This window comes from Rhodococcus sp. FG69, assembly GCF_057808915.1.
Genome location: NZ_JBMDIX010000031.1, coordinates 1 through 57,671 on the forward strand (window position 1 = coordinate 1; position 57,671 = coordinate 57,671).

The window sequence follows — 57,671 nt, forward strand, 5'->3', positions numbered from 1 at the left end:
ATGTGCCGGATCTGTTGCCGTTGCCGATCGATCGACCACGCCCGAGCCAACAATCTCTGCGCGGAGCGTCGGTGAAGTTCGAACTCTCGTCCGCCAGTCACGCTGCACTGGTGGATATTTCCCGTCGAGCGCACACGACCATGTTCATGACCGTTCACACTCTCTGGTCGATGCTTCTCGCACGTCTGAGTGGCACCGAGGACATCGTGATCGGGACCCCGATCGCAGGCCGCGGCGAAGCCGGACTGGACAACCTCGTCGGCATGTTCGTAGGCACCCTGGTCCTGCGCACACAGGTGTCCCCGCACGCCAAGTTCACCGAACTGCTCGCCGCGACACGCGCCGCAGATCTGGCCGCATTCGACAACACCGACATCCCCTTCGAGCGGCTCGTCGACACCCTCGCCCCGACACGCTCCACCGATCACTCACCCCTGTTCCAGGTACTCCTCGAATTCCAGAACAACGAAACAGCACACCTCGAACTACCGAACCTTCTCGTCGAAGGGCTCGAATTCGATGCAGGTGTAGCAAAATTCGACCTACAGCTGACCGTGTCGGAAAAGTACGAGGACGGCGTCGCTGCCGGTATGACGATGGCACTGACATACGCGAAGGATTTGTTCGACGAGCCGACGGTCGTCGAGTTCGCAGACCGATTCGTAACGCTCGTCGACGGCGTCACCGCAGCTCCCGACACCATCGTCGGCGACATCGACATCGTCTCCGCAACCGAGACGATTGCTATCGGGACCGAATGGAACCATGCGGGTGCAGTTCCGACCGCGGACACGCTGACCACACGATTCGCGGCGGCAGCTGCTCGATTCCCCGAGTCCACCGCAGTGGTGTTCGGCGAGCAGCGATACACCTACACCGAACTCGACCAACGCTCGAACGCACTTGCACGGCATCTCGTCTCGGTCGGTGTACGTCCTGAAAGCCTGGTCGCGGTCGCAATGCCGCGCAACGCCGAATTGATCGTGGTTCTGCTCGCAGTCCTCAAAGCGGGCGGCGGATACCTTCCGGTCGACGTCACCTACCCGGCAGACCGTCTTGCCTTCATGCTCGAGGACGCTCGCCCGGTGTGCGTCGTGTCGACCGTCGATGACATCGGTTCAGTCCCCGCCGAGGGATTGAACCGGGTTCTCGTCGACGACGCCGAGACTGCTGAGCTTCTCGATTCACTGTCTTCGGTGGCTCTGACGCCGGCAGACCGGAACGGTGAGGCGACAGCGGAATCCATCGCCTACGTCATCTACACCTCGGGCAGCACCGGCCGGCCGAAGGGCGTGCAGGTCGATCACGCAACGGTCGCGACCCTGTTCGAAAACACGCAGTCCAAGTTCGGTTTCGACGAGACGGACGTATGGACGATGTTCCACTCGTACGCCTTCGACTTCTCGGTGTGGGAACTGTGGGGACCGCTGCTGTACGGCGGCACGCTGGTCGTCGTCGACTACTACACGGCGCGGTCACCAGAGTTGTTCCGCGAGTTGCTCATCGCCGAACAGGTCACCGTGCTCAACCAAACACCGACGGCGTTCTACCAATTAGCCGAAGCGGACAGAGCAGCGGCCGCTCAGTCCGATCGACTTGCGTTGCGGTACGTCGTGTTCGGAGGCGAGGCACTCGATCTCGGTCAGCTGGGACGCTGGTATGCGCGCCATCCGGAAGATTCGCCGACGTTGGTCAACATGTACGGCATCACCGAGACCACAGTGCACGTGAGCCATCTGCCGCTCACCGAGCAATTCGCAGCCTCTGCATCGGCAAGCGTTATCGGGCAGGCGATTCCGGGTCTCACGGTGTCCGTTCGCGACAACCGTCTACGCCTGGTTCCCCCCGGAGTCGTCGGCGAGATGTACGTGGCCGGTGGCCAACTGTCTCGTGGTTATCTCGGCCGCACGGCATTGACGTCGACGCGGTTCGTGGCCGATCCCGACACCTCGTCCGGAGCGCGGATGTACCGCACCGGTGACACGGCTCGGTGGAACCGCAACGGCCAGCTCGAGTATCTCGGTCGTAGTGACATGCAGGTGCAGCTGCACGGGTTCCGCATCGAACTGGGCGAGATCGAATCGGCGCTGCTCGGCTCCGACGGCGTCGCACAGTCCGTTGTGGTGGTCCGCGACGACGGCACCGGTGATCGTCTTGTCGGTTACGTGGTCCCCGAAGCAGGTCGCACTCTCGACACGACGACGATTCTCGACGACATAGCCACGACGTTGACGGCATACATGGTGCCGGCTGCTCTCGTCGTACTTGCCGAGCTGCCACTGACTGCGAACGGCAAACTCGACAGGAAGTCGCTCCCGGCGCCGGACTTCTCGTCTCGTGTGACCCAGAGCCGCGCCCCGGCGTCCGAGGTCGAGCAGAGCCTGGCAGCACTGTTCGCGGAAGTCCTCGGTATCGATACCGTCGGCGTCGACGATTCCTTCTTCGCGCTCGGCGGGGACAGCATCATGTCCATCCAGCTGGTGTCGCGTGCAAAGGCTGCCGGTCTCGTCATCGCGCCCCGCGACGTGTTCGAACGCAAGACCGTCGCCGGGCTGGCCGAGGTTGTCGCTCTGGCCGAGGACACCCCGATCGTCGTTCTCGAGGAGTTCGAAGGACGCGGCGTCGGCCCTTTACCTCTGACACCGATCGTGCACTGGATGTTGGAACGAAGCTCCGAGTTCGGGCGCTACACCCAGACGGCGCTGCTGCAGCTTCCGTCGGGCATCGAACGGCCGGTGATCGAGCGCACGGTGCAGGCAATCCTCGATGCCCACGACATGCTCAGGGCACAGCTCTACCTCACCGACGACGGTGCCTGGATCGAGACGGTCGCTCCCGTCGGCTCCGTCAGCGCGTCGTCGGTGTTGCATCGTGTCGACGTGAAGGCCGTTGCGGGAGAAGAGTTCTCGCAACTCGCGGCAGCTGAACTCGACGCGGCAGCGGATCGGCTGGATCCGGCCGTCGGACGGATGATCCAGATGGTGTGGTTCGAGGGGCCGTCCGGTGCCGGACGATTGCTGATCGTCGCCCACCATCTGGTCATCGACGGTGTGTCCTGGCGAATTCTGGTACCGGATCTCGCTTCGGCATGGTCGCAGATCGTCGCAGGCCAGGACCCGATCCTCGCCGAGACCGGAACCTCCATGCGGCGCTGGGCAAACGGTCTCGTGGAGGTCGCCCAGGCTCGAACCGACGAAATGGCGCTGTGGACCGGAATTCTGTCCGGCGAGGACCCCGTCATCGGCTCACGTCCGCTCGATCCGACTGTCGACGTCGACGCGACGGTCCAGCGCATCCGGACTTCACTGCCGACGGCCGTCACCGAGCGGCTCCTCACGACGGTCCCGGAGAAATTCCATGGCAGCGTGAACGACGGTCTTCTGGCAGGCCTGGCTATCGCACTCATCGCGTGGCGACGCGAGCGCGGAACCGCTGTCGGTGACGCACTCGTCAGCCTCGAGGGCCACGGCCGTGAGGACGGAGTCGTTCCAGGCGCCGATCTCGGACGAACGATCGGCTGGTTCACGACGATCTTCCCGGTCAGGCTCGGTCTCGCTGCCGTCGACATCGACGATGCGTTGGCAGGCGGGATTGCTGCGGGCGAAGCGATCAAGGCCGTCAAGGAACAGCTGCTGACGATCCCCGACCATGGGATCGGCTTCGGCATGGCGCGATACCTGACGGACGAGGGGCGCGAGATTCTGGCGCAGTTCGCGAAGCCTCAAGTCAGCTTCAACTATCTCGGACGGTTCGCGACGGCATCCTCCGGGGGCATGGAGGACGTCGGCTGGATTCCGGTGTCCGACAACACACTCGGCGACGCTCAGAACCCGAACATGCCGGTTCCGGCGTTGCTCGACATCAACGCGGTCACGAACACCACGGAGGCCGGACCCGTCCTCGACGCCACATTCGCATTCCCGTCCGGTGTCCTGTCGACACCGGACGTAGATCGCCTGATCGAACTCTGGATCCAGGCTCTGACCGCCCTGACGACGCACGCCGACGCATCGGATGCGGGCGGATACACACCCTCCGATCTGGACCTCGTCGACCTCGATCAGTCGACCATCGCGCAGCTCGAGAATCAGTTCCCCGGCCTCGACGACGTCTGGTCGATGTCACCGCTGCAGTCAGGACTGCTGTTCCACGCACGTCTGGCCGGCGAAGTCGAGGACGAACTCGATCTCGGTGTCGACGCGTACATGGTTCAACTCGGACTCGAACTTCGTGGAGTCGTGGATGCGCAGCGGATGAAAGCTGCAGCCCAGGCATTACTGGACCGACACGCGAATCTGCGCACAGCGTTCGTGCACAACGCGAACGGCGAGTCCGTGCAGGTCGTACAGGCAGGTATCGACGTGCCGTGGTCACACCTCGACCTACGAGGTTCCGATGATCCCGAGGCCGCTCTCGAAGCGGTCCTCCGCGAGGACCGAGCAACTCGTTTTGCGCTGGATCGTGCCCCGCTGCTTCGGTTCACCCTGATCACCAAGGCCGAGGGGGAGTGGCGCCTGCTGCTCACCAACCATCACATCCTGCTCGACGGATGGTCCACGCCGTTGTTGATCAAGGAACTGCTGACGCTGTACGCGACGGCAGGCGACGCCTCGATATTGCCTCGCGTTCCCGCATACCGTGACTACCTGAGTTGGATGCGTCGGCGTGATGTCGCCGCATCACAAGCGGCGTGGACCAGGGCCCTGTCGGGCGAGCTCGAGCCGACACTGCTCGCCGACGCAGATCGTGGCCGCGAACTGTCGAGCACCTCGGTCGAGACGACGCACTCGCTGTCGCGGGAGGCAACCGCGTCGCTTCGCGACCTGGCTGCGCACCGCGGTGCCACCCTCAACACCGTTGTCCAGAGTGCCTGGGGCGTTGTGCTGGCCACGCTGACAGGTCGAGACGACGTCGTGTTCGGTGCGACCGTCTCCGGCCGTCCGCCGGAGATCCCCGGCATCGAGTCGATGATCGGACTGTTCATCAACACCCTCCCGGTGCGGATCTCGGTCGACCCCTCGGAGTCGCTAGGCGATTTCGTGGACCGCGTTCAAGGGGAACAAGCGTCACTGCTCGATCACCACTATCTCGGCCTCACCGACATCCAGCGGGCTGCAGGCAACGGCGTGTCCTTCGACACACTGACCGTGTTCGAGTCGTACCCAGTCGACCGCGCAGGACTGTCGGAAGACACCGACATCGCCGGACTTCGTGTAGCCGACGTCGTCGGAGCCGATGCTGCGCACTACCCGTTGACGTTGGTCGCGTCGGTGGACGACCGTCTCCATCTCAAGGCAAAATACCTCCCGGATCTGTTCTCCGACAGCGACGTCGAGCGCATCATCGCGCGCGTCGTTCGAGTCCTCGACGCGATCGTCGCAGACGACCGGACGACGCTGGCCCGAGTCGGACTACTGAGCGATCTCGAACACTCAGCGCTCGCGCCGGTGCATGGTGCGGCAGGCGGTTCCACCGTGCTGCTTCCGCACATATTCGAAAACGCGGCAGCACTCTCGTCCGAACGCACCGCACTTCGCTTCGGCGACGTTTCGGTGACCTACGACGAGCTCGATCGAGCGTCGAACCGTCTCGCCAGGCTGCTGCTGGCCCGAGGTGTGTACGCCGAATCGTTCGTCGCTCTCGGGCTTTCTCGGTCCATCGAATCCGTGGTGTCCGTGTGGGCCGTCGCCAAGACCGGGGCCGCATTCGTCCCGGTCGATCCGAACTACCCGCGTGATCGCATCGAGCACATGCTGACGGATTCGGGCGCAGCGTTCGGGATCACCGTGCGCAGTCACGCTGCGGATCTCCCGGATTCCCTCGCCGAGGGTAGGTCGTGGATCGTTCTCGACGATGCACTCCTCGTCGAGGAACTCGGCACGTTCTCTCCCTTGTCGATCGAGGAACACGAACGGGTGTCGGGCATCGGCGTCGACAGCACTGCGTACGCGATCTACACGTCCGGATCCACCGGTCTGCCCAAGGGCGTCGTGGTCACGCACAGTGGTCTGGAGAACTTCGCGAACGAGCAGGCCGAGCGCTACAGCATCACGCCCGAGTCGCGGACGTTGCACGTGTCGTCGCCGAGCTTCGACGCGTCCGTACTCGAGTATCTGCTCGCATTCGGGCGCGGCGCGACCATGGTGATCGTTCCGCCGACCGTCTACGGTGGAGAAGAGTTGCACGACATCCTCTCTCGTGAGCACGTGACGCACGCGTTCATCACTCCGTCCGCGTTGGCTTCGGTAGACCCAGCAGGTCTGGATACCTTCCGACACGTCGTCGTCGGAGGCGAGGCAGTACCAGCTGAGCTCGTGTCGCGGTGGGCTCCCGGACGTCGCCTCTACAACGGCTACGGTCCGACCGAGGCGACCATCATGTCGAACATCAGTGATCCGTTGGACGCGGCTGGTGCGCTCACCATCGGTGGACCCATCAGGGCTGTACACGAAGTCGTTCTCGACGGCCGTCTCCAACCGGTTCCGGTCGGTGTCAAGGGCGAGTTGTATCTCGCCGGAGCAGGACTCGCTCGCGGCTACCACGATCGGCCTGGCCTCACCGCCGAGCGTTTCGTGGCCAACCCCTTCGGTGCGCCAGGCGAGCGCATGTACCGCACCGGTGACGTCGTGCGGTGGACGCCGGAGTTCACCGTCGAGTACGTCGGACGAAGCGACTTCCAGGTCAAGGTCCGTGGATTCCGCATCGAACTCGGCGAGATCGACGCTGTACTCGCAACGCATCCGAGCGTCGACTTCGTCGCGACGATCGGGACCGAATCCCCCTCCGGGGCAACGATTCTCGTCGCATACGTTCGAGCGACGACCGGTGCGACGGTCGATCACACGGAACTCACCGCGCATGCGTCGGCGAGCCTGCCCGGCCACATGGTGCCCTCGGCCATCGTCCAACTCGACGAGATTCCGTTGACTCCCGTCGGCAAGCTCGATCGCCGGGCGTTGCCGGCTCCGGAATTCGCTGTCGGCGCAGGTGACTACCTCGCTCCGCGGACTGCGACGGAGGTCGCCGTTGCCGAGGTCTTCACCGACATCCTCGGGACCGAGCCGATCGGGGCTTTCGACAACTTCTTCGATCGCGGGGGAGATTCACTGTCGGCGACGAGAGTGATCGCCCGGGTCAACTCGGCACTCGGCACTCGCCTCGGTGTGCGGGCGATCTTCGAGTCCCCGACGGTGGCGGGTTTGGCCGCACTGGCTGGTGAGTCCGCAGGAAGCGACAGTCGACCCGTTCTACGTGCCGTCGAGCGTCCTGCCAGCATCCCGTTGTCACTCGCGCAGCAGCGAATGTGGTTCATCAATCGATTCGATCCGGCCTCGCCTGCGTACAACGTGCCGCTCGTGGTGAAGCTGACGGGTGCTCTCGACGAATCTGCCCTCCGTAGTGCAGTGGCGGACGTGCTCGAACGCCACGAGTCTCTGCGCACGACGTTCCCCTCGCGGGGAGACGCTCCCGAGCAGCACATTCATGTCGCAGCCGACGTGCTGCCCGCCGTCGAGGTCTCCTCGGTCGGTCAGAGCGAACTACGGGAGAAGATCGGCCACTTCGCTGGGCTCGGCTTCGATGTCACGTCGGAGATTCCGATTCGTCTCGCGCTGTACCGCGTCGAGGACGGCGAGCACCCCGCACACATCACAGCGATGACCCACGTACTTGCTGTCGTCGTTCACCACATCGCGGCGGACGGTGCTTCGATGGCACCGCTGGCACGCGACGTGATGGTGGCCTACTCGGCGCGAACTTCGGAGACCGCCCCCGCCTGGGCGTCGCTCACGGTGCAGTACGCGGACTACACGCTGTGGCAGCGCGAATTGCTCGGCGCCGAGGACGACGCGAGCAGCGTGGCGAACCGCCAATTGAGCTTCTGGCGGGAGACCCTCCGCGGTATACCCGACCTTCTGCCGTTGCCGACGGATCGCCAACGGCCCACCACCCAGGACTTCCGTGGTGGGCGGGTGAAGTTCGACATCGACGCCGATCTGCACCGCCGTCTCTCGGTGTTCTCACGTGACCGCAACGCCACGATGTTCATGGTTGTACACGGCGCATTCGCCGCGACATTGTCGCGGTTGAGTGGCATCGACGACATTGCCATCACCACGCCGGTCGCTGGTCGTGGTGATGCCGCACTGGACGATCTGGTGGGAATGTTCGTGAACACACTCGTTCTGCGGACTGTGGTCGACGGCAGCGAATCGTTCGATTCGTTGCTCGCTCGCGTGGTCGACTCGGATCTGGAAGCGTTCGGGCACACGGAGATTCCGTTCGAACGGATCGTCGAGGTCCTCAACCCGGCGCGTTCGACGTCGTATGCGCCGTTGTCTCAGGTCGCATTGTCCTTCCAGAACAACACGAAGGCCCAGCTCGAACTGCCCGGACTGACAGTCGAAGGATTCGACTTCGATGTACCGGTCGCGAAGCAGGACCTGCAGCTTCTGCTGTCGGAGACCTTCGACGGCAGTGGCGAGCCAGCGGGTATCGAGGGCGCATTCGACTATGCGAGCGCGCTGTTCGATCCCGCGACAGTGCAGTCGTTCGCGGACCGCTTCGTGCGGATCCTCGATTCGGTCACTCGGGATCCGGCATCACCCGTCGGCGACGTCGACATTCTCGGGTCGACCGAACGTCCGATGTTCGCACCGGCTCGCGGTGAAGCAGGTGGCGAGCCCAGGACGTGGCCGCAGATCCTGGCCGAAGCTGCTGCCGCGAATCCCGACGGCATCGCCGTCGAATACGGTGACGTCGGACTGACCTATCGCGATCTCGACGAGTGGTCGACGCGGATCGCGCGGATGCTCATCGACTTCGGTGTCGGACCCGAGACCTTCGTCGCTTTGGCGTTGCCACGGTCGATCGAGTCGATCCTCTCGATCTGGTCCGTCGCGAAGTCCGGAGCGGCGTTCCTGCCCGTGGATCCGAACTATCCTTCGGATCGCATTGCACACATGCTCGATGATTCGCAGGCCCCGATAGGTCTGACCGTCCGAGCGCATCGAGAGTCGCTCCCGGATACGATCACGTGGCTCGTGGTCGACGACGAGGAATTCGCTTCGGACGTCATGCGGTACCCGACGCATCCGGTGACCGACGCCGATCGTACGGCGGCGCTGCATCTGGACAACCCGGCGTACTTGATCTACACCTCGGGCTCGACCGGTCGCCCGAAAGGCGTTGCGGTTCGGCACCGCGGACTCTCCAACCTGGAGGATGAAGTCACCCTCCGTTTTCATCCGACACGTTCGTCCCGCATTTCGCACCTCGCGTCGCCCAGCTTCGATGCCTCCGTCTACGAATTGACCATGGCATTCGGTGTCGGCGCCACCATCGTCATCGTTCCGCCCGGCATCTTCGGCGGCGACGACTTGGCAGATCTGCTCGAACGCACCCACGTCACGCATGCGTTCCTGACGCCGGCCGCCCTCGCGTCGATCGAACACTCGCGCCTCGCGGACGTGGGTGTGCTCGCCGTGGGTGGTGAGGCGTGCACACCGGAACTGGTGTCACGGTGGGCTCCGGGCCGAATGATGTTCAATGGCTACGGTCCGACGGAGACCACGATCCAGGCAAGCGTCGGAGGCCCACTACGGCCGGGAAAGATCATCGACGTCGGCAGTCCGGCACTGGGATTCCGATTCCTGGTCATGGACGCTCGACTTCGCCCGCTGCCGGTCGGCGTGCCGGGCGAGTTGTACATCGCCGGACCTGGTACCGCGCGCGGCTACCTGGATCGCTTCGGTCTGACCGCCGAACGCTTCGTCGCCGATCCGTACGGCGAACCTGGTGAGCGGATGTACCGGACAGGCGATGTGGTGCGGTGGACTGTCGATCACACGATCGAGTTCGTCGGACGCAGCGATTTCCAGGTGAAGGTGCGTGGGTTCAGGATCGAGCTGGGGGAGATCGACTCGGTACTCACCGATCATCCGGCGTTGAACTTCGCCGCCACAGTCGGTCACACCGCGCCGTCCGGGGACACAGTGCTCGTGTCGTATGTTCGCGTAGCCGACGATCGGCACGCCGAGGTAGCCGAATTGATCGAGCACGTTGCGGCAGTTCTGCCGCGACACATGGTCCCGACTGCGATAGTCGTACTCGACGAGATTCCGCTGACCCCGGTCGGCAAGCTCGATCGTCGCGCGCTCCCGGTGCCCGAGTTGACCTCCAGCTCGATGCCGTATCGGGCCGCGTCCACTGCGACGGAACATTCTGTCGTGGGCGTCTTCGCCGATGTACTCGGCGTCGAGCGGGTCGGCGTCGACGACAACTTCTTCGACCTCGGCGGTACATCTCTCGTGGCCACACGTGTCGTGCCGGCGCTCGAGGCGGCGACGGGTGTTCGAGTGCCGTTGCAGTCGCTGTTCCTCGATCCGACGGCGGCCGGGCTCGCAGCTCGGATCGACGGACGTGACGCCGATACGTCCACCGGACTCGACAGTGCCTTCGGAGTAGTCATTCCGCTGCGTGCGCAGGGGACGGGTACCCCGTTGTTCTGCATACACCCGGGTATCGGTCTGTCCTGGGGTTACTCGGGCATCGTTCGTTATCTTTCCGAGGACCGACCCGTCTACGGCATTCAATTGCCGAGCATCGCGGAGGGTGGAACCTTCGACTCCATCCAGACTTTGGCGCAGCGCTACGCGACAGAGATCCGTAGGGTTGTGCCGGAGGGCCCGTACAACGTGCTCGGTTGGTCGCTCGGCGGTGCGATTGCCCACGCGGTCGCAGTCGAACTCCGTCGGACAGACCAGGTCGTGGAGTCGCTGACGATCCTGGACAGCTACGTGCAAGATTCCGGTGACTCACCTCAGGGACGACTCAGTGTCGAGGAACTACTCGCCGGTCTCGGTCTCGACCTCGCCGGAGCCCAATCGGAATCTCCGTTGACGTACGAGGGCGCAGTTGCATTGCTGAACGAATCGTTCGGGCAGGAGACTGGTTTGACGCCCGCGCACCTCGAACGTATCAATGATGGTTTCGCCAATTCGACCACGATCATGGCGGAGTTCGTTCCCGACGTTTTCGACGGCGATGTTCTGTTCTTCGAAGCCGCGCATGGGGCGGGCGACGGAATTCGACGCGATCCGGCGCAGTGGCGTGCATTCGTGACCGGAGAAATGTTCATCAGTTCTATCGAGTGCGCGCACAATCAAATGATCGAACCGGACGTGCTGAAGCAAATCGGAACAGCCTTGGAGAATTACCTCGCGAATTGATCGGCTTTACACACTCGAGACGGTGGTCAAGGAATACCATTGGCTTCGGAATGTAATAGCTCGTCCGACGACGGTCTGGGGATGCTTGTGAAAAAAATGAAGTCTGTGGCTGCAGCGGCAGTAACGCTGTTAGCGGCCACTTCTGTGACGGTTGCATTGGGTGGGGGAACAGCGAACGCAGATCCCACGGAGTCCATCGGTTACGAAACCTCGGTCACCCCGGAGGGTGCTGTCAGCACTGTCCTCGACGCGGGGGCGTTCCGCATCGAGAGCGGGGCCGACTCGGTCGATATCGTGGGCAATTCCGGAACTGTTCTGGCGAGTGTGCCGTTGACGTACTCGGTGAACGGCTCACAGTATTCGATCGCCCCTGCGCTGGTGGGGGATCGGCAGCTGTTGCTGACTCCGCAGCCTGCATCGTTGGTCAGCGAGGTCGCCGGCCCGGTCACCAAACAGGCAGCGTTCGACAACATGATCAACCAGATCGTCATCGGTTACACCAACGGCGGCGCCGTCGGAACTGCGATCGGGGCAGGGCTCGGCTTCGCAATCGGCTGCGTATCGATTTTCCCGAACTTCATCGCGGGCTGCATCATCGGTACGGCGATAGGCGTCGTGGCAGGCACCATCATCGGTACGGTCAATGCCAATCCGAATGTCCAACCGGCGGTGTTCGAGTACTTCACGACACCCTGACGACCGGAACAGAAAGCCGGAGGGACCTGCTACTTGTCCTTCCGGCTTTCTTTCTGCGCGGAGCCGGTCAGCGCTCGCCGCATCGACACTGCTTTCACCATCGTCTCCTGAAACTCTTCTTCCGGGTCCGATAGCGCAACGATCGCGCCACCCACACCGAAGGTCACCTCGTGCTCGGTGGACACTATCGTCCGTATCACGATGGAGAAGTCCGCGGTTCCGGTCAGCGAGAAGTAGCCGATAGCACCCGAATACACGCCGCGCGGCCCGTCTTCGAGCTTGTCGATGATGGCCATCGTCCTGATTTTCGGGGCACCCGTCATCGATCCTCCGGGGAATGCCGCACCGATGCAATCCACCGCCGAGGCGTCGTCGCGCAGTCGGCCGCGCACGGTCGAGACAAGCTGGTGCACCGGCGCATACGTCTCGACGTCGAACAGCTTCGGTACGTGCACCGAACCCGGTACACACACCCGCGCCAGATCGTTGCGCACCAAGTCCACGATCATCAGATTTTCGGCTTTGTCCTTCTCGTTGCCGAGAAGGTCCGCCCGCAGCAGGGAATCCTGTTCCGGTGTGCTGCCCCGGGGGCGCGTGCCCTTGATGGGCTTGGACTCCACCACTCGGTCTGCGTCGATCCGAAGAAACCGCTCGGGAGACGCGCTGGAGATCGACAGGTCCGAGAATCCGAGGAATGCGCTGTAGGGCGTCGGATTGATCTCGCGGAGATAGGAATACGTATCGAGTGCGTCGATCGGGCCGGGAAACGAGGCAACATTGGTCAGACACACCTCGTACGTCTCACCGGACCTGATTTCGGCAAGGCATTGCTCGATGAGCCCGAGGTACTTCTCACGATCGTGCCGAAGTTGCAGGTCCTGTTCGAACTCCGGTGCGAACAGCGGACTTTCCTGGGGCTGAGAACTATGGGCGCCCTCCCGAAGCGAGGTGAGCGCATCAACTACACCCTCGAACCAGGTTGCCGTTGCAGGATCGCCGTGCTCCTCCACCAGGGCCATCGCGTAACAGCAACCCGACTCGTGGTCGAAGACCAGTGCGCGATCGGCGAATACCATGGAGGCGTCGGGAGTCGGCGCGGTGTGAACGAGTTGGCCACCGACATCTGCTTTGAGCTCGTACCCCAGATACCCGACGTACCCCAGAGCGAACGCGAACGGCAGATCGTGGCGAGCGTGAACCGCCCGAGCCTTCAACTGCCTATCGAGGTAGTCGAAGAATGTCGAATCGACCGACTCGGTCGTTCCGTCGGCGCGACTCACCTCGACGCGTCTCTCGGCCACTCGATAGGTGATGTATTCCGCAAGGGGGCCGGAACAGTCACCCATGATCGTGAAGCGAGAGTCAGGCTCCACAGCGGAACTTCCGTCGAGCCAGAAGGTGTTCGGGCCGGTCGCGAACAGCTCACCGAATACTTGCTCGGTGTCGAAGTCGCCCTCGATGCACTGGCTTTCGAGGAAGTAAGGCGTTCGGGTGGGTGCAGCGAACGGGTGCAGTATCGATCGAGTGAGATCGCGGAAGTTCGACAACAACTCCCTCCCGTACTCAGTGCTGACGGACTCTGGATGGAACTGCACACCCCACATGGGCCGACTGCGATGGCGTACGGCCATGACGATGCCATCGGCGGTCCACGCGCAGGCTTCGAGCTCGTCGGGTAGATCCAATGCCGTCAACGAGTGGTAGCGAACCACGGAGTAGGGGGAGGGGATCCCGTCGAACAGCCCGACACCGTCGTGAACTATCTCGGAAATTCGTCCGTGCATCGGCTCCGGAGCCAGGTCGACCTCGCCCCCGAGCAGATGACAGATGGCTTGGTGTCCGAGACAGACCCCGAGAATCGGGAGGTCCGAATCGACGATTGCGCGCGCACTGATTCCAAGATCGTGCGAGGTACTCGGTCGCCCGGGACCCGGTGAGACAACGATGTTGTCGAATTTCGCGAGGTCGAGTGAATCCCAGTCGACGTCGTTCCGAACCACAACGGGCTCCACGCCATTCACTTCGCACAGCATGCTGTAGAGGTTGTACGTGAAGGAGTCGTAGTTGTCGATCAGTAGCGTGCGGACAGTCATCGAAGATCTCACCTACCGCGTTCGCCGACGGTGGAGTCCGCGTCGATGATCAGGTCCTCGACACGGCATGCTTCACCGATCAGAAGGTCGTACACCGACGCCAGAAAGTCTTCGGACATACCGTGTTCGCGTGCGAATTCGCGTGCCCGGTCCTGAACGACTCCTACGCGATCGGGCTGCATCATCGGAATGTCGAACTCGCGTTTGACGAGAGCAACTCGTGAACAGATCTCGATTCGATCGCGGATAGCCACGAGCAGACCAGCGTCGATGGAATCCAGTTCGGCTCGAAGCGACGCGAGTTGGGTACAGGGCTCTTCGGTCACGTGGTTGCCCCCTCGTTATGCAGACGAATACAGCGTCGTGCCTTTACACGCTCGACATTTCATCGTGCGTTCACTCTCGACTGTTACCCCTCGATGGTCGTTCGAGCCCGGTCCACAATAATCCCACTGCACACCGCAATCGTCATCCTGATCGGTGCAAAATCCATCGTATTGTTTCGGGATTGCTGCACAGCCCGGAAGGAAACAAACCGAAGAATATGAAATGAGACAAAAAACTGCGCCGAACGAATGTTTTGCAATTCGTTCGGCGCAGCAGGAAAGCTATTTCAGTTCTCAGGCTCCGCGACGTTTGACCTTGAGTAGGTCCATCCGCTCCTTGAGCAACTCTTCGAGTTCTTCGACCGACCGGCGCTCGAGGAGCATGTCCCAGTGCGTGCGCGGCGGCTTGACCTTCTTGGCCTCCGGAGCAGTTCCCTCGAGCAGAGAACCCTCCAGGCCGTTGCGGCACTGCCACGTCCCGGGGATCTCGGCATCGTCTGCGAACGGCACGTCGAACTCTTCACCGTTGTCGCATCGGTAGCGAGCGACTCGACGCGGCGCGAGGTCGTGGTCGCGGTCTGTCTCGTAACTTACGGCGCCGAGGCGGCTACCTCGTAGAACGCGATCTGCCATTGTGAAGTCCTCTCCCTCTGTGGTACATGTTCCTCAACGCTCCACCGGTGCGAATCGTTCCCGACCCGAATCGACGACACGGATGGATCCGCGCATACGCCGACGTCATTCTACCGTCATCCACCCGTAGGCTCGAGACCATGTCAGTGATGTCACGTCGGGTACACGCATGTGCATGGTGCGGACGCGAGGTCGCCGACTCCGGGATGGGTCGGCGCCGGCGTTATTGCAGACAATCCTGCAGGCAGCGGGCCTACGAACACCGGAGCGCGGTCAAGGGCACCTCGATCCCCGAGGATGCCGTCGTCCTGTCGTCCGAGGAGGCGTCAGCACTCATCGATCGAACCTTCGAAGTCAGGTGCGCGGCCGAGGATGTCGCTACGGCCGTGACGGAAGGAGCAGGAGTCGACGAGCTCACGCGCCTCTGCGAGGAGTTGATCATTCGAGCCAAGGACGCGGAGCGCCTGCGCTGACCATCGCTCAGTCCGAGATCTGCCAGGGGTCGCCCGGGTCGAGGAGGGTGGCCGGCATGTTGAGTGAGGCTGCCTCGACGACGAAGTCCGCACCTGGTTCGTGGAACAGATGCGGACGGAACCGATCGAGCCCCACCGGCCAGAGGGTCCCGTGGTGAATGGGGATCGACATACGCGCGTGCATCGCCGACGCTGCACGCGCGGCAGCTCGAGCGTCCATGTGTCCGGCGCCGAGCGTCGGGCCCCATCCTCCGACCGGGAGCAACGCAAGGTCGCACCGCGGCACCCACTCGGCCATGGCGTCGAACATCGCTGTGTCGCCCGCGAAGTAGATGATCGAGGAGCCAGTGATGACGTAGCCCAGGGCATCGACATCTCGGGGCCCGTGGCGCCATCGGCGGCCGTCATGGTCGGCCGGTACCGCGGTGATGCGAAGGGCTCCGATGCCGACGGTTTCACCGACGGAGATGTCGACGAGGGGATTCCCGAGCTTGCGTAGACCGCGGAGTCGTTGGGATGCGCCTCGAGGCAGCACGATCGGTGTAGTCGTGGACACCTTCGCCAATGACGGAAGGTGGGTGTGGTCGCTGTGCAAATGCGAGAGCAGAACTGCGTCAGGAGAGTGCACGTCGACCGGAGGGCTCCCGCCGCGTCGGCGCACCAGGTGGCCGACGCGGCGCGTCAGTACAGGGTCCGTGAGCACGGTAGCCCCGTCGAGGTGGATCTCCACGGTGGCGTGGCCCCACCACACCACGGTGCCGGGTTTCCTTCGGCCTTCGGCCATGAGGTCTACCATTCCAGAAATCGAGCAGACCCTCTCGGGTACGGGGGAGCGACCATGGTGTGGCGGCTGGGCATCGAATACACGGTCTTGGCGGCGATCTCGGCGGCCATGTTGGTCATCGCTGATCTGTTGATGCCTGGGTTTCGACTCGACCGAATCGGAACGACGAGCTTTGTCGGGGTGGTGCCGAGCGCGGTAGTTCTGGCAATCGTGTTCGGTGCGCTCAATGCACTTCTGTGGCCGCTGTTTCTCAGAGCCATGATGTGGGTCGGGCCGGCTCTGCTGTTCGTCTCGGTCTTCGTTGCCAGCGGCCTGTTGATGTTGCTCAGTGTGACGCTCGCGCCGGTCGCAGACTTCGACGGTCCGATGGACACCACGATCCTCGCATTGATCCTGTCTGCGACGACCTCCGTCGTATCAGGGGCAATTGCCGCGCGGCGCGACAACACTTATCGCATGATGGTCGTGCGACGCCATCGCCGGTCCACGAGCGGCCGGCCGAGCCCCGCGGAAGCACCGGGCCTGGTGTGTATTCAGATCGATGGTCTCGGTCACGATGTTCTTCGTCGAGCCATGTCGTCCGGTGTCGTGCCCACAATGGCTAGTCTCGTGTCGTCCGGCACTCATTCGCTCATTGCGTGGCATACCGATTGGAGCAGTCAGACCGGGGCAAGTCAGCTCGGAATCCTGCACGGTTCCAATCACGATGTTCCGGCATTTCGCTGGTACGACAAGTCCTCTCGCACAATCGCGGTCTTCAGCGATCCTGCCTGCAACGCCGAACGCGAACGGGAACGCGGCGACCTCACTGGTCTCTTGGCGGACGACGGTGCAAGCCGCGGAAACTTGTTCACCGGCGGAGCCCAGGACAACGTACTGGTGGTCAGCCGGATGAAGGGTGCACGCATGGGTGGCGGGGGAACCGGTTACTCCGGCTACTTCATCGACCCGGCCAACGCTGTGCGCACCTTCGTTCGGCTCGTAGCCGAAGTCATCCGCGAGATCAGACAGAACCTCATCTCGCGCAGGCGTGGCATAGTTCCGCGGGTACCGCGTGGCGGGATCTATCCACTGGTGCGGGCTTTCACCACCGTGGTGGAGACCGACGTCGTCGTTGCAGCTGTGATCGGCGATCTGGTGCGCGGTCGTTCCATTGTCTACGCCGACCTGGTCGGATACGACGAGGTATCGCACCACTCGGGCGTCGAGCGCCCAGAGACGCTCGCAGTGCTTCGTAAGCTCGACGCCGAAATCGCGATGATCCACGCAGTGGCGCAGAGCAGCGAGCGGGCGTATCACCTGGTGTTGCTCTCCGACCACGGACAGAGTCAGGGGACCACCTTCACGACCCGGTACGGCGAGACGCTGCAATCGCTCGTTCTACGCGGATGCGCTCTTGCCGAACCCTCGGACCGACCGATGCACGGCGGCGGAGCAGAAGGCGCCGCCTACGCCGCAGCGAGTGTAGGCATCGGATCCGCCGACAGCGCGGACTCCGAGGTCGACAAGGTCGTCGTGCTGGCGTCTGGCAATGTCGGACTGGTCAGCTTCGCCGACAATCCCGAGCGGGCCACGCGCGAGTGGATCGAGGCCGCATATCCAGGATTGATCGAGATGCTGATCTGTCATCCAGGGATCGGCTTCGTGCTGGTGGCAACGGAGTCCGGTGAATCCGAGATACTGGGTGAGCACGGAAGCATGTCCCTCGAAACAGGATCCATCGTGGGGGAGGACCCTCTGGCAGTGTTCGGTCACGGAGTACTGGACTTGATTCGTCGGACGGACTCGTTCGGCAACGTCCCCGACATGATGATCAATGGAACATACTGGCCGGATACCGACGAGGTCGCTGCATTCGAGGAACAGGTGGGCTCCCACGGCGGTCTCGGTGGTCAGCAGACACGGCCGTTTCTCCTGCATCCGGCCCAACTTCCGACCCCGCCGGGCCCGATTCACGGCGCCGAGTCGATCCATCGCATTCTCATGCACTGGCGAACGTCTCCTGTAGGGCCCTAGCAGCGGGTCCCGGTTTTTCGGAGGATCGACGTGCACAATGGGGGCGATCGCACGAACGGTGCGGTCCAAGGAACGCAACACAAAGGATCTTCTATGGCTTTCTGGGACCAGCTCAAGGCAAAAGCCACCGAACTCAACGGTCAACTGCAGACGAAGACCGTCCAGTTCAAGAACAAGGAGTTCGCCAACGGCAGCATGGCGATGTGCGCGCTGATCGCCGCCGCCGACGGCTCCATCGATCCAGCCGAACGCCAGAAGACCGCTGCACTCATCTCCAGCAACGAAGCACTCAAAGTGTTTCCGGCAGAAGAGCTTCGACAGAAGTTCGATTGGTACTGCGACAAGCTCGCGGGCGATTTCGACTTCGGCAAAGTCGAGGCCACCGCCACCATCGGCAAGCTGAAGAGCAAGCCTGATCAGGCCCGTGCCGTGATCCAGATCGGAATCATCATTGGTGGCGCCGATGGAAAATTCGACGACGACGAAAAGAACGCTGTCAGGAACGCGTGTTTCGCGGTGGGAATCGACCCGGTCGAATTCGAACTATGACAGCTCGATGCGACTGATCCCCACACATGACGAGCAACGAGGATCCCGACCACCTCGAGTAAACAGTACGGCGGCTGGTCGGGTTCCGGTTCGTCCTACCGCGGGCGTACCGGAACGGGTGATGGCGAGGCAGGAGCATCGAGGCGGTCAAGCTCGAACGGCTCGGGAACAAGGGATGCCGCCGCCACATTCGCCAGCAGGTGGCTGATCCGGGTCGTGCCGGGAAGCGGAACGACGGGTCCGGTTGTCCCCATCCTTCGTCGACCAATCGCATGAGACCGAGCCCCTGCACCGGGAGCCGGCCGAAGACCCACTCCGTGCTTGCCACATCCACCGCGCAAACGTACAACCTCGAGCGCAGTTGATGTCAACGGTTGTAGCGGTGCAGGCAACGTCTAGCGGTATGCCGTGTCGCTGTGGCCCAGAATGCGCTTGCGGCTGCCTTTCACGCGATACATCTCCGCGTCGGCCAACCTGAGGGCGTCGCGCACCGACTGCTGTTCGTCGTCTGCGATCGAGATGCCAACAGTGGCCGCACCGACACTGACGGTCAGTCCAGAAATCATCCGAGCGCACGCGAGGCTCGACACGAGCTCATCACTGCGAACCGCGATATCCGCGGGTCGGCCGATCGAGACGCACGCAAACTCGTCGCCACCGAGCCGAGCGACGACCCAATGGTTGACAGCGAGCGCCCGCAGGTGTTGGGCCAGGTCGACGAGTACTGCGTCGCCAGTGTGATGTCCGTAGGTGTCGTTGACGCCTTTCATGCCATCGACATCGATGACGACGGCGCACAGGACGCTCGGTTCGACCTTCCGCGTCGTCACGGCGACCGCAGTCACCGCCGCAAACAACCCACGTCGGTTGTGCAACCCGGTCAGAGAGTCCACCAGGGATTCGCGCGCACGTGATCGAAGCTCGCTCACGTAGACCATCAAGATGAGCGGCGCCGAGAACATCAACAGCATGGTCAGACTGTGGGCGGCGACGACCCATCCGCTTGCGGCGTCGGAGTGAACAGTCTTCAGCGCCACGATGCCGAGAACGACGGCGCCGTACAGCATGTGAAGGACACAGGGGAGTAGCGGCACTGCTACCACGGCAAGCGAGGTGACCACCGCGAACAGCACGGTTCCGCCGATCGCTGTCATATCGGTGTCTTTCAACAGAAGACACACAGTGATCGACACGTCCGAGTAGACGATGAACGCGATCAGCCAACGAGGGCTCGGCCATCTGCCGACGAACCAGCGCACAGCAACCGGTAGTGCAGACATGCTGACCGCGACGACGACCAGACCGCGCCATCCGCTGTATTCCTCCGACGGCGCGCTGACCAGCCCGATTACGCCGATCGCCAGCACACCCAGACCTACCAGAAATTGGGTGACCCGGGTGCGACGCACGTTGAGGTCCAGAAGCCCGGAGGCAGGGAGCGAACCACCCCGATGCCGAGGCATGGGACTTTGGCCTGTAGAGAAAAGGGACCGCACGGCGAACATCGAAAACCCCTGGGTGGAAAGCTGGGCGACAAGCAGTAGCTGACTCGGAGCGTAACGGGCCGCATGATATTTGCATCGGCGAATACTCGACGAAGCTGCTGTTTCATGATGCTATACGGCCCACGAACTCGATTCGATGCGTCACTGTGACGCATCGAATCGAGTTAGCTGCCTTCGGCGGGGTCAGACTTTCGGCTGGTCCCCCGGCGACGCTCCATGCCTACGCTAAGGGGGTGAGCAATCCACTGCGGTCCTTGCTGGAGGAACCCCGGCCGTCGGCCCCACCGGTTCGGGTACGGCGGGACTGGGCGCTGCTGGCGTTCGTGATGGTCTCCGGTGTGCTGGAGGGTGTCCTGCGTGAGGACATGCCGCTACCGGGGTTGTCGATGGTGCTGGCGGTCGGACTGGCGCCGCTGCTGCTATGGCGACGTACCCACCCTCTCGCAGTGGTCGCGGCCGCCTTCGGCGTGGTCGCTGTCGTCGACATCGGCCTGATCGCATCCGACGCACCGGCGCTCGACGTGTACACGATGCTCTACTTCCTGCTGCTGCCCTATGCACTCTTCCGGTGGGGTTCCGGGCGAGAGGCGGTGGCGGGTCTGGCAATCATCCTGTTTGCGGCCACCATGGGGTTCTTCGTCGGCTGGGCCGGGGTCGCCGACGCAGTCGGCGGGGTCGCTGTGCTGATGTCCGCCTTCGCCTTGGGTTGGGCCGTGCGTTCCCAGCACGACGCCCGGGAACGGGGACTCGAGCAGGTGAAGTCGGAGGAGCGGGTCCTGTTGGCGCGCGAGCTGCACGACACTGTGGCCCACCACGTCTCTGCCATCGCCGTCCAGGCACAGGCAGGGCGCGCGCTCGCGCCGACCAGCCCGTCGTCGCCGCTCGAGGCACTGGAGGTGATCGAGGCGGAGGCGTCGCGCACGCTCGTGGAGATGCGGGCGATGGTTCGCGTGCTGCGCAACAAGGCGCCGGCGGACTACGCCCCGCAGCCCGGTGTAGTCGACCTAGTGCAGCTCTCCGGGGCCTCGCCGGCCGGTCCCCGCGTGGAGGTGACAGTCTCGGGTGACCTGGCTCAACTCCCGCGGGCGATCGACGCGGCCGTGTTCCGGATCGCCCAGGAGGCCGTCACGAATGCGCTGCGGCATGCCAGGAATGCCACCCTGGTCGATGTGCGCGTCGCGGGGGATCAGTCAACCGTCGGCCTCGCCGTTCGCGACGACGGTGACACCGGTCCGGGGGACCCCGATCCGGACGCAGGCTTCGGGCTCGCAGGGATGGTCGAACGCGCCCAGCTCCTGGGCGGCACGTGCCGGGCGGGCCCGTGCCCCGGAGGTGGCTGGAGCGTCATCGCGACGCTCCCACGTCGGGCGCCGAAATGAGTATCCGGGTCCTGGTCGCCGACGACCAGGACCTCGTGCGGACCGGGCTGCGGCTGATCCTCGGCACATTGGACGGCATCGAGGTCGTGGGGGAGGCGCGCGACGGGCGGGAAGCGGTCCGGCTGGCCCGCGAGCTCCGTCCCGACGTGTGCCTGATGGACATCCGGATGCCCGTCCTCGACGGTGTCGAGGCGACCCGAATTCTGGCCGGGCCGGGCGTCGAGGACCCGGTCGCGGTCGTCGTGATCACCACTTTCGACCTCGACGAGTACGTGCACGGTGCTCTGTTGGCCGGCGCCACCGGCTTCCTGCTGAAGGACGCCGGACCCGAGCTACTCGGCGAGGCGATCCGGGCGGCCTCTCGAGGCGACTCGCTCATCTCGCCCGGCATCACCCGACGGCTGCTGTCGACGTTCGCGGGCACGGGTCGGGCGGCACCTCCCGCCCAGCCCCTCGACCCGCTCACCGAACGCGAGGAACAGGTGCTGCTCACCATCGCGCGGGGTCGCACCAACGCAGAGATCGCCGCCGAGCTGTACATCAGCATCAGCACGGTGAAGACCCACATCGGCAGCCTCATGGCCAAACTCGGCGCCCGTAACCGGGTGGAGGTCGCGATGTGGGGTTACGAGACCGGCCGGGTCCGGGAGTAGAGGCTGTGCAGGGTCACCAGTTCGCACGCTGAGCCGATCCACAACGAAACGGCGGTATCCGGAAGGCTCAGATGAGTCCCGGATACCGCCGCCTGTGTGCGACTACTTGACCTCGGAGCGGCGCAGGAGCAGCACCCCGACGACGAGAGGAATGACGATCCAGATCATCGTGGTCGAGCCGAGCATCGCCCACTCCTCACCGGTGTTCGTGTCGCCCTCGAAAAGCGCCACCTGCGTTTCGTTCCAGTCGATCCACGGCTGCAGGTCCTCGAACCAGGAACGCACCTGGGCCAGGAGGACGAGGATGCCCGGCATGACCAGTGAGACGACGAAGTAGCCCACGATCGCGGCCGCGGAGTTGCGGAGCAGGACACCGAGAGTGAAGCCGATCGCCATGCCGACGAGGTTGCCAAGCACCATCTGGGGCGCCATGGACAATGAAATGTCCCACACGGTGTCGACGCCGGCGAGTGCGGAACCGGCCACGTTGCCGAGGGCGCCCACTGCGAACGCGACGGCCACGGAGCCGAAGCCCACAAGGAGGGTCGCGATCGCCTTGGCGCCGATCACTCGTTCGCGGCTCGGCACCAATGTGAACGTCGTGAGCCCACTGCGCTGGCTCCACTCACTCGTGACGGCCAGGATCGCGATCATCGGCAGGATCACCGACATCGGGAACCCGATCGCCGTCGCGAAACTCGCGTAGGTGACGTCGCTGTCGGGAGCGAAGATGATGACCGCCCCGGTCGCGATGACCGACAGGACGCCGATGCTGATGAGCATCCAGAATCCGGAGCGGGTGTTGAACATCTTGCGCAGCTCGACCGTGACGAGTCGGGCGATGGGGATGCGCTGGCCGGTCCGGCGGGCAGGGGTGGTGGCCGGGGGGACGATCGTGGCGGTCATGCCGCAACTCCTTCGCGTTGGGTGTCGGCAGTGAGCGACAGGAACATGTCTTCGAGGCCAGCGCTCTCGGCGGACCGGAGCTCGGTGAGGGCGATACCGGCGGTCAGGGCCACGGCCCCCACACGAGTCGGATCGGCATCCGTGCGGACCGAGCCGTCGCTGGCGAGCGTGCTGGGGATCCCGGCCTGTTCCAGTGCGTGTGCGAGGTCGCGTGGTGATGTCGACCTGGCGAGCGTCCCGGAGGCAGCCAGCAGATCTTCCTTTGTGCCGGCCGCGACGATCTTGCCGTTGCCGATCACCACCAGGTCATCGGCGATGACCTCGATCTCGTGGAGCAAGTGTGAGGACAGCAGCACGGTGCCGCCTTTGCTGGCGAAGCCCGTCAGCAGGTCTCGCATCCACCGGATCCCCGCGGGGTCGAGCCCGTTGGCGGGCTCATCGAGGATCAGCACCTGGGGGTCTCCGAGGAGTGCGGTCGCGATGCCGAGGCGTTGACGCATCCCGAGGGAGTAGTTGCGCACCCGGCGCTTGGCCTCCGTGGGGGTCAGACTGACCAGCTCGATCATCTCGTCGACGCGGGTGCGGGGCAGACCCATCGTGTCGGCGGCGACCGCGAGGATCTCGCGGCCGGTGCGGCCCGCGTGCTGGGCCGAGGCGTCGAGGAGGACGCCCACCTCGAGGCCGGGGTTGGGGAGGTCGGCGAACCGTTTTCCGTTGATGGTGGCCGAGCCGGATGTCGGGACGGTCAGACCGACCGTCGCGCGCATCGTGGTGGACTTACCGGCGCCGTTCGGACCGAGAAAACCGGTCACACGGCCGGGCTGGGCGGTGAAGGAGACGTTGTCGACGGCGGTAAAGCCGGCGTACCTCCGGGTCAGGGACTCTACAGTGATCATGGGTTCAACCCTCGCCGCATCGCGTCGTGCGCGTATCGGTTCGATGGCCAGTTTTGTCCCAACCGAAAGTACGAGGCTGGGGCCGTGCCTTAGTGTTCTGAGCCGTTAGTTCGTCGGGCCAGCACCGAGTCGCCGGGCAGGACCGGCTGCGTCGGTTGTTGCGGCGATTCGCTCGACGCTGGCCGCGTGGTCGCGAGTAGTCGAACGGCCAGTTCGACGTCACGTACACAGCTATAATTCGTCACAGTGACGTATTGTGCCGGGGACGATGGCATGCCAGAGTTGAGCGAATGAGGTTGCACCCGTATGGATCACGGCAACCGAGACGACTCGGCTGCTCGCAATAAACACTCGGATGTGAGATGGCCTCGGCTCCTGCACAGTCCAGAACTGGATAGTCACTGAAGCGAGTGCTGACCAGAAGCGTGACGATCAGCGTCTGTCGTGGTCGCCCAGGTCGATTTTTTGCCGATAATCTACATTATGTCAAGTCTAACGTACTTGATGCAGGGCATGCATGATCCGTCCAGTCAACCTCTGCGTATTGTTGCAGCCCATTTTTATTCAATTCACGATGCCTGAGTTCTTCTGCAGCAGAGACGATTGCGGGCCCGCGGAGTCGCAGCAGGCGTCCTCAGCTTTCGACGTCCGCCCGTGGGACTGACCGGACGTTGAACATGACGGGCGCTCCTTTGGTGCGGCGAGAATCGTATGAGGTGTGGTGCCGCTGCGGCGCGAACAGTCTTCCTCCGTTCACGCCGCAGCTCAGGTCGAGTTACGTCGATGAGCTACGCGGAGTCGGTCGCGGCGACGCTGAGGACCCAGGTAACCCCAAAACGGTCGGTGAGCATGCCGAATCCGGCGCTCCACGCCGATGCCGCGAGCGGCTCGACGAGCGACGCACCGTCGGACAGTCCATCCCAGCAACCCTGCACTTCGTCGAAGCTGTCCCCGTCGATGGCGACGAAGAACGGTTGACTAGTGAGCGTGACGCCGTTCTCGCGGTGCGTCGACCCCACATTGTTCGGTGACCCGTCCGACTGTCCAGGGATGTCGTACGCCATGACACGGAACCCGTTTGCAGCAGAGACCGTCCCGAACACAACTTTGTCGGCACCTGGCGCATCAGCAGGCATGCCGAGGTCGCCGTAGGTCATGATCGAGGCCTGGCCGCCGAAGACGGATCCGTAGAACTCCAACGCAGCGCGGGCATCGCCGCGGAAGTTCAGGTGGGTGGTTGTCGTGAGGGTCATATCTGCTCCTGGTGTGTTCGTCGCCGGTACTCCCGGCAGCGTCAACCCTTGCAGCTGTATAGGTCAGTTCAGGTCCTATATCGGCGCTATCCTCGAGCAATGACGACTAGGTCCACTTCTCGGCTGCTTCATCTGTTGTCACTGTTGCAGACTCGTCGCGACTGGCCGGGTTCGGTGCTCGCGGAAAGACTCGCGATCAGCCACCGTACGGTGCGACGAGACGTCGATCGTCTTCGGGAAATGGGCTACAGCATCCACGCGACGATGGGACCGGAGGGTGGGTATCGCCTCGACGCAGGCAACGAGCTTCCTCCCCTGCTTTTCGACGATGACCAGGTCGTTGCGCTGGCAATAGCCCTCCAGGCCTCGGTCGGCACCGGTGCCGGTATCGAAGAGGCTGCCATGCGTGCACTCACGACAGTTCGACAGGTGATGCCCTCGCGGCTTCGCCACCGACTGGATGCTCTCGAGTTCACCACCATCTCACGTTCGGCAGGTCGTGCTCCCACCAAGGTCACAAAACCCCAAGTGCTGCTTGCTTTGTCGACCGCCGTGCGCGCGAGAGAAGTATTGCGCTTCGACTATGCGGGCCTGCGCGAGGAGGATCCCACCGAGTCGGCGGCTGTGAGGAAGGTCGAGCCGCATCACCTGGTGACCTCCCGCGGACGCTGGTACCTCCTTGCATGGGACCTCGAACAACACGATTGGCGGCTGTATCGAGCCGAACGTATCGCACCCCGCAGCCCGGCCGGGCCACGCTTCGTCCCTCGGGAGATTCCCGGTGGCAACGTTGCCGATTACGTAGCGGCCCGCTTCAAAGGCTCGTCGCAAGCCAACCAGTGGCCGTGCATCGGAAAAGTCGTCCTTCACCGACCTGCACACTACGTTCTCCCGTTCGCAGGCGACGGCGTCGTCGAAGACCTCGGACCGAACAAATGCAGCCTCGAAATCGGATCCTGGTCCTGGATCGCGCTCGCGGCGAACCTCAATCGCTTCGACACCGACATCGACGTGCTCCACCCACACGAACTGAAGGATGCGTTTACGCAACTTGCGACCCGCAACCGCGCAACGGCCACCGGGAGCACGCCTCGTGGTGGGCGAGACCGCTGACACGACCAGGCTGACCGTCAAACGCCAACAGGCCGACGCCGCGCGATGATTCTCGAATTGGCGCTCGATCGCTGCCCGGACCTCGCCTGACCACTGAATCCGTGGCTCCGCTGCGCCACTGCAGGGCATACGACCAGTCTTCATTGCTTGTGGCTGAAAGCAGCTACCACCACTACCCCAGGCCCGACTGCGCCAACATGTTTCGCCAAACACGATCCCGGACGAAACTCCGCGATCTCGGAATCGATAGGAACCAGCCCGAGTTGTCGCACTCCGGCAGCGTGTCGTTTCGGAATCACCAGGTCAACGTTACGATTTCCGAATGCGTGATCTCCTCGAACAGTGGGCCAGGCTTACGGGGTGGCTTCGAATCCATGCACCCGTGACTGTCGCCGGAATCAACCCGCCGGCGGAGCCAAGTCGAGTCGGCGCAGCCGAAGATGCCACCGGTCAACGGTGGACTCCAGAACTACGTGTTTGGTTCGGCCTGCACAACGGCAGCAACCAAGGCCACGCTTTCCCTCAGATCATGCCGGGATTTCGACCTGTCACCCTTACCGAACTCGAGTGCGACTGGGGCTCGCTCGTGTCGATCTGGGCCGACACCACTGAAGAGTTCGAACAGATGGACGACATGCGACCCAAGTCGCAACCGGCTGGAACCACTGCCTTCACCTACCTCCCCAGCTACATTCCCATCGCCGCGGATAACACACGCGAACGATTGGTCGTCGACACCCGCCCAGGTCCTGACACAGGGTGCGTGGTCGAATTTTCTGGCGACGGCACTGATGACGGGACTTCGCGTTGGCCGTCTATTGCCGGCATGCTCCGGGAAGCCATCGACTCGCTCGAGGGCTGCAAGCCCTGCCGGGGGTGGGTGCCTTATATCGAAGACGGCCAACTCTATTGGGACTTTCCCTGAAACCGTGTCTCGAATCTGACTGACTGGGCGGATGCCCCCTCGTCGCCCAAGTGCCCATCCACTCGCGGCGGAGATGCTCGGATACAGCTACTCAGTCACTCATCGCCACGCCGAGGCAGCACAGGCGCTCGAGACCGCCACAGCTGTGGGCTCGATACTCCGTACAGCGCGCAGCCGCCGCTCGCAGACATCAGCCTCGTCCGCTCTTGAACTCGTTGGCCACACTTAACTTCTGTTACATAACGATGAAGTGAAACAGTTCGATGCTCCGCTGATCCCGCCCGACGCAGGATTCTCGAGGTCCTCACATCGGGTGACGCGACTGCGTGCGCGCTAAGCGAAGTGGCGTCGACAGAGTTCGGGATAAGTCAGCCGGCGACGTCGCGTCATCTCCGGGTGCTTCGGGAGTCCGGTCTAGTGCTCTGCGAGCCGACGGCACGAAACGGGTGTACGCCATCAACCCCGCTGGAATGCAGGATATCGACCAGCGGCTCGAGCAATTCCGCTCCTTGTGGTCCACCGCACTATCGGCTGTAGATACCGAGGTCCGACGTGGCCGACGGTCCACCAAGGAAGGAACTATTCGATGAACAACGCTGGCCAGATCAACTCGTTTCTCCGCCGAATGACCGACGCGGACGACGAGCAAACAATCACTGTGCAGCAACGATTCGACACGACCGCCGCCGACCTCTGGGACGCCTGCACCACACCCGAACGGCTAGCTCGGTGGTTCGAACCAGCGCACGTCGAAGCGCATGTCGGAGGTCGGCATCGCGTCATCGACAGCGGTACGGAAGGAAGAAAAGAACAATGCGAACCGCCTTCGCTATCACGTGGGAGTACGGCGGAGACATTCCAGCTTTCCAGAACCGCGCCCCTGAGACGGGACGATGCTTGCCTACATTCATGTCAGCGGGTCACCCGCCCTGGGCCGTCGAATGTTCGGAGTAGTCGGTATGCCGCGATCGATCTAGGAGGTCGGCGACGTCGAGGGACACCGGCGGGGCCATGTTCTCATCCGGAATGGATTGCACACCCCTGGCGGTGACCCACACGGTGCCGACGCTGTCGACGGTGACGTCAGGCTGTGGGTTTCGGATCGGTGTGTTGGAGAGAGGCTTCCGGGTAGAACCATCGAGCAGAGTGAACAGCCAGTATTGATGATCAGCGCTGTAGGTAGAGGGTCCCATCAGCGGCCACCACTGAGCCCGTCCGGTTCCATCCGGCGGATGACTGACGACCCAGAGCCTGTCTCCGACCTGTCCCCCGTCCAGAACATTGGCGGGCATTGGTTCGGCGGCTTCGACGGTGAGATCGTCGAGTACGAGGTAGGCACTGTGGCCGTCGAAGATGGTAGGTGGCGCGGTAGTCAGGAACGGCTTGTACGACGTGATCGAACTGGTCAGTGGCGGTCCATAAGTCGGGGTGCCGTCAAGATCGACTCGAACCAGGCTGCTCGTTCCCAACGCGCCGGTCGTCGGGTCTCGTTGACGGAACAGCAGAAGAAACCCGCCTTCGACGGTGCACATCGATTCGAGGTCGCCACAGTCATTCATACTGTGCGACAAAGAAACCTGCCCAGAGCGGACGAGAAGCAGTTCGGCCGTACCGCGGCTCGGCACTGACACCGCAAGCAAGACCTCGCCGTAAGCGGCGGCGTTTCGGATGGGCGCGTCGCTGACCGTCCTCGCGGTGCCATCCGGGTGGCAGTGATATATGCCGTCCCAGCCGGCCACCCAGCACCCGTCTGCGTGTGCCCAGACGGACCGGGTCCGGTTGGCCGGTGGGTCGGCGAGGATCTGGCCGGTGCTGACGTATTCGGCGACGTGCCGGTTGGAATCGAGGCGGACTACGAGCGGGAGTTCGCGGTCGACCACCCACAGTTCGGTGCCGTGTGCCGACACGGAAGCCGGGACCAGGCTGGACCGCAATGGTGGTAAGGGAACGTCGGTGAGGTCGAGGTCGACCAGGACACCCACCTCTCGAACTCCTTCGAAGAGAACGCCGTCTCTCGTCTGACGGGTGACATCCGCGAAAGGACGCAGCGCTGCGGTGACGTCGCGATAGGTTCGGGTACCAGGGACCGGTTTCCATGGCGCGTTCGTCACGTCGGGATCTCGGCGAAGACTCTCGGTAGCGACGCGTAAGCGCGTGATTCGGCCCCGGATTCGGCCTGTTGTGGCGTACGTCATGTACCCGATCAAGCGGCCGGTGATCTCGATTCGACCGAGCACCGGCCGACGGGTGTAGCACGTGGCCGCCCACCCGTCGCCGCGCAGAAAGACCGTCCACTCCCACCATCCGTCGTCGGGACCGAGTTGCTGATGTGTCGGCTTGCCTGAGTTCAAGGGTTCGGCGACCGCGCGCAGGGTGACGATCGATGGATCGTTCGGATCGGCTGGCGTCTCTTCGAACATCAGCGGAAACTCGCCGATTGCGCCGACTCGCGGTTGGGGAGTTTCGCCGTCCTCGATTCCTGTGCGACCGACCATCACCGGCAGCATCGTCATCGGAGTCCCCTTCTCGTGGTGTTCCGTCATGTCGTCAGCTTGCACTATGAGGCTTCGTGCTCACGGCATGAATGTCGACGACTGCACCGCCGCATACAGCGACGGCCGATTGATCTGCTGGCTGAACCTGCACCCATCTCACGACTTCGTCGCACACACCGCGACAGTGTGGTCGAACGAAGAGGGCGTCGCCTTGCTGTACCAGCAGACCGCCGACAAAACCGAAGAGGTGGCGGTTCCGCAGGTGCGGTGATCGTCAGCAGTAACGCATCCGATGGTCGCACGTGTTTCTAGAAGTCGTACGTCATCGAGAATTCGTACCAGGCCCCACCGAGGCAGGTGTATTCGAGTTCGGCGTTTGATGGTGGTGGAGGCGGCTGTCCGGGCGAGTAGATCCATCCGGAGGTGTAGCTGAAGAACACGGTGTCGGCGTCGACGAAATCGATCGCGGTGTCGTCGGTGTACCGGGTGATTCTCGAGAAGTCGAACGCATCGATCGAATGATTCTCGACGCTCACCGGTCCGGCGGTGGGGAGGGTCGCCACGAATGCGTCGAACTTCGGTCGCGAACGTTCGAACGAGGGCTCTGGAAGCGTGAGCGCCAGAACGAGTCCGATTGCGACGACGGCCGGTGCGGTGACAACCATCCAGGACCATGGTTGCTCCGACCGCAGGAACTTCACAGTTCTGAAACACCAGACGACGCCCACGACGAGGAGGGCCAGGGCCGTCGCCGAGACGATCACGAAATTGAGCAAGTTGAAGATTCGCCCAGACACCGGCCAGAGGTTCATCGACCCGAACACAGCCCCCGCGCAGAGGATGAGGGTGATGCTGGCCAGAATCCTGCCCGGCGGCCGCACCTGCACCGGCTTGGGCACGGGACCGGGAACCGTCACGACCATGTCCCTGGGCGGAGTATTTCCATCATTTCCTGCCTATCACGTGTCGGCGGCCGACGGTCGTCCCTTCGGGCGATCCGTATCACCAGGAACCGTGGGTGGCGGTGTTGGCTTCATGCAGTGCGCTGACGTAGCCGCCGCGTTGGCGGGCTGTGTCGTCGGCACCTCCGGTTGCAGCGAGTAGTCCACGCACTTCGTCGACGCTGTCGAAACCCTTGCGACCCATCCATTCACATAGTCCGTCGAGCAACACACCTGCATGGTCTGGGCCGTGCCGCAGCAAGGCGGACGCGGTCATGACGACATCCGCACCGGCCAATAGATACTTGACCAGGTCTGTTGCACTCTCGACGCCGGTGGTCGCAGCGAGCGAAGCGCACAACCGGCCGCGTAGCAGGGCGATCCACGTCCGCGGAAGCCGTGACTCTTCGGCGGTGGACAAGGTGGCGGCGGGCACCACCGTGAGCGTCTCGGAGTCGATGTCGGGTTGCAGGAATCGGTTGAACAGCACCAGGCCGTCCGCGCCCGCGTCGTCCAAACGCGACGCCATCTCCCCTATCGAACTGAAGTACGGGCTCAGCTTGACCGCCACTGGCAGGGTCACGGCGTCCTTGACCCGCGCGAGAATGTCGAGGTGACGCTGTTCGACGTCTCTGCCGCTGATGTGGGGATCCCCGGGCAGAGAGTAGATGTTGAGCTCGATCGCGGCCGCACCGGCATTCTCCATGGATCGGGCATAGCCCGCCCAGCTGCCTGGGGTAATGCCGTTGAGGCTGCCGATCACCGGCACTTCGACCGAGCCGGCCGCACGTTCGAGCAGGCTCAGATAGCGGCGCGGTCCCTGGTCCTCGCCTGCAGCGTCCGGAAAGTAGGACAAGGACTCGGCATAGCTCTGGGAACCCTGGTCGACGAGTCTCGTATTTCGCTCCGCTTCGCGGATCAGCTGCTCTTCGAACAGGGAATAGAGCACCACCGCGCCGACGCCCGCAGCGGCCAACCGACGTACACCGTCGACGGTGTGCGAGAGCGGCGACGCCGCCGCCACCAGCGGATTCGCTAGCGCCAGTCCCATATATCGTGTCGACAGCTCCATCATCGATCCTTGCGGGCGTCGGCGGTGAAATGTTGCGGACCCCGGGACGCCATGTCCTCGTACCGGTTCCAGCGCTGAGCGATGACCTCCTCGGCGAGCCCGAGGAGCCGGTCGTACTCGGCGGGATCGGTGTTGGCCAACGAGCGATACCGCAGTTCCCCGTTGCGGTAGTCGACAAGCGGGATCCTCGGCCGGTGCGAATCGAGCAGGAACGGGTTCTCGCCGGCAGTACGCAACATCGGGTTGTAGCGGATTAGCGGCCAGTGACCGCTGGCGACCGCGCGATACTGCTGGTCCATTCCGTGACGCATGTCGATTCCGTGCGCGATGCACTGGCTGTAGGCGATCACGATCGAAGGTCCATCGTAGGCCTCTGCCTCACGGAACGCCTGCAGCGTCTGTTGCGGGTCGGCACCCATGGCAACCCTGGCAACGTAGACACTTCCGTATGCGATCGCTTGCAGCGCAAGATCTTTCATCGGCACCGTCTTGCCTGCGGCGGCGAACTTCGCGACCGCACCGAGCGGGGTCGCCTTCGACATCTGCCCGCCGGTGTTGGAGTAGACCTCGGTGTCGAGCACCAGAACGTTGACGTTGCGGCCACTGGCCAGGACATGATCGAGTCCCCCGGCCCCGATGTCGTATGCCCAGCCGTCACCGCCGACGATCCACACGCTGCGCCGGACCAGGTAGTCGACCACGCTGAGCAGGTCACAGGTCATGGCGGGATCGATCCCGGCGAGGCGACGCTCGAGCTCGGCTACCCGCTCCCGCTGTTGCTGGAGTTCGGACTCCCGCAGCTGCGGCGCCGTGAGAAGGGCATCGACGAGGTCGCTACCCACCACGTCCCGCAATTCGGTGAGCCGCTGCCGGGCGAGCTGGGTGTGTCCGTCGGCGGCGATCCGAAACCCCAGACCGAATTCTGCGTTGTCCTCGAACAAGGAGTTCGACCATGCGGGGCCGCGCCCGTCGGCGTTCACTGTCCAGGGAGTGGTAGGCAGGTTGCCGCCGTAGATCGACGAGCAGCCCGTGGCGTTGGCGACCATCGAACGGTCACCGAACAACTGGGAGAGCAGCTTGAGATACGGCGTCTCCCCGCATCCCGCGCACGCTCCGGGAAACTCGAACAATGGCTCGAGGAACTGCGTGCCGCGAACGGTGCCGAAGTCGACACGCGCCCGGTCGTTCATGGGGAGAGTCTCGAAGAACGCGATGTTCTCCCGCGCGGTGGCCACCAACGGTTCGCGGGGGCCGAGATTGATCGCCTTGGTGATTTCACCGCCGGGGACCACCACCGGGCAGGCCTCGACGCAGAGACCGCAGCCGGTGCAGTCTTCGGCATACACCTGCAGGGAAAACTGGGCGCCTGGGAGACCGACGGCGTCCAACGGCGCCGAATCGAACAGATTCGGGGCGCCCTCCAGCCGGGACTCGTCGTAGAACTTCGACCGGATCACGCTGTGTGGGCAGACGAAACTGCAGTTGCCGCACTGAATGCAGGTGTCGGGGTCCCAGACAGCGACGAGCTCGGAGATGTTGCGTTTCTCGTAGGAGGTGGTGCCGCTGGGGTAAGTGCCATCCACCGGAAGCGCGCTTACAGGCAACGCGTCACCCCGCCCGGCGATCATCTCCGCGGTGACCGTGCGGACGAACTCGGGCGCAGTGTCGGGCACGACCGGCGCCGGCTCCACCACGGAGGTGACCGACTCGGGCACCTCGATGCGGTGCAGTCCCTCGAGAGAGAGGTCGACGGCATCCAGTTCGCGGCGCAGCACGTCGGCTCCGCGGTTACCGTACGTCTTTTCCACCGATTCCTTGATCCGGGTGATCGCCTGAGCGCGGGGCAGCACTCCGGAGATCGCGAAGAAGCACACCTGGAGGATGATGTTGATCCGGCCGGCGAGCCCCACCTCTTTGGCGATCCGGCCGGCGTTGACGGCATACACCGTGATCTGCTTGTCGAGGATTTGTTCCTGCACCCGGCGAGGGAGCGCATCCCAAACCTGGTCCGGCTGATATCTGCAGTTCAGCAACAGAGTTGCGTGCGCGGCGGCCGAACCGAGCACGTCGACCTTGTCGAGGAACTGAAACTGATGGCAGCCCACGAAGTCGACGCGGGTTACCAAGTATGGGGCCCGAATGGGGCGCGGCCCGAACCTCAGGTGCGAGACCGTCTGCGATCCTGACTTCTTCGAGTCGTACACGAAGTAGCCCTGGGCGTGCCGACCCTTTTCATCGCCGAGAATCTTGATGGTGTTCTTGTTGGCGCTCACAGTCCCGTCCGACCCCAGGCCGAAGAAGATCGCCCGGACCGTGTCGGCAGACTCGATGTCGAACGACGGGTCGTACGCGAGGCTGGTGCCGGAGACGTCGTCGTCGATGCCGATGGTGAAGCGCCGCCGCGGTGCATCGCAGGCGAGTTCGTCGAACACCCCGGCAACCATCGCTGGTGTGAACACTTTCGACGACAACCCGTAGCGTCCGCCCGACACCCTGGGCATCGTCGCGCGTTCATGGTCGGTGTGGGCTTCGGCGAGGGCGGCGACGACGTCCAGATACAGTGGCTCGCCGATCGATCCGGGTTCTTTGGTACGGTCCAGCACCCCGACGGTGCGTACCGTCGCCGGCAGTGCGTCGAGGAACGCTCTCGTGGGGAACGGCCGATACAGCCGCACGTGCACCACACCGACCCGCTCCCCCAGCGTGGTCAGAGCGGCCACGGTGCCGGCCGCGGTCTGCGCGCCGGAGCCCATCGACACCAATACCCGTTCCGCCTCTGGGTGACCGGCGTACTCCACGACGTGCATCGTCCGGCCGGTGCGCTCACCGAGGCGGACCATGAGGTCGTCGACTACCTCGGGAATACGTGCGTAGAACGGGTTTACGGTCTCCCGCGCCTGGAAGTAGACGTCCGGATTCTGCGCGGTGCCACGGATGAATGGGCGTTCCGGAGACAGCCCTCGCCCGCGATGGGCACGGACCAGCTCCTCGGGGACCAGCGCGCGTAAGTCGTCGTCGGAGAGTGTCTCGATCGTGTTCAGTTCGTGGGACGTCCGGAACCCATCGAAGAAGTGTAAGAACGGTACCCGAGTCCGAAGGGTGGCCGCCTGTGCGATGAGCGCCAGATCCTGCGCCTCCTGAACCGAGGCCGACGAGAGCATCGCGAACCCGGTCTGGCGTACGGCCATCACATCCGAGTGGTCGCCGAAGATCGACAATCCCTGAGTAGCCAGGGATCGGGCCGCGACGTGGATCACGGCGGAGGTCAGCTCGCCGGCGATCTTGTACATGTTCGGGATCATCAACAGCAAGCCCTGTGATGCCGTGAAGGTGGTGGCCAGCGCACCACTCTGCAAAGCCCCGTGCAAGGCTCCGGCTGCGCCGCCCTCGCTCTGCATTTCCACCACCGTCGGCACGGTGCCCCACAGATTGGGCCGTCGCTCGCTGGACCACTTGTCGGCCAGCTCGGCCATCGGCGACGACGGGGTGATCGGGTAGATGCAGCACACCTCGTTGAGCCTGTAGGCAACCGAGACGGCGGCCTCGTTGCCGTCCACCGTCGCGCGGGTCATGTCAGCGCGGGTCATGTCAGCGCGGGTCATGTCGGCTCCGGGAACATGTCGATCGCGTGTACCGGACACTGCTCGAAGCACTCCGCACAGCCGGTGCACTTGTTGTAGTCGTACTGGTAGCCGTGGCCGACCCCCAGTTTGACTATCGCGTCCTCCGGGCAGGCTCCGAGGCAACCGTCGCATTCGAAGCAGTTGCCGCACGACAGGCACCGGCCCGCCTCGAAGGTCGCCTCAGGAGCCGACAGTCCCCCGACCACCTCGCCGAATCCGGCGGTTCGCTGCGTGGGGGCGAGTTCGGGTTGCCGGCGCCGGTCGGCGTCGGCGAAGTACCACAGGTGTAGCTCGTCGAATGTCGCTGTCGGGTGCTTGGGAGGTCGCTCGCCGGAGGTTCCACGCAGCCAGGCGTCGATGTGGTGAGCGGCCTTCTTCCCGTGCCCCACCCCGACTGTGACGGTGCGCTCACTTGGCACCATGTCGCCGCCGGCGAACACACCGGGGCAGCCTGTCATCAGCGAATCGCTGACTCGCACGCTGCCGTCGCTCGCGAACTCCACTCCGGGCACAGTCCGCATGAACGCCGAATCGGTCTCCTGACCCAGTGCCATGATCAGGGTGTCCGCGGCCAAGGACTCGAACTCTCCGGTCGGACGCGGGCGGCCCGCATCGTCGAGTTCCATGATCTCGACCTGCACCTCGGGTCCGTCGAAGGCGGTGATCGTGCGCAGCCAGTTGATGCGCACACCTTCGCGTTCGGCGTCTTCGGCTTCTTCCTCATGGGCCGGCATCTGTGCACGGTTGCGGCGATAGACGATGGCGGTGTCCTCCGCGCCGAGGCGGCGGGCCACGCGGGCCGCGTCCATCGCCGTGTTGCCGCCGCCGTACACAGCCACGTGGCGTCCAACCGCAGGCTTGGCACCGGAGGCGACGCTGCGCAGGAACGACACCGCGTCGACCATCGTTCCGGCATCGCGGACCGGGATATGGACCCGTTTGGCCAAATGGGCACCGACTGCGACGAACACCGCGTCGAAACCGCCCTCCTCCCGTTCCACGGCGAGGTCCTCGACCCGGTGGTTGCCGGTCATCTGCACGCCCAGTGCCGCAACTCGCATTACCTCGGCCTCGAGAACGTCGCGAGGCAGTCGGTAGTTCGGGATGCCGTAGCGCATCATCCCGCCGGGTTCACTGCCGGCGTCGCGGATCTCGACGTCGTGGCCGAGACGAGCCAGGTGGTACGCGGCGGACAGTCCGCTCGGCCCGGCACCGACCACGAGCACCCGTCTGCCGCTGCGGGCGGGCGGTGGCTCGAACATCCAACCCCGCTCCCGCGCGAGGTCACCGAGGAACCGCTCCACCGCGTGGATCGACACCGCACTGTCGAGGTTGACGCGGTTGCAGACCGATTCGCACGGGTGATAGCAGACCCGGCCATGGATTGCGGCGAAGGGATTATCGGCCACGAGTTGGCGCCACGCCTGCTCGTGTCGGCCCGCGGTGGCGTGCGCAAGCCACGCCTGAATGTTCTCCCCGGCGGGACAGCCCGCATTGCACGGCGGCAGCAAGTCGACGTACACAGGTCGCCGCTCGCGCACAGGACCGGCCCTGCTGTGCCCATGGAGCAGGTCCGGGAGCGGAGTCACCTCAGAGGACGGGCCAGTCTCCCCGGCTCCGATACCCCCGCTACTACGCTTGCCCGTAGCCATGCGTCAACGATAGGACTCACGGGTCCGGGCCGCGACCGAACCGGCTGATCTACGTACACAGTCCCACTACTCGCTATCGGACCTGTTCCTGGCAAGGGAGCAAGGGCGAACGTGCGAGATCACCGGGGACGGTATGGCACCGTACTCTCGTCGAGTGTCTATCCAGCGTGCTCCTGATCCCACACAACTCCACCCCGTCGCCGGCCAGGAACGGGTGGTATTTCTGAAGCCTCTCATCACGAGCCCGTTGATCGAGGTTGGCGAGTACAGCTACTACGACGATCCCGATCACGCGACCGAGTTCGAAACGCGAAATGTCACACATCATTACGGGCCGGACCGACTTCTCATCGGTAAGTTCTGCGCGTTCGCAGCGGGCGTCACGTTTGTGATGAACGGCGCGAACCACCGCATGAACGGCGTGTCCACGTACCCCTTTCCGATAATGGGCGGAGCGTGGAGCAAACATACCGATCTGATTTCCGACCTGCCTTCACGAGGAGACACGGTCGTAGGTAACGACGTGTGGATCGGCGGAAACGCGACGATCATGCCCGGAGTTCGCATCGGCCATGGGGCCATCGTGTCGACCGGCGCTGTCGTGACCAAGGATGTACCCGACTACGCGATCGTAGGCGGGAACCCAGCCGCTGTCATTCGCATGAGGTACGACGCGGACGACGTCAGCCAGTTGGTGACGTGTGCGTGGTGGGACTGGCCGATCGAGAAGATCACTGCACACATTCGCGCGATCGCGGATGGGTCGGTCATTGATCTCCTGAACGCCGACGACGGCGCCTAGCTCGCTCCCTCGGGCCCGGTTCTCGGGCTATATTCGATTCGCTGGCCAAGGTTGAGGAGTTCGATGCCCGGATTGTCTCGTCGTCAGTTCATGAGTCGGACGGCCGCGTTGGCCGCGATCTGGGGTATCGGTCCAGAACTACTCGGCAACCGCGTGGCTGTTGCGCAGACTCCTATCGATAGCGCGCCGTCGACGCTGTCCAGGACGATTCTCCGCGCGGCGGGCGACGCCCATTCCTATCGGACGTTGAGGGCGGGCCCGGGCGAGGAACATCTGCCACGCCTCGACATCCTGCGCACAGCCCCGTCGCCGGCGAGGATCCAAGCCCGACGTTCCATTCTGTACCTAGGGCATCTGTCCGATATGCACGTCATCGACGCTCAGTCACCAGCGCGAATCGAACCGATGATCGTCCAAGACCACGCGACGTGGGGTTCCGCGTTCCACCCTCAGGATCCTCTGACTGTTCATGTGACTGCCGCAATGGTCAAGTCCTTTGCCGACAACACCATAAGCCCGGTAACGGGTGCGCCACTCGGTGCGGCGACGGTCACCGGGGACAGTGCCGATATGCATTCACACCTCGAATTACGTTGGTACATAGATATCCTCGACGGCGTACCGGTTTTGCCGAACAGCGGATCACCGACGACGTTCGAGGGGGTGCAGGCTTGGCCGGATGCACAGTGGGCGTATCGACCGGAGGACCCATCTGGAGGCTCGTTCGGCGAGTACGGTTTTCCGACACTGCCCCGACTGCTGAACGAGGCAATCGCCACGCCCGTCGAATCGGTCGGGCTGCCGGTGCCGTGGTACGCGGTGTACGGCAATCACGACACGCTTCTCCTCGGCACCTTCGATCTGTCATCGCAACTGCGTGCCCTCGCTGTCGGCGGCGAGAAGTCCTTCACGCTCGAGGCGACGGCCACGTCTGCTCTCGCCGGATACGCGTCGACGGCCAGTCCCCTCCAGAGAATGATCGACGCACTGGGCGTTCAAGCGGGAACTCGGCAAGGCTTCCGAAGTGTCACACCGGATCCGCAGCGCTACCTGTTCGAGCAGCGCGAGTTCATGGCCGAGCACTTCGATACAACGGACGCTCCCGGCCCGATCGGACACGGATTCACTCAGCACAATCTCGACTCGGGCGAAACGTGGTGGTCCACCGATTTCACGCCGCACGTTCGGGCATTCGGACTCGACACCTGCAACGCGGTCGCGGGCGCCGACGGAGCGGTTCCCGACGATCAGTTCCAATGGCTACGCGATCAGTTGGAGCGAGCGCAGGCCGAGAAGAAGCTCGTTCTGATCCTCACCCACCACAACAGCCTCACCCTGGAAAACCGCGCTCAGCGACCAGGGACCGACACAAAGCTGTACGGGGCCGAGGAATTCGTCGATCTGCTGTTGCAGTACCCAGTAGTGATCGGCTGGTTGAACGGACACACTCATCAGAATCAGATCCTTGCGCATCAAGGAGACGGCCATGGTTTCTGGGAGATCACCACGGCCTCATGCATCGACTTTCCGCAGCAACAGCAAACTGTCGAGATCGTCGATAACCGCGACGGAACGGTGTCGCTGTTCACCACCGTTCTCGACCATGCATCGCCGATCACACCCGGGACTTCCGGAGGCTATCTCGACCTTGCATCGCAGAGCCGTGAACTGGCAGCAAACGATTGGGCGGAGAATCCCTTGATGAGACGCGGGTCCGCTTTGGACCGCAACACCGAACTCCTCCTCCCCGCGCCCTTCGATATGGAATCCATCACCGACGCCTCACTCGAGCAACAGCATCTCGGCGAGCACGCCCGCCTGCTCGCGTACGAACAGCGGTCGCAGCGATGAGGCGGATGATAGCGGGAGCGATCCTCGCGGCATCGCTCTGCGGATGCTCCCAGATCGATGCTCTCGCTCCGGTGGGCGGGGCGGGAATCGCCGATATGCGCTACGCAGTCAACGAGGTTCTGCTCGACAAGGGTGTCGACATTCTCGTCGCGCCGGTGTGCGCCGGTGAAGCCCTCGAGCTGCGGTGTACCGGAGAGACCATGTCCCAGGAGACCATCACCGCGACATCGACGTCCGAGGACGAGAGCACGTTCGAGTTGGTCGTCGGCACCGAGGTCCTCTACTCGGGAGATGTGCAAAGCGTTCTCGAGCGCAACGGAACGGTCGGTGCTTCGTGAGAAGCCTGACTCGTGGTCTGCTCGTGTTCCTGCCGATCATCCTGGTTGGAGCGCTGATTCAAGCCCTCTTGGTGGTAGGTGATCCAGTCCCGACGGTGTCATGGTGGTTCTCCGTCAAAGCCGTGGCGTCGGCATTGGTTCTGATAATCACGATCTGGTTGACGATGGGCTTCGCTGCTCACACGAACAGCCGGTTCTCGCTTCGGTTGCTGCTGTCGGTGACTGTCGCGGTGATCTGCGGCGTCGCGGCGGGGGTGCTGAACCCGATTCTGGCACTCGTAGTGGCTTTGGTTTCTCTGCCGGTGTTGTCGGCGGCCGCCGCTGGGCCGCTGAGGTCAGTAGCGCGCACCATCAGGTTCGCCCCGCTTCGTGCGTTTTTCGGATTGGCCTGGGCTGCTGTGTTGATCATCGTGAACGTGGTCGCTGCGCTGGTTCTGGGGTTCTTCGTCACGGGTCCTGTTGCCGCTGGAACCACGTGGCTCGTCTTCGGAATCAGCGCTACATCGCTGGCGACGTATTGGACGTCGCTTCACCGGCGGGCACACGTGCAACAGTGACTAAGCTCTGCCGTTCGCTCCCCCGTCAGGTTCGCTGGGTCCGAGTTCGGACTCGATGACGCCAGGAGGACCAACCTGTGCCACTTGATCCGCCAACTCCAGCCCTGCGCCTGCATAGACATTGAGGGCGATGTCCACTCCGTGTTCGGTAGCCCACGCGACCTCGTCGTCGTAACGAGCCACCGCGGCGACCCTTCCGCTGAACCCCGACTCGCGTAGACAGGCGAGAGCAGTGACGTTGGCGCCATGGCGAGGCATCGCCAGTACGGCGATTCGCACCGATTCCGAGCGTCGCAATCGATTCCAGAAGTCGAGGTCGGTGGCGTCACCCTCGATGACCCGCAGACCCTCCGCCGCCAGTCGTTCTATTCGGGGCCCGTCGTAGTCGACACCGACCACTCGCAATTCGTAGTGACTCGTCAGTCGTTGGTACGCGGCGAATCCGACTCTGCCCATTCCGATCACAACAACTTCGGCATCACCGGCATCGCTGGGGCGCTCCTCCGGATGCAGGCTTTGCTCGTCTTGAGCCGGTAGCCGAGCCGCTATCTTCTCGACCATCAGGTGGCCGCGGCCGTTCACCAGCGCCGACACGACGAAACTCAACGCCACGGCGATCGACATTTCCACCAGCCACTCCGGCGCCAACAAGCCATTGGTCACCCCGACCGCCACCACGATCAAGCCGAACTCGGAGTAGTTCATCAGGCTCAACCCAGCAAGCAGCGCTGTGCGGTGTCGCAGCTTCATGAGCGTGAACAAGATGAAGTACAACCCTGCTTTGAACGGCAGGAACAGCAACATCAGCACGGCGACACCGATGCTGGGCAAGTCCGGCAGCCCGGTCAGACCGATGGATACGAAGAATCCCACGAGAAGCAGTTCCTTGATATGGAACAACGACCGCGAGAGTTCCGACGACGCCGAGTGGGACGCCAGCAGCACTCCGATCACCAGCGCACCCAGGTCGCCCTTCAATCCAAGAGCAGAAAACAACGCGTAGCCAGGCACGAACGCCATCACGATGCCGAACAGCGACTGCATTTCTCCGTGCCCGAGTCCGCTCCAGATCCTTCGGAGAACGCGAGTGAGCGGCCACAGTCCTACCAGGGTCAATGCCCATAGGCTCGGCAGCGTTCCGCTTGTGGCCGTCAGGAAGATCACTGCGATGATGTCCTGCATCACCAAGATGCCGATCGCGACGCGGCCATAGAGCGAGTGCGATTCACCCCGTTCTTCGAGGACCTTGACCACGAACACCGTGCTGGAGAATGACAGTGCAAAGGCGAGAAGCGCAATCGTCTCGAGGCTCTGCCCTGCCAGCATCGAAACACCGATCAGGGCAAACAGCCACATCGCGATAGTGGCCAGGACGACGCTGACCACCATGTGCGCGGACGTGGTCAGCCAGACCTCCCGGCGCAGCAATATCCGAATGTCGAGTTTGAGGCCGATGGCGAACAACAACAGAGTCACGCCCAGATCGGCGATCGTCGCGAGTTGTGGCACCTCCTCGACGTTCAAAGCGTTGATGACGAACCCTGCCGTCAGAAATCCGACCAAGGGAGGCAGTCGCACGGCCATGGCGAGTCCACCAAGGCCGAAGGTGATGACAAGATATATCGCAACTACGGTCATGCGCGTCCCCTGCTGTTCGGGATTCCGGTCGTCTGCACCAGCACCGACAACCCACGTCGTGCCGGATTTGGAACAGTATCCCGGCACCGCGCAGATTTCTCAGTGGACACGAGCCATCGACCGCCGGCGAAGGTCGGCCGAATGTACATCTCAGATGTAGTGCTCAGGCCTTGATCTGCTCCGCGAGGATGTCCGCGTGGCCCGCGTGACGGGCCAACTCGGTGATCATGAACAGGTAGATGAAGCAGAGGCTGACCGTTCCGAACATGCGATGGTGGCCGGTGTCGTCCAGGCCGTGTTTCGCTGCCATCCGCCTGGAAACATCGCAGGCCGAATCGAATTCGGCGATCACGTCGACAAGGCGCTCACCGTGACATCGACATCACAGTGACTATCGGGCGATGCGCTGGCTGGCAAGGAGCGCGTCGACACGTAGGCGTTTCTCCTCCAGATCGTCTATCGCGGTCTCGATTCCGGCGAGCGTACGTCTGACAAGTTCCGCGACCCTCGGGCACATGTCGACGTCGGTTCCGTTCACGCACGGAAGCACTTCTCGGATGGTGTCGACCGAGAAGCCTGCGGCGATCAGTGACCGGATCTGTGCGACCGACTCGATCGACGACGGCGAAAACTCTCGGTAGCCGTTCGCATTCCGGTGGGCGGTCAGCAAACCCTGTGCGTCGTAGTACCGAATCGATCGCGTCGACACCCCGCTGCGCCGCGAAAGTTCACCGATGAGCATCGCTACCTCCGGTCAGTGATCTGAGCCTCACGACATTGACCTTGACACCAATGTCAACCTCTAGCGTCTGACTTTATGCCAATCACTCAGCTCGTCGCCGATCCCAACGTCGTGATCGTCGGTGACGGTCCCCCGCTCGTGCTTGCTCACGGTGCGGGCGGCTCTGTCGCCGCGAACTTCACCGACATCATCGAGTCGATGTCAGAGCATCGCACCCTGATTGGAGTCGACTATCCGGGTTCCGGGGGCACACCGGCCGACGCCGCATCGCTCGATCTCGACGTACTCGCCGACTCGCTTGTCACGACGGCAGTCGAAGCTGGTTTCGACCGCTTCCCGATGCTCGGATTGTCCCTTGGTTCGGCGGTGGCGGTCACCGCCGCGATCCGTCATCCCGAGCGAGTAACCGGTCTGGTGTTGACAGTCGGTTTCGCTTCCGCCGATCAGCAAATCCGTCTGGTGGTCGACACCTGGACAACCCTGGCCGACATCGATCGCATCGCGTTGGCGAAATACCTAGTGAGCCTTGGGTCCCCCGCCGTACTCGCTCAGCTCGACGATGCCTTGGCTGCGCTGGCTATCCAGGCGACGCTCGAGAATTACCCCGAGGGCGGCGCCGATCAGGCCCGACTCGCCGCGTCCGTCGACGTCACCGGTCTACTCGGCGCTGTCGGTGTTCCGACTCTCGTCGTCGCTGCCGGACAGGATCGGATCGTCCTCCCAGCCACCACTCGAGCTCTCGCTCACCTGATCCCGAATGCAGAGCTGGTGGAATATCCGGAAGCCGGGCATATTTTCACCGCAGACGAAACCGAGCGCTGGATGCACGATGTCACTGTGCACCTTCGCACTCATCACCTGTGAGCGGTCATGCTCGGTGACGTCGGTACAGGGCCTGGGCGGCGGCGTCGAATTCCCGAGAACTCATGCGAGTACCCAGTGCGCGCCTGACCAGCTCGGCATGGGTCTCCCCTGCCAGACCCGTGACCGGCTGATCCAAATCCAGATTCGACGGAAACGCATAACCCTCGGCTGAGGCTGCAACGACGTTGTCCACTTCCTTCCCCTTTCCGCGTTCTGTCCACTCGAGGAGCGTTGGATACAACGCCGACACGACCGTCTCCCGATCGATACTGTCCAAAGCGCGACCGAACGGCGACGAGATCTGCAGGAGGTTCGCCATCCGATAGATGTCCGTCGAAACATTGCTACCGGCAGCATGAAACAGCGCGGGATTGAAGAAGACTGCATCACCTTCCTCCAACGGAAGCTGAATGTAGTTCTCGGCAAAGTACTGCCGAAATTCCGGCAGATTGAATGCGATGTATCCGGGTTCGAATTTCTGCGAACGCGGAAGATACATAGTCGGTCCGCTGTCGGTTGGCATGTCGCAATGCGCCACCGCACCCTGCAGCGTCAACGCAGGCGACAGCCGGTGAATGTGCGCACGAAACTTCGCGGCGGAATCGGTGGACATGAAACCGAGGTGATAGTCGCGATGCGGGTTCTGAGCTGCACCACCGGGATTGACGACGTTGATCGCCGACGTGACCTGATACATCGGCCCCAGCCATGCTTCGGCCACCAACGCAAGTGTGTCGTTGGAGTAGTACCGCACGAACAATTCCGGCTCCGCCAGCGCCAGCTTCTGCAGCGCCGACCAGATCCGGTCGTTGGCGCCAGGCTTGGCGAAGTGGTCACCACCGGCCACACCGCTCTCGTGCTGGGAAGCGATGATGTCTTTGTAGACCGCCGTCGTCTCCGCGACAGCGTGGGCGCTGGTGAACGCACCTTTGAACACGACGATGCCGGGGCCGTCGAGCAATGCACCGGCGAGTTCGTCCTGAACGTCGGCGCGCGCGGACGCAGCCATCGTCTTCGCCGACAAATGCGCGGCATCGTAGATCAACACGTTCTGAATGACCGCGACCGCATGCGGATACTCCGCCAATGCTGTCTCCTGCGATACCAGGGCGCGCAGATCCTCTACCCTGCAGTCGGATTCGCTGATCCTACCGGTCCGCCGAGTCTGCCCGATCTCGCTGGTCATGGTGCCATCCTCTACGCAGTGAAGGCTCCAGGGTGCTGTGTCGAACGCGCGGAGCTAATCGTCTCAGCCTGTCAAGAACGGACGGTCGGACACAACCCACTTATCCATCAAATTCCCCTCGAGGATCGGCCGATGAACGCTGCCCCGGTGCCTCGCTGACGTCACACTGCAACGAGCACTTTCCCGAGCGAGCGGCCTGACTCCACGTATTCGATCGCATCGGGCACTTGCTCGAACTTGTACGTCCGATCGATTACAGGAGTGATTACTCCTGAGGCGGCGAGGTCGCACAAGATCTGAACATCGGACGCGCATTCCTTCGAGATCAGCCCGACAAGACGGTGATGAATCAGGGGCGACAGCAGTGCCGCCCTCAGCACTCTGTCGATACCGCCGAACACCGACTCCTCGGTTTCCGATCCGACGATCACCAATGTCCCGGCGCGGGTAAGCGCCCTGCGCAGAACCTTCAGAGGTCGATTGCCCGCGGTATCGACGATCAGATCGAAGCTGCGGGTCCCATCGAATGCATCGATCGCGGTGTAGTCGAGCACTTCGTCTGCACCCAGTTCGGAGACAAGCTTCATCTTGCTGCCACTGCAGAGGCCGGTGACATGCGCGTCGAAGTGCTTCGCGAGTTGGACGGTGTAGCGACCCACCGCGCCGGCGGCACCGATCACCAGTACGCGGTCACCGGACTTCACGCGGCCGGCATCTCGAAGGGCCTGAAGGGCGGTGAGTCCCGATATCGGTAACGCAACAGCGTTCTCGATACTCAACGACGCTGGTCTGGGAATCAATTTCTGTACTGGCGCAACGCACACTTCCGAGAACGCGCCGACTCCGATTCCGACCACCTCGTCTCCGACCGCGAACTCGGTGACGCCGGGTCCGAGTGCCATCACTCTGCCCGCCACCTCGCTACCGGGACGCTTCTTCGGGCCCCTGACTCCGAAACCCATGGCGCGCATCAGATACGGCTTGCCTGTCATCATATGGACATCGCCGATATGCACTCCCGCCATCTGTACGTCGACGAGCACCTCTCCCGGCCCCGGCGTCGGAGTGGCGACGTCCTGGAGCTCGATCTGTTCGGGCGTGCCATATCTTTGCTGCACAAAGGCTTTCATTGTGTGCTCCTATCGGCTTGGGTATTGGAAGACGTCGTCGAGCGGGACTTGGAATGCTGCCGCGATCTGGAACGCCACCTCCAGGGACGGTGAGTACCGACCGCTCTCGATGGCGATGATCGTCTGACGGGTGACTCCGATCCGTTCCGCAAGTTCGGCCTGGGTCATCTCGCTGGTTGCAGAACGGAGCGCTTTGATCGAGTTGGTGACCCTGGTCGGCTTCACCATCGCTGAATCCCGAAGCGGTAGGACAGGATTCGAACGGTGCACGACAACACCGACGACAGCAGGAAGGCGAGGTAGATGGTGTTCGCAATCCAGAACTGGTCGATATCGGCGAGCGCGAGCCCCAGTGCAGCAATCGCGCCGATGACCAAGAGCGATTGGCCGGTGTACTCGCTGAACTGGCCGATTTCGTCGTCACGTTGATCGGTTCGGGTCTCACTTTTCGGTGACATCGAACCGACGATGATGTTCAGCACGATAGTGACGACGATTGTGGCAATGATCGTCCCGAGCATCATGGGTACGTACGACTCGTCGATCGGACCCGACGAGCTCAGCAGAAGAACGAGATACGCCACAGCCCCGCCGAGAGCAGTGACGAGCACGATCCACGTACGTTTCTCTTCGAACGCCATTGCCACTCCAATGTAAGAAATGTTTGACATCACTGAACCTAGACCGCCACTCGTTTCATGTCAAAGATTCTTTACAAGGCGTGTGAGCGAAGGACGCGTACGTCGTCGACGCGACACTGTGGACCAGCCGTTCCACCTTCAATCTATAGCGCACCCGGGGTCTTGCGGCAAGACCCCGGGCCTGTCGCAGAATTGCGCGTCGAACGCTGAGAACCAGCAGGAACAGGAGATCGAGCACCCGTGCATTCGTCAATTCCAGAACAGATTTTCGCCCTTCCGGCCAACCGTGCAGCAAAGCTCGCGCCGGGATTGATCGACGCAGACGAGCATCATTTCTCCGCGATCACGCAGAGCCTCGCGGACTCGATCGCCGATACCACCGATCGCCTTGCTGTCGCCCGCAAGTCGACCGGGCGTCTGGGTCAGGAGGTGATGGAGCGTGACTTCGAGATTCACCGACTCACCGTTCGGTTGCGTTCCCTCCGGCGATTCGGAGCCGACCTCTGCCTGGGCTACACAGTGTCCTCGACCGGGGAGCGCGTCTACATCGGCAGGGTCGGACTGCTCGACGGGACCGGCGAACAACTGGTCGTGGACTGGCGGTCACCTGAGGCCGAGCCGTTCTTCGGAGCGACACATGCGAACCCGATGGGGCTCTCGCGGCGTCGACGATACCGCTGGACCAATGGACGAATCGTCGACTACTGGGACGAGGTCTTCTCTGCTGATGATGCGGCGGACTCGGAGCGGGCTGCGCTCGACGACCAATCGTCGTTCATCGCCAGTCTGGGTGGTTCTCGATCGTCGAGGATGCGTGAGGTGCTCGGGACCATCCAAACTGACCAGGACACCATCATCCGATCAGGGTCGGACGGCGCACTCGTCGTCGACGGCGGTCCAGGTACAGGCAAGACTGTCGTCGCATTACACAGAACTGCGTACCTGCTTTACTCGGATCCACGCCTCGGACACAACCGTGGTGGCGTACTGTTCGTCGGTCCTCACGCGCCGTATCTCGCGTACGTGTCGGACGTGCTGCCCAGCCTCGGGGAGGACGGAGTCCTGACCTGCACGCTCGGTGAACTGGTGGCCGAAGGAGAGGGCGCGGGCGAGGAGGTCGATCCCGAGGTCGCACGTCTGAAATCGACTGTGGACATGGTGGCCGCAGTCGACGCAGCTGTCCGGTTCTACGAGCAGCCACCCCCCGAAGGGATGACCGTCGAGGCCGATCTCGCCGACATCTGGCTCAGTCCCACGGATTGGAAGGAAGCATTCACGGCACCGGATCCAGGCACTCCACACAACGAAGCTCGCGAAGACATCTGGGACTTGCTACTGAGCATCCTCACCGACAAGTACGACGGTCACGCCTCGAGCGAGTCCGTCCGTGCATCTCTCGCTCGAAGCGAGGAACTCCGCGTTGCACTCGAGAACGCATGGACAATTGTCGAGGCAGCGGATCTCGTCGGCGATCTATGGACCGTTCCCGCCTACCTTCGGATGGCCGCGCCGTGGCTCTCTGCCGACGAGATCAGAGTTCTTCAGCGCGCCGACGCGCAACAGTGGACCACGTCGGATCTGCCGATTCTCGATGCTGCGCGACACAGGCTCGGCGACCCCGAACACGGGCGTTTGCAACGTCGGCGAACTGCAGCGGTCATCGCCGAACGGCTCAGAATGGACAGGGTCGTAGACGAAATGCTCCAACTCGATGACGACGACGGCTTGATCGCCCAACTTCGGCAAGACGGAATTCGCGATGCCTTGGTGGACGACTCGGCGCTGCCGACCAGGGAAGACGATCGACTGGCCGGACCGTTCGCGCACATCGTCGTCGACGAAGCACAGGAATTGACCGATGCACAGTGGCAGATGCTGTTGTTGCGCTGCCCTTCACGGAGCTTCACGATCGTCGGTGACCGGGCGCAGGCCCGTCATGGTTTCACCGAATCGTGGCAAGAACGTCTTACCCGTGTCGGGTTCGATCGCGTCCATTCGACTTCGCTGACCATCAACTATCGGACACCGGAGGAGATCATGACCGAGGCGGAACCGGTCATTCGAACTGCGCTGCCCGACGCCAATGTCCCCACCTCCGTTCGACGCAGTGGAATACCAGTCTCGTACGGGAACGTGTCGGAACTGGATTCGATCGTCGACGCCTGGCTCGACGAGAACCGGGACGGAATTGCGTGTGTTATCGGGCAACCGACTTATCCCCCGACGGATCGAGTGTGGTCTTTGGCGCCGGCGTTGTCGAAAGGCCTCGAGTTCGACCTGGTCGTACTCGTCGATCCCGAATCCCTGGGCGCAGGAACCGAAGGCGCAGTGGATCGATACGTGGCCATGACTCGCTCTACGCGAGCCTTGGTCGTCCTGACCCCTGACTGATATCGGCGGCGGAACTCATGAGTGGTGGTGCACGATGTTGACCACATTTCCGTCGGGGGCGCGGACCAAGAACCTCCGTACACCCCAGCTCTCCGTCGTGAGGGGACGCACGATGTCGAACCCGCGGCTGAGTGCCTCCGCGTATGCGGCGTCGACATCATCGGTCATGACCGATACCACCGAGTCGGAGGGCGACGTCTCGTCTCGGGTGACGAGTTGGACGCAGGCGCCCGAGTCCGGTGCTGTGAAGCGAGCTACCCAGCCCAGATTGAATTCCTCGCTCCCCAGGCCCAAGAAGTCCCGGTAGAAGTCTTTCGAGTCCTCGGTGTTCGGAACCTTCAGGTTCGCCACGATCGTGATCGGTCGCAAGGGTCCTCCTCGTCTCGACGAACTCGGTCGATTCCCGTCCCCGAGTGCCAGCCTAATAACGAATCAGCTGTCCTGGGTACTGTCCCGGCGCCGGGCGCGAAGGCGAAGGAACTTGACCGCGACCGCGCCGAGTATGGCAAGCCACCCAGCGCCCAGAACGCACAGACCAACGGTCGTCGCCGACTCGGCCTTTCGATCGTCCGCGTAGACGTATCCGACCCCTGCCCAGATAGCTGCCACAACTACGAAGAGCGCCATGGCTGCAAGAACCGCCCGCACCGTCCGATTGGTGCGTATCACCCGTATCACCGCACCAGCATGCCCGTCACAACGCCGCACGAAACGGAATCCCGGCGTTGCGCCCGACACAGCTGCACTCCGTAGACTTCCGGCCATGGCACTCGATCATGGCGACCCCGGTGACGCACCCTCGACTCCTCCCCCGCTGGCAGGCCTGGAACCGGCGCGGCGGCCCACGGCGGCCGAAGAAGCGCGCACGGTGGCAGCCTCGACGAATATCGCGACGCTGGCCAGCCTCACGACCGACGGCGACCCATGGGCGTCGTACGTGACTTTCGGCTTGCTGGACGGTTCGCCGGTCCTGTGTGTATCCCGGATGGCAGAACATGGGCGCAACCTGCACCATGACCCGCGTGCCAGTGTGTCCATCGTGGCGCCGGAATCCGTCAGCGACCCTCTCGCGGTCTCGCGCGTCACCCTGGCCGGCGTGGTCGAGTCTCCGGAAGGGGGCGAGCTCGACGCAGCTCGCGCTGCCCACCTCGCCGCGGTTCCCGCAGCCAAGTACTACATCGACTACAGCGACTTCTCACTTTGGATACTTCGAGTGAAGCGGGCGCGTTGGGTCGGTGGCTATGGCCGAATGGACTCGGCCGCAGCCGAAGACTATGCCGCGGCCGCTGCCGACCCCGTCTCCCCCAATGCCGCCCCGGCAATTGTGCACCTCAACGAGGACCACTCGGACTCACTGCTCGCCATGGCCCGCAACCTCGGTGGCTATCCGGACGCGACCGTTGCTCTGTGCACGTCCGCCGACCGCTACGGTCTCGACTTGAGCGTCACGACACCGAGGGGCAAAGCCACGACACGAGTGGGCTACACACATCCGATCGGCGACATTGCCGAACTCCGATCGGCCACAGTGGAGCTCGCACGGCTCGCGCGCAACTGAACCGGCTCTCCCGGGTGTTTACGTAGGGCGGTCCACCGCTGCCGCCAACTTTCTCGGCGCGAGCAGGCAGTAACTGTCGGTGAGCAGTTCTCGCACCTCGTCTCGGTCGAATTCGTCGACGATCATGCCCACCGTGTCCTGTCCCCACGGCGTGCGAAAGAACGGCGGTCCGGAACGCAGCAGGACGTCCAGCTCGGGGGCCTCGGATCGGAATGTCAGAACCGTTGCAGGCGTGCGTAGCCCCGCCGCCTTTGCGTACGCCTCCGGCCGACCTGGCTCGACCACCAGAACGTGCGCAAATGTTCGGGATCGAATCCGCCACCGGATGCCCGTCCACGCACGTTCTTCGACGACCTCGGGCAGTGCGGTACACACCGCACTGACCACGGTCAACACCTCGTCAGGAACATCTGGATAGTCATTCATGATCGCCTCACCGCACGTGTTCGAGTGTCAGCGATTGGACATTATCCCGCGGTACCGACACGTCCACGGGCGGCGGAACTGCGGTCAGCGACGCAGTTCGTGGGTGAGGGTCTCGAGTTCGTCGCCGCCCGCCATTTCCTTGGTCAGATCATCGAGACTGATCTCGTCGTACGTGCAGTCCAGCTTCTGCCGCCCGCGATTCAGTAGCACGAAATGGTCTCCGACCATGTACGCATGGTGCGGGTTGTGCGTGATGAACACGACCCCGAACCCTTGCTCCTTGGCCGCCGAGATATATCGCAACACCATCCCGGACTGCTTGACGCCCAACGCTGCGGTCGGCTCATCGAGAATCAACACACGCGCACCGAAGAAGATCGCTCGCGCGATCGCCACACATTGACGCTGACCACCGGACAGCGACCCGATCGGGGCATCGACATCAGGCAAGTCGATTCCCATCTTGTGTAGCTCCTCGATGGTCGTGGCCCGCATCGCGTTCACGTCCAACGACTTGAACAGGCCCTTCTTCTGCAGCTCCTGACCGAGGAAGAAGTTGCGCCACACCGGCATCAACGACACCACCGCAAGATCTTGGTACACCGTCGCGATGCCTTTGCCGAGAGCATCTTTGGGGGAATCGAACTTCGTCTCGACACCGTCGACGAGCAGCTCACCTTCGCTCTGCTGATGCAACCCGGCCATGATCTTGATCAACGTGGACTTGCCCGCGCCGTTGTCGCCCAGCACACCGGTCACCTCCCCGGCGCCGACACGCAGATTGATTCCCGACAACGCAATGATGTTGCCGTAGGACTTGCCGACGTTCTTCAACTCGATCAGCGGAGTCTTGCCACCGCCGGACGGTGCGGGCTCTACCGGTGTTTCAGCGTGCGTAGTCATAGGTCACCTTTTCGCCGCGTAGGAGCGGAAACTGTTGTTGGCGATGACCGCGAACAGCAGCATCGCGCCGAGGAAGAACTTGAACCAATCCGGATTCCAGCCGGCATAGACGATTCCCTGATTGGCCATACCGAAAATGAAAGCACCGATCATCGCGCCGACAGTGGTGCCGTACCCGCCGGTAAGCAGGCAGCCACCGATGACAGCGGCGATGATGTACAGGAACTCGTTGCCCACACCTTGCCCGGACTGGACTGTGTTGAACGCAAACAGCAGGTGCATGCCCACGAACCAGGCACAGAACCCCACGAACATGAACAACCCGATTTTGACCTTGGTCACCGGAACACCGATTGCGCGGGCAGAGTCCTGGTTGCCGCCGACGGCGAAGATCCAGTTTCCGATCTTCGTCTTCATCAGCACATAGGTGGATATAGCAGTGAACAGCAGCCACCACACGACCGTGATGCGGATGGAAACGTTTCCGATCTGGAAAGACGAGGCGAACACTCTCTTCGCCGAATCGAATCCCTGCATATCCGAAATGGACTGCGTTGCCACCTGACCTGTGACGAGTTTGGTCACAGCAAGGTTGATGCCGGTGAGCATCAGAAACGTCGACAAGGTGATCAGGAACGAGGGGATCTTCGTCTTCATCACCAGGTAGCCGTTGAAAAATCCCACCGCCAGTGCGAGTACCAACGCCAAGGCGGAGCCGAGCCAGACGTTGAGGTGCAAGTTGTAGGCGATCATCGAGGCCATGATCGAGGAGAACGTGACCGCGACGCCGGTGGAAAGGTCGAATTCACCACCGATCATCAGCAACGACACACCGATGGCCATGATGCCGATCGTCGATGATGCATAGAGCACCGTCGCGAGCGCTTCCGGAGACCGGAACGGTGGCGCAACGATACAGAAGAAGACGAAGATTACGATCGCACCGAACAGGGCGCCGATCTCCGGTCGAATCAACAACCGCTGCAACGGCTTCTGCTTCTTGACCCGCTCATCGGCGACGACGGTGTGTTTCGACAGATCCAGATCGGCCTGTGTACTCATGACAATCCTTCCGTGCGGAGAGCGGACGGCCCTGCCTGGGTTGGGCGGGCCGGCCGCTGTCCTAGCGAGTTCCGTTCTGGGCGTACTCGGCGATGGCGTCGATATTGGACGAGTCGATGAACGCCGGACCGGTGAGAACCGGAGTGCCGCCACCGATGGTGTTGCCGTTGTTCAGGTACAGCCACAGCGAGTCCACCGCAAGGTAACCCTGCAGGTAAGGCTGCTGGTCGATCGCCCATGCGACATCACCGGACTTGATGGCGTCGACGAGTGCGGAGTTGGTGTCGAAGGTGACGACCGTGGCATCGCTGCCTGCATTCGCCTTGGACTGCACAGCTGTCAGCGCGATCGGAGCGCCGAGTGCGACAATGTGATCGATGCTTGGATCCTGCTGGAGCTTGGCGGTGATCGTGGCCTCCACCGACGGCATGTCCTTACTGTTGACGTTGAGAATCTCGGTGCTGCCCCCGGTGAATCCCTTTGTCACACCTGCACAACGGGACTCCAATGCGACCTGGCCCTGCTCCTGGATGATGCAGAGAGTCTTCTTCGCGCCATCAGCGGTCAGGCGCGCACCCGCTGCTTCACCGGCAATGGTCTCGTCCTGGCCGAAGTACTGCTGGACGCCCTGATCTTTCCACGAGTCGTACCCGGAGTTGAACGCGACGACGGGGATACCCGCGGCTGTGGCGGCTTCCACAGCCGGGGCCATGGCGTCGGGTTTCGCCAGCGTGATAGCGATGCCGTCGACCTTGGAATCGATTGCGCTCTGCACGAGGTTGGCCTGGTTCGGCGCCTCGGGATCGGCGGAGTAGCGCAGTTCGATGTTGTCCTTCGCTGCTGCAGCCTCGGCGCCCTTACGGATCAGGTCCCAGAAAGTATCACCTGGAACTTCGTGGGTGATCATCGCGATCGTGGCACGAGGTGTATCAGCGGTGCCGGCATTCGAACCCTCGCCCGAATCTTCGGGCGCTCCGCCGGTGCTCGAACAACCGGCAGCCACGGTTGCACACAGTGCCAGCCCGAGGGCGGCGCCGGACCGAAGCCTACGACGCGACGCTGCGCGACCTGTGCCATGACTCGTGTGATGTGTCATCAATCTTCTTTCTCGACGCCGGCCCCCGGATGGACCGGTGATGAATCAATCGATCTCGCGATCAATATGTAATCCACATCACAAGCAAAGTCAAGCATTTGTCCTGACATTAAGAAGATTGACCATATGTGCCGATGCGTCGAATACGGCCTTCGAGGACTCGCCTACCCCCCGAACAAGAGGAACAGACCACCGAACGTGAAGAAGACCATCAGAACCATCAGCGCCAGTTGACCGCTGAGCCGGTGACCGGCAGGGAGGAGGCGGAGCGACGCGTCGTGGGCAGCGACGACACCGAGCACGTGGCCTGCCAGCACACACACCACCTTGATGGTCGCGACCGACCCTGGGTGTTCCGACAGGGCGTAGGACACTTCCCAGCTCTGTTGGCCGAGAAGATTCCACCCGTCGCCGAGCGGATCGGCCAACAGGATCATGGTCGCTTGGCCTTTCTCGACCAAGTAGGTGAAGTAGTGCGCAAGAACGTAACCGACGGCAATGGGAACCAGCGAATGTGCAAGCGCGCCGGGCAATTGTGCGCGGGCCGACCTAGTCACTCCGCCGGTCGCACGACCGGCGAGCCAGAAGGCAAGTCCGACAAACGAGATGAGCAGAATCAGTCCTCCCGTCCGCCACACCGCCGCGCCCGTGTTCGTCGACGCCATCGAATCGACCAGGTTCCGCCAAGCGGGTATCTGTGATGCACTGTCGAACGCGGTCGAACCCAGTAGGACAGCAACGACCGCAACGCTTCCGGGCAAGACCGGCAACGTTCGAAGACCATCGAGTGGATTGCGTAGCACAAGAGACCTGTCACCATTACGAGCGAGAACTGACATCCTCGCCACCGTGTCGCTGAATTTTTCGAACGGGTCGGCGCATTCGAACCATCGGTCGCCGAACACAATCGAACCGATGACCATGATCACGAAGTACCCACTGCACCACAGTCGGATCGCCGCCACCGAACCCGGATCGTTGTAGGCGAGCTCCAGCCAGACGAAAGCGAACAACCCCAGAACGGCAGGCCAGCAACCGAGGCGTTCGGGGTACTTCCACAGACCCCGCGACGACGGTCGGCCGAGTACGGCACACGCTCCGAGGCGGAGCGTCCGCACCGGGGACACTATCCGCCACACCGGGCCGAACAGCACCGACACGACGGGAAGTCCGACCCAGAGCAGAACGTAGAACACCCCGGGGAGAACATTCGTCGCGTCGCCCGGACCTGCGAAGGCTGCACCGGCGACGTACACGGCGAATGCCAGTACGAGCAGGCGAAGCGCAACCCTCGTCGGACCGGCGTCGACGGCGCCGGCCATCCGCTGCGGCAAGGTGACCCAGTGGTGCGACGGGTCCAGTCTTGGAGTGCGCCAAGCGAACATCAAGACCGCGAACGAGATCGATAGCGCCCACGCACCGCCGATGAGGACGTATGTGGCCGGAATCGGCAGGTCAGTCGATCCACCGAGCCCGTGTGCCAGTATCACGGCCTGACGAGAAGAGTCGCGACGGTCTTCCCGGCGTCGTGCAACTCCAGCGCAACCGCGCCTGGTACGTCGACCACGAACTCGAACGACTGGCCTGCAGCGGCCTCGACGTCGAACGAGTGGTCGGGCACCGAGTGCACATGGAGTTCGTCAGGCACGTCGCTGTCGATGCGCACCGTGATCGTTTCGCCGACCACTGCCTCGATACGCTCGTTGGTGGGGGTGATGGAACCGCCGGCGATTCGCACGTCGATCGACAGCGCGTCCGGCTCACCGGCAGCAGTCGAGGACACAGCGGCTGAGGACGCGGCACCCTCCGAAGCAGATGATGCAATGCCCTGTTGCACTGCAGGTTCTGCGTCCGTAGAGCACGCGAGCGTGACACCAAGCAGTGCCACACTCAGCGCCGCGACTTTCGAGCGAGAGTTCATCAGGATTCCCCCTGGTTCGAGGGGTCGACTCCGGCGGATTCGGAGTCACTCGCTGAACCTTCGCTCCGCTCCGCACGACGATCACGCGCCACGACGAACAGCACGACGCCGACGATCACGAATGCCGGCACCAGAGCGGGGAGCGCGAGCACGATGGAGTGGTCGGCCAGATAGATCACATTGTCCGAGGGAGTCATGTCTTGCTCGGAACCTTGTTGTTTGCGCTGTTGCGCAGCGCATGTCGAGGGGTAACGCCCGAAATCCGTACAGTGCCCCAGGACAGTGCCCAGACCAGTAGCAGCGTGCACACCAGAACGACCAGCGACGCGGCGGCGAACAACCAAGTCGGGTGATCGAAGTTCCGCTCACGCTGAAGCAACGTGATCTCCGAGACAAGATCGCGAGTGAACGAGGGTTCGGCCGATACCTCCTCGGCACCGATTCCCTCGTCTGCCGCCATGAAGATGGGCGCTGCAGTGAGGGTGCGGCCGTCGTGGATTCGCAGAACTGTCTTCCACGTCCCGTCGACCGGAACTGGCTTCGTCGACCGGTAGGTTCCCTCGCCTGTCCGTTCCAGCGTGTCGACGACAAGGCCGCGCAACGTCTCGCCTCCACCCTGCCACGCCAGGATCGACACCCATTCCGGATCGTCACTCACCAGATTCGGCGGGTCGATGGTGACCTCGGCGGACACCATCCGGAACCCGTCGACCGACGCGGCTTCCTCGAGACGGACAGAGGCCGTCGCGTCGACCGGGACGTCGAAGGTCAGACCATTGGCCACGGTGCCGCCGATTGCGAGGAGCATCACGATGACCACCGTGCGTCTGATCGCTGGACGCGGAATCCCGTCGCCGCTCAACGCCTGCGCGAACAGACCCGCGCAGAGACCGGTGGTGATGCCGACCGGGACGGTCATCCACAGAGTGTCCAGCCACATGCTCGAAGTCCATGGGAACAGGTAGACAGCGTCGATCCACAGCGATTCTCCCCAGACACCGACTGTGCCGACACCAAGACCTGCAATCGCGCCGAAGGCGAGCCTCCGCTTGGCGAGCGGAGTAAACGCGATGACCTCCACGACGACTGCCGCGCCGAGGTAGAGAGCGAACACGTTGTGTGGCTCGCCGAAAATCGGCCCGACGAGCAGTGCAGTGATCTCACGGACGATCGCGGCGAATGCGACGGCGAAGAGAGCGGCACCTGGTCCGACCATGAGTCGTGCGGCGACGAGAGCGAACGCGCCTGCACCGACGATGAGCATCGGCTGGAAGATCAACTGGAACTGCTCGACGCCGAAGTCGAACTCGATCTGGAACACCGACAGCCCGATGAGTAGACCACCGAATGCCGA

General features: G+C 63.0%; 47 protein-coding genes and 2 pseudogenes (1 of these 49 running past the window's edge). 19 read left to right on the forward strand and 30 right to left on the reverse strand.

Features of this window, described 5'->3' with window-relative positions; translation table 11 throughout:
- Both ACODSO_RS21180 and ACODSO_RS21185 read left to right on the forward strand, forming a co-directional pair.
- The coding region (locus ACODSO_RS21180; protein ID WP_489038657.1) for an amino acid adenylation domain-containing protein at nt 1-11,228 on the forward strand (11,228 nt) is incomplete at its 5' end.
- A gap of 81 nt (nt 11,229-11,309) precedes the next feature.
- On the forward strand, nt 11,310-11,924 hold the full coding sequence (locus ACODSO_RS21185; RefSeq protein ID WP_489038658.1) for a DUF8020 domain-containing protein: 615 nt from the start codon (nt 11,310-11,312) through the stop codon (nt 11,922-11,924).
- Between the two features lie 29 nt (nt 11,925-11,953).
- Here the strand turns inward: ACODSO_RS21185 and pabB are convergent, their stop codons facing one another.
- The 3 genes from pabB to ACODSO_RS21200 all read right to left on the reverse strand — a co-directional run bounded on the left by pabB (nt 11,954) and on the right by ACODSO_RS21200 (nt 14,976).
- Nucleotides 11,954-14,017 (reverse strand): aminodeoxychorismate synthase component I, encoded by a 2,064-nt coding sequence (gene pabB, locus ACODSO_RS21190; RefSeq protein ID WP_489038659.1) that lies wholly within the window; start codon nt 14,015-14,017, stop codon nt 11,954-11,956.
- 8 nt (nt 14,018-14,025) lie between these two features.
- Nucleotides 14,026-14,343: a chorismate mutase family protein gene (locus tag ACODSO_RS21195; RefSeq protein WP_068378298.1), complete on the reverse strand. Its 318-nt coding sequence runs from the start codon at nt 14,341-14,343 to the stop codon at nt 14,026-14,028.
- Nucleotides 14,344-14,637: 294 nt separating this feature from the next.
- A complete protein-coding gene (locus ACODSO_RS21200) occupies nt 14,638-14,976 on the reverse strand; it encodes an RNA polymerase-binding protein RbpA (protein WP_068378296.1) in 339 nt (112 codons plus the stop codon).
- Between the two features lie 149 nt (nt 14,977-15,125).
- On the opposite strand from ACODSO_RS21200, the gene ACODSO_RS21205 reads away from it, so the two are divergent.
- Nucleotides 15,126-15,449 (forward strand): hypothetical protein, encoded by a 324-nt coding sequence (locus tag ACODSO_RS21205; protein ID WP_489038708.1) that lies wholly within the window; start codon nt 15,126-15,128, stop codon nt 15,447-15,449.
- A gap of 7 nt (nt 15,450-15,456) precedes the next feature.
- Here the strand turns inward: ACODSO_RS21205 and ACODSO_RS21210 are convergent, their stop codons facing one another.
- Nucleotides 15,457-16,233 carry an MBL fold metallo-hydrolase gene (locus tag ACODSO_RS21210; RefSeq protein ID WP_489038660.1) on the reverse strand — a complete coding sequence of 259 codons (777 nt, stop codon included), beginning with the start codon at nt 16,231-16,233 and terminating at the stop codon, nt 15,457-15,459.
- A 54-nt stretch (nt 16,234-16,287) separates the two neighbouring features.
- Here ACODSO_RS21210 and ACODSO_RS21215 point away from each other — a divergent pair, with 54 nt between their 5' ends.
- Together ACODSO_RS21215 and ACODSO_RS21220 are read left to right on the forward strand one after the other, a co-directional pair.
- Nucleotides 16,288-18,249 (forward strand): phage holin family protein, encoded by a 1,962-nt coding sequence (locus ACODSO_RS21215; RefSeq protein WP_489038661.1) that lies wholly within the window; start codon nt 16,288-16,290, stop codon nt 18,247-18,249.
- 93 nt (nt 18,250-18,342) lie between these two features.
- Complete coding sequence (locus ACODSO_RS21220) at nt 18,343-18,798, forward strand: tellurite resistance TerB family protein (RefSeq protein WP_489038662.1); 456 nt, start codon at nt 18,343-18,345, stop codon at nt 18,796-18,798.
- A gap of 395 nt (nt 18,799-19,193) precedes the next feature.
- Here ACODSO_RS21220 and ACODSO_RS21225 read toward each other — a convergent pair whose 3' ends face one another.
- Entirely contained in the window at nt 19,194-20,207 is a 1,014-nt protein-coding gene (locus tag ACODSO_RS21225) for a GGDEF domain-containing protein (RefSeq protein WP_489038663.1), read from the reverse strand.
- Nucleotides 20,208-20,536: 329 nt separating this feature from the next.
- On the opposite strand from ACODSO_RS21225, the gene ACODSO_RS21230 reads away from it, so the two are divergent.
- Complete coding sequence (locus ACODSO_RS21230; RefSeq protein WP_489038664.1) at nt 20,537-21,682, forward strand: sensor histidine kinase; 1,146 nt, start codon at nt 20,537-20,539, stop codon at nt 21,680-21,682.
- Nucleotides 21,679-22,335: a response regulator gene (locus tag ACODSO_RS21235; RefSeq protein WP_489038665.1), complete on the forward strand. Its 657-nt coding sequence runs from the start codon at nt 21,679-21,681 to the stop codon at nt 22,333-22,335. The genes ACODSO_RS21230 and ACODSO_RS21235 overlap by 4 nt, the downstream gene beginning before the upstream one ends.
- Nucleotides 22,336-22,437: 102 nt before the next feature.
- On the opposite strand, the gene ACODSO_RS21240 is transcribed toward ACODSO_RS21235, so the two are convergent.
- The 3 genes from ACODSO_RS21240 to ACODSO_RS21250 form a co-directional block, all read right to left on the reverse strand.
- A complete protein-coding gene (locus ACODSO_RS21240) occupies nt 22,438-23,241 on the reverse strand; it encodes an ABC transporter permease (RefSeq protein WP_489038666.1) in 804 nt (267 codons plus the stop codon).
- The gene (locus ACODSO_RS21245; RefSeq protein WP_489038667.1) at nt 23,238-24,137 is read right to left on the reverse strand and encodes an ABC transporter ATP-binding protein; all 900 of its coding nucleotides are present in this window, start codon (nt 24,135-24,137) and stop codon (nt 23,238-23,240) included. Before ACODSO_RS21245 ends, ACODSO_RS21240 begins: the two co-directional genes overlap by 4 nt.
- A gap of 788 nt (nt 24,138-24,925) precedes the next feature.
- Nucleotides 24,926-25,390, reverse strand: coding sequence for a VOC family protein (locus ACODSO_RS21250; RefSeq protein ID WP_489038668.1), 465 nt, complete (start codon nt 25,388-25,390; stop codon nt 24,926-24,928).
- A 99-nt stretch (nt 25,391-25,489) separates the two neighbouring features.
- Here ACODSO_RS21250 and ACODSO_RS21255 point away from each other — a divergent pair, with 99 nt between their 5' ends.
- The 4 genes and pseudogenes from ACODSO_RS21255 to ACODSO_RS21270 form a co-directional block, all read left to right on the forward strand.
- The gene (locus ACODSO_RS21255; RefSeq protein ID WP_489038669.1) at nt 25,490-26,503 is read left to right on the forward strand and encodes a helix-turn-helix transcriptional regulator; all 1,014 of its coding nucleotides are present in this window, start codon (nt 25,490-25,492) and stop codon (nt 26,501-26,503) included.
- Nucleotides 26,504-26,825: 322 nt separating this feature from the next.
- Complete coding sequence (locus tag ACODSO_RS21260) at nt 26,826-27,428, forward strand: SMI1/KNR4 family protein (protein WP_489038670.1); 603 nt, start codon at nt 26,826-26,828, stop codon at nt 27,426-27,428.
- 291 nt (nt 27,429-27,719) lie between these two features.
- Nucleotides 27,720-27,965: an ArsR/SmtB family transcription factor gene (locus ACODSO_RS21265; protein ID WP_489038709.1), complete on the forward strand. Its 246-nt coding sequence runs from the start codon at nt 27,720-27,722 to the stop codon at nt 27,963-27,965.
- 88 nt (nt 27,966-28,053) lie between these two features.
- Nucleotides 28,054-28,221: pseudogene (locus ACODSO_RS21270) on the forward strand (SRPBCC domain-containing protein); the annotation flags it as partial.
- Between the two features lie 127 nt (nt 28,222-28,348).
- Here the strand turns inward: ACODSO_RS21270 and ACODSO_RS21275 are convergent.
- Nucleotides 28,349-29,971: a hypothetical protein gene (locus ACODSO_RS21275; RefSeq protein WP_489038671.1), complete on the reverse strand. Its 1,623-nt coding sequence runs from the start codon at nt 29,969-29,971 to the stop codon at nt 28,349-28,351.
- Nucleotides 29,972-29,987: 16 nt separating this feature from the next.
- On the opposite strand from ACODSO_RS21275, the gene ACODSO_RS21280 reads away from it, so the two are divergent.
- Nucleotides 29,988-30,194, forward strand: coding sequence for a hypothetical protein (locus tag ACODSO_RS21280; protein ID WP_489038672.1), 207 nt, complete (start codon nt 29,988-29,990; stop codon nt 30,192-30,194).
- A gap of 37 nt (nt 30,195-30,231) precedes the next feature.
- Here the strand turns inward: ACODSO_RS21280 and ACODSO_RS21285 are convergent, their stop codons facing one another.
- The 4 genes from ACODSO_RS21285 to ACODSO_RS21300 form a co-directional block, all read right to left on the reverse strand.
- On the reverse strand, nt 30,232-30,840 hold the full coding sequence (locus tag ACODSO_RS21285) for a hypothetical protein (RefSeq protein ID WP_489038673.1): 609 nt from the start codon (nt 30,838-30,840) through the stop codon (nt 30,232-30,234).
- 85 nt (nt 30,841-30,925) lie between these two features.
- Entirely contained in the window at nt 30,926-31,936 is a 1,011-nt protein-coding gene (locus ACODSO_RS21290; RefSeq protein ID WP_489038674.1) for a dihydroorotate dehydrogenase-like protein, read from the reverse strand.
- Complete coding sequence (nifJ, locus tag ACODSO_RS21295; RefSeq protein ID WP_489038710.1) at nt 31,936-35,508, reverse strand: pyruvate:ferredoxin (flavodoxin) oxidoreductase; 3,573 nt, start codon at nt 35,506-35,508, stop codon at nt 31,936-31,938. Before nifJ ends, ACODSO_RS21290 begins: the two co-directional genes overlap by 1 nt.
- Nucleotides 35,509-35,534: 26 nt before the next feature.
- Entirely contained in the window at nt 35,535-37,211 is a 1,677-nt protein-coding gene (locus ACODSO_RS21300) for an NAD(P)-binding protein (RefSeq protein ID WP_489038675.1), read from the reverse strand.
- Between the two features lie 133 nt (nt 37,212-37,344).
- Between ACODSO_RS21300 and ACODSO_RS21305 the strand changes: the two genes are divergently transcribed.
- The 4 genes from ACODSO_RS21305 (at nt 37,345) to ACODSO_RS21320 (ending at nt 40,759) form a co-directional block, all read left to right on the forward strand.
- Nucleotides 37,345-38,013, forward strand: a complete 669-nt coding sequence (locus tag ACODSO_RS21305) for a CatB-related O-acetyltransferase (RefSeq protein WP_489038676.1) — start codon at nt 37,345-37,347, stop codon at nt 38,011-38,013.
- Between the two features lie 63 nt (nt 38,014-38,076).
- Nucleotides 38,077-39,864 (forward strand): TIGR03767 family metallophosphoesterase, encoded by a 1,788-nt coding sequence (locus tag ACODSO_RS21310; protein WP_489038677.1) that lies wholly within the window; start codon nt 38,077-38,079, stop codon nt 39,862-39,864.
- Nucleotides 39,861-40,202, forward strand: a complete 342-nt coding sequence (locus ACODSO_RS21315) for a hypothetical protein (RefSeq protein ID WP_489038678.1) — start codon at nt 39,861-39,863, stop codon at nt 40,200-40,202. Before ACODSO_RS21310 ends, ACODSO_RS21315 begins: the two co-directional genes overlap by 4 nt.
- Nucleotides 40,199-40,759 (forward strand): hypothetical protein, encoded by a 561-nt coding sequence (locus ACODSO_RS21320; protein ID WP_489038679.1) that lies wholly within the window; start codon nt 40,199-40,201, stop codon nt 40,757-40,759. Before ACODSO_RS21315 ends, ACODSO_RS21320 begins: the two co-directional genes overlap by 4 nt.
- On the opposite strand, the gene ACODSO_RS21325 is transcribed toward ACODSO_RS21320, so the two are convergent.
- The 3 genes and pseudogenes from ACODSO_RS21325 to ACODSO_RS21335 all read right to left on the reverse strand — a co-directional run bounded on the left by ACODSO_RS21325 (nt 40,760) and on the right by ACODSO_RS21335 (nt 43,139).
- Nucleotides 40,760-42,397 (reverse strand): cation:proton antiporter domain-containing protein, encoded by a 1,638-nt coding sequence (locus ACODSO_RS21325; RefSeq protein ID WP_489038680.1) that lies wholly within the window; start codon nt 42,395-42,397, stop codon nt 40,760-40,762.
- A gap of 163 nt (nt 42,398-42,560) precedes the next feature.
- Nucleotides 42,561-42,755 (reverse strand): annotated as a pseudogene (locus ACODSO_RS21330) (mycothiol transferase); the annotation flags it as partial.
- Nucleotides 42,756-42,788: 33 nt separating this feature from the next.
- The gene (locus tag ACODSO_RS21335; RefSeq protein ID WP_489038681.1) at nt 42,789-43,139 is read right to left on the reverse strand and encodes a MerR family transcriptional regulator; all 351 of its coding nucleotides are present in this window, start codon (nt 43,137-43,139) and stop codon (nt 42,789-42,791) included.
- A gap of 75 nt (nt 43,140-43,214) precedes the next feature.
- Here ACODSO_RS21335 and ACODSO_RS21340 point away from each other — a divergent pair, with 75 nt between their 5' ends.
- The gene (locus ACODSO_RS21340; RefSeq protein ID WP_489038682.1) at nt 43,215-44,003 is read left to right on the forward strand and encodes an alpha/beta fold hydrolase; all 789 of its coding nucleotides are present in this window, start codon (nt 43,215-43,217) and stop codon (nt 44,001-44,003) included.
- 4 nt (nt 44,004-44,007) lie between these two features.
- Here ACODSO_RS21340 and ACODSO_RS21345 read toward each other — a convergent pair whose 3' ends face one another.
- From ACODSO_RS21345 to ACODSO_RS21360, 4 genes are all read right to left on the reverse strand, one after another.
- Nucleotides 44,008-45,189, reverse strand: a complete 1,182-nt coding sequence (locus ACODSO_RS21345; RefSeq protein WP_489038683.1) for a phytanoyl-CoA dioxygenase family protein — start codon at nt 45,187-45,189, stop codon at nt 44,008-44,010.
- A 161-nt stretch (nt 45,190-45,350) separates the two neighbouring features.
- Nucleotides 45,351-46,319, reverse strand: coding sequence for an NAD(P)-dependent alcohol dehydrogenase (locus ACODSO_RS21350; RefSeq protein ID WP_489038684.1), 969 nt, complete (start codon nt 46,317-46,319; stop codon nt 45,351-45,353).
- A gap of 9 nt (nt 46,320-46,328) precedes the next feature.
- Nucleotides 46,329-46,547 (reverse strand): helix-turn-helix transcriptional regulator, encoded by a 219-nt coding sequence (locus ACODSO_RS21355; RefSeq protein ID WP_489038685.1) that lies wholly within the window; start codon nt 46,545-46,547, stop codon nt 46,329-46,331.
- Entirely contained in the window at nt 46,541-46,960 is a 420-nt protein-coding gene (locus ACODSO_RS21360; protein WP_489038686.1) for a hypothetical protein, read from the reverse strand. The genes ACODSO_RS21355 and ACODSO_RS21360 overlap by 7 nt, the downstream gene beginning before the upstream one ends.
- 240 nt (nt 46,961-47,200) lie before the next feature.
- On the opposite strand from ACODSO_RS21360, the gene helR reads away from it, so the two are divergent.
- The gene (gene helR, locus ACODSO_RS21365) at nt 47,201-49,351 is read left to right on the forward strand and encodes an RNA polymerase recycling motor ATPase HelR (protein ID WP_489038687.1); all 2,151 of its coding nucleotides are present in this window, start codon (nt 47,201-47,203) and stop codon (nt 49,349-49,351) included.
- A 15-nt stretch (nt 49,352-49,366) separates the two neighbouring features.
- On the opposite strand, the gene ACODSO_RS21370 is transcribed toward helR, so the two are convergent.
- Entirely contained in the window at nt 49,367-49,720 is a 354-nt protein-coding gene (locus tag ACODSO_RS21370; RefSeq protein WP_489038688.1) for a VOC family protein, read from the reverse strand.
- A gap of 63 nt (nt 49,721-49,783) precedes the next feature.
- The gene (locus ACODSO_RS21375) at nt 49,784-50,020 is read right to left on the reverse strand and encodes a hypothetical protein (protein WP_489038689.1); all 237 of its coding nucleotides are present in this window, start codon (nt 50,018-50,020) and stop codon (nt 49,784-49,786) included.
- A 94-nt stretch (nt 50,021-50,114) separates the two neighbouring features.
- On the opposite strand from ACODSO_RS21375, the gene ACODSO_RS21380 reads away from it, so the two are divergent.
- Nucleotides 50,115-50,909 carry a HugZ family pyridoxamine 5'-phosphate oxidase gene (locus ACODSO_RS21380; RefSeq protein ID WP_489038690.1) on the forward strand — a complete coding sequence of 265 codons (795 nt, stop codon included), beginning with the start codon at nt 50,115-50,117 and terminating at the stop codon, nt 50,907-50,909.
- Nucleotides 50,910-50,927: 18 nt separating this feature from the next.
- Here ACODSO_RS21380 and ACODSO_RS21385 read toward each other — a convergent pair whose 3' ends face one another.
- The 8 genes from ACODSO_RS21385 to ACODSO_RS21420 all read right to left on the reverse strand — a co-directional run.
- The gene (locus ACODSO_RS21385; protein ID WP_068374250.1) at nt 50,928-51,335 is read right to left on the reverse strand and encodes an MmcQ/YjbR family DNA-binding protein; all 408 of its coding nucleotides are present in this window, start codon (nt 51,333-51,335) and stop codon (nt 50,928-50,930) included.
- Between the two features lie 84 nt (nt 51,336-51,419).
- Complete coding sequence (locus ACODSO_RS21390) at nt 51,420-52,238, reverse strand: ATP-binding cassette domain-containing protein (protein ID WP_489038691.1); 819 nt, start codon at nt 52,236-52,238, stop codon at nt 51,420-51,422.
- A gap of 3 nt (nt 52,239-52,241) precedes the next feature.
- The gene (locus ACODSO_RS21395; protein WP_068374255.1) at nt 52,242-53,300 is read right to left on the reverse strand and encodes an ABC transporter permease; all 1,059 of its coding nucleotides are present in this window, start codon (nt 53,298-53,300) and stop codon (nt 52,242-52,244) included.
- A 61-nt stretch (nt 53,301-53,361) separates the two neighbouring features.
- Nucleotides 53,362-54,396 carry a substrate-binding domain-containing protein gene (locus ACODSO_RS21400; protein ID WP_068374258.1) on the reverse strand — a complete coding sequence of 345 codons (1,035 nt, stop codon included), beginning with the start codon at nt 54,394-54,396 and terminating at the stop codon, nt 53,362-53,364.
- A 164-nt stretch (nt 54,397-54,560) separates the two neighbouring features.
- On the reverse strand, nt 54,561-55,886 hold the full coding sequence (locus ACODSO_RS21405; protein WP_489038692.1) for a hypothetical protein: 1,326 nt from the start codon (nt 55,884-55,886) through the stop codon (nt 54,561-54,563).
- Nucleotides 55,883-56,317, reverse strand: a complete 435-nt coding sequence (locus ACODSO_RS21410; RefSeq protein WP_489038693.1) for a cupredoxin domain-containing protein — start codon at nt 56,315-56,317, stop codon at nt 55,883-55,885. The genes ACODSO_RS21405 and ACODSO_RS21410 overlap by 4 nt, the downstream gene beginning before the upstream one ends.
- Entirely contained in the window at nt 56,317-56,514 is a 198-nt protein-coding gene (locus ACODSO_RS21415; RefSeq protein WP_489038694.1) for a hypothetical protein, read from the reverse strand. The genes ACODSO_RS21410 and ACODSO_RS21415 overlap by 1 nt, the downstream gene beginning before the upstream one ends.
- On the reverse strand, nt 56,511-57,671 hold the 3' portion of the coding sequence (locus ACODSO_RS21420) for a hypothetical protein (RefSeq protein WP_489038695.1). It continues 738 nt past the right edge of the window; only the last 1,161 of its 1,899 coding nucleotides appear in the window; its start codon lies off the right edge, out of view; the stop codon is at nt 56,511-56,513. Before ACODSO_RS21420 ends, ACODSO_RS21415 begins: the two co-directional genes overlap by 4 nt.

Bases quoted from the DNA above. Each gene is read 5' to 3' on its own strand.
- ACODSO_RS21185 (WP_489038658.1), top strand. From the start codon at position 11,310: ATGCTTGTGAAAAAAATGAAGTCTGTGGCTGCAGCGGCAGTAACGCTG.
- pabB (WP_489038659.1), bottom strand. From the start codon at position 14,017: ATGACTGTCCGCACGCTACTGATCGACAACTACGACTCCTTCACGTAC.
- ACODSO_RS21200 (WP_068378296.1), bottom strand. From the start codon at position 14,976: ATGGCAGATCGCGTTCTACGAGGTAGCCGCCTCGGCGCCGTAAGTTAC.
- ACODSO_RS21205 (WP_489038708.1), top strand. From the start codon at position 15,126: ATGTCACGTCGGGTACACGCATGTGCATGGTGCGGACGCGAGGTCGCC.
- ACODSO_RS21210 (WP_489038660.1), bottom strand. From the start codon at position 16,233: ATGGCCGAAGGCCGAAGGAAACCCGGCACCGTGGTGTGGTGGGGCCAC.
- ACODSO_RS21215 (WP_489038661.1), top strand. From the start codon at position 16,288: ATGGTGTGGCGGCTGGGCATCGAATACACGGTCTTGGCGGCGATCTCG.
- ACODSO_RS21220 (WP_489038662.1), top strand. From the start codon at position 18,343: ATGGCTTTCTGGGACCAGCTCAAGGCAAAAGCCACCGAACTCAACGGT.
- ACODSO_RS21235 (WP_489038665.1), top strand. From the start codon at position 21,679: ATGAGTATCCGGGTCCTGGTCGCCGACGACCAGGACCTCGTGCGGACC.
- ACODSO_RS21240 (WP_489038666.1), bottom strand. From the start codon at position 23,241: ATGACCGCCACGATCGTCCCCCCGGCCACCACCCCTGCCCGCCGGACC.
- ACODSO_RS21245 (WP_489038667.1), bottom strand. From the start codon at position 24,137: ATGATCACTGTAGAGTCCCTGACCCGGAGGTACGCCGGCTTTACCGCC.
- ACODSO_RS21250 (WP_489038668.1), bottom strand. From the start codon at position 25,390: ATGACCCTCACGACAACCACCCACCTGAACTTCCGCGGCGATGCCCGC.
- ACODSO_RS21255 (WP_489038669.1), top strand. From the start codon at position 25,490: ATGACGACTAGGTCCACTTCTCGGCTGCTTCATCTGTTGTCACTGTTG.
- ACODSO_RS21260 (WP_489038670.1), top strand. From the start codon at position 26,826: ATGCGTGATCTCCTCGAACAGTGGGCCAGGCTTACGGGGTGGCTTCGA.
- ACODSO_RS21275 (WP_489038671.1), bottom strand. From the start codon at position 29,971: ATGACGGAACACCACGAGAAGGGGACTCCGATGACGATGCTGCCGGTG.
- ACODSO_RS21280 (WP_489038672.1), top strand. From the start codon at position 29,988: ATGAGGCTTCGTGCTCACGGCATGAATGTCGACGACTGCACCGCCGCA.
- ACODSO_RS21290 (WP_489038674.1), bottom strand. From the start codon at position 31,936: ATGGAGCTGTCGACACGATATATGGGACTGGCGCTAGCGAATCCGCTG.
- nifJ (WP_489038710.1), bottom strand. From the start codon at position 35,508: ATGACCCGCGCGACGGTGGACGGCAACGAGGCCGCCGTCTCGGTTGCC.
- ACODSO_RS21300 (WP_489038675.1), bottom strand. From the start codon at position 37,211: ATGGCTACGGGCAAGCGTAGTAGCGGGGGTATCGGAGCCGGGGAGACT.
- ACODSO_RS21305 (WP_489038676.1), top strand. From the start codon at position 37,345: ATGGCACCGTACTCTCGTCGAGTGTCTATCCAGCGTGCTCCTGATCCC.
- ACODSO_RS21310 (WP_489038677.1), top strand. From the start codon at position 38,077: ATGCCCGGATTGTCTCGTCGTCAGTTCATGAGTCGGACGGCCGCGTTG.
- ACODSO_RS21315 (WP_489038678.1), top strand. From the start codon at position 39,861: ATGAGGCGGATGATAGCGGGAGCGATCCTCGCGGCATCGCTCTGCGGA.
- ACODSO_RS21325 (WP_489038680.1), bottom strand. From the start codon at position 42,397: ATGACCGTAGTTGCGATATATCTTGTCATCACCTTCGGCCTTGGTGGA.
- ACODSO_RS21335 (WP_489038681.1), bottom strand. From the start codon at position 43,139: ATGCTCATCGGTGAACTTTCGCGGCGCAGCGGGGTGTCGACGCGATCG.
- ACODSO_RS21340 (WP_489038682.1), top strand. From the start codon at position 43,215: ATGCCAATCACTCAGCTCGTCGCCGATCCCAACGTCGTGATCGTCGGT.
- ACODSO_RS21345 (WP_489038683.1), bottom strand. From the start codon at position 45,189: ATGACCAGCGAGATCGGGCAGACTCGGCGGACCGGTAGGATCAGCGAA.
- ACODSO_RS21350 (WP_489038684.1), bottom strand. From the start codon at position 46,319: ATGAAAGCCTTTGTGCAGCAAAGATATGGCACGCCCGAACAGATCGAG.
- ACODSO_RS21355 (WP_489038685.1), bottom strand. From the start codon at position 46,547: ATGGTGAAGCCGACCAGGGTCACCAACTCGATCAAAGCGCTCCGTTCT.
- ACODSO_RS21360 (WP_489038686.1), bottom strand. From the start codon at position 46,960: ATGGCGTTCGAAGAGAAACGTACGTGGATCGTGCTCGTCACTGCTCTC.
- ACODSO_RS21380 (WP_489038690.1), top strand. From the start codon at position 50,115: ATGGCACTCGATCATGGCGACCCCGGTGACGCACCCTCGACTCCTCCC.
- ACODSO_RS21385 (WP_068374250.1), bottom strand. From the start codon at position 51,335: ATGAATGACTATCCAGATGTTCCTGACGAGGTGTTGACCGTGGTCAGT.
- ACODSO_RS21390 (WP_489038691.1), bottom strand. From the start codon at position 52,238: ATGACTACGCACGCTGAAACACCGGTAGAGCCCGCACCGTCCGGCGGT.
- ACODSO_RS21395 (WP_068374255.1), bottom strand. From the start codon at position 53,300: ATGAGTACACAGGCCGATCTGGATCTGTCGAAACACACCGTCGTCGCC.
- ACODSO_RS21400 (WP_068374258.1), bottom strand. From the start codon at position 54,396: ATGACACATCACACGAGTCATGGCACAGGTCGCGCAGCGTCGCGTCGT.
- ACODSO_RS21410 (WP_489038693.1), bottom strand. From the start codon at position 56,317: ATGAACTCTCGCTCGAAAGTCGCGGCGCTGAGTGTGGCACTGCTTGGT.
- ACODSO_RS21415 (WP_489038694.1), bottom strand. From the start codon at position 56,514: ATGACTCCCTCGGACAATGTGATCTATCTGGCCGACCACTCCATCGTG.